Here is a 56,722-nt window from a genome sequence, read left to right as displayed (position 1 = left end):
GTGTCGCCTCCTAGAAACTCCGAAACTTCAACTCCGCCGGCAGAAGCAAAACCTTCAATAAAAACAAAATTTTCCTTTTATTTATCCGCTGGGCTGTGGTATTATTTAGAGATGCGAAATACACATGGAAATCTTCTCGTGCAGAAGATTTTTTTCTTTTTTTAGAAGGCTCTTTTCTCAAACTTTGTTGCTGTTAACTACAAAATAGGATTGAATGCCCTATTTTTCTTCGAAAAGTTGACTCTTTTTATGAGAAAAGAGCATGCAAACTTAATACCGACCTGCAAAATGACTTTATATTACGTTAAAATCAGCTTTGGGATTTTAACATCAATCTACGAAAACAGCCTTTTAGAAAAAGGGGAGATATACATTGTCACAAACAAAGGAACCATTATGGACCTCTTCGTTCATCAAATTAATGGTCGGGAATCTATTTATCTTCATGTCATTCCAGATGCTGATCCTACATTGCCGCCATATATAAAATCAATAGGGGCGACAGGGACTGAAATAGGCCTTGTTACCGCGCTATTCTCGATAGGGGCTGTTTTGAGCCGGCCGTTTATCGGATTTATGCTTGAGTACAGAACAAGGAAGCCTCTCGTTTTGATTGGAGCGCTGATGCTTCTTTTGATCACATTCTTATACCCGCTGTCTCAGGTCGTTATCATTTTCCTTGCGTTTCGATTGTTGCATGGTCTTGCATGGGGCTGGTCTACAACGGTAAACGGAACGGCAGCAGTGGATGTTGTACCTAACTCCCGGCTTGGGGAAGGTATGGGTTATTTTGGTCTTTCTATAACAATAGGAATGATCATCGCTCCAAGTTTGGGAATCTTTTTATACCAGATCACCACTTTTGATAATCTCGTTTATATTTCAGGAGTGCTGGGTGCCATTGCCCTGCTGTTGCTTGCATCGGTACACTACCAGACTCCTGACCAAGTATTAAAGACGAAGAAGGAAGATTTGAAGTTTACCTATTTAGGTTCTCTTATTGAAAAAGCTGGCTGGTTTCCTGCAACGCTCACGCTGCTGATTAGTCTTGGCTATGGAACGATTGTCACATTCATTGTCATTTTTGGCGAAGAACGCGGGATCGAGCAAATTTTCTTGTTTTACCTATTTAATGCGATCTTTGCATCACTCTCACGTCCTGTTGCCGGAAAATGGTTTGACCAGAAAGGACCAATCAGGCTTGTCATTTTAACAATTTCGATTACCTTCGCGGGCATGTGGGTCCTGTCATTTGCCCACTCAAGCGCGATGATTGCTGTAGCCGGAGTGTTATTCGGAGTTGGATTTGGTTCATTGATCCCAACTCTTCAATCATGGACATTATCCATGACACCGTCAAACCGCCGTGGAGTAGCGAATGGAATGTTCTTCTCATCCATTGACCTGGGAATAGGCCTGAGCGGATTGGTATTCGGTATCCTTGCCCAGTATATTGAACTGGGAACTTTATTCCAGATTTCCAGTGGATTTATCGTGTTGGCATTGATTCTAACCATTTTAAAGGGCAGACGAAAAAAAGCTGTTCACCAGCCTAATGAAGCTACTTCTTAAATAGGAACCAAAAGCCAGCCATGTGTGAAGGGCTGGCTTTAATTATGGTTGCTTATTGGCACTCTTATGATTTAAACTGATAAAGAAATTTAACAGTACGGATTGGTAAGTGAGGACTTTTATGGAGAATCAGGATCAAACATTTGAAGTGATGCGGGCATGCATACTGGCAGGGAAAATCATGCTTCAAAGCGGCGCTGAGACATATCGGGTAGAGGATACGATGTCGCGGATGGCTTCTGCATTTGGCATTGACCAGACGCATAGCTATGTAACGCCAACCGGCATTATTTTTTCAGTAGAAGGGGTAGGCCCCGAACGGACGAAGCTTGTGCGGATTTCCGAGCGGACGACAGATTTAAGAAAAGTCGCCATGGTCAACGGCATCTCGCGGAAAATAAGCAGCGGAGAGGTTGGATTGGCAGAAGCTTGCAAACTTCTTATGGAGATTGAACAAGCAAATTTAACTTACTCGTTTGCAGTTCAGATTGCTGCAGCTGCAATCGCAAGCGGCTGTTTTACAATCATGTTCATGGGAAGCTGGCTTGACTTCCTGCCATCAATGGCTGCGGGTGGGATAGGTTTCTTTCTTGTCGTTTATTTTCACAGGATCGTTCCGGTAAAATTTTTCGCAGAATTCCTGTCTTCTTTTTTTATTGGGATGATTTCGTTTTTCTTTGTAAAATTCGGGCTGGGCCAGGAGCTTGATAAAATCATCATCGGTTCAGTAATGCCGCTTGTACCGGGTTTGCTGATCACGAATGCGGTCAGGGATCTGATGGCGGGCCACCTGGTTTCGGGGTTGTCAAAAGGAGCAGAAGCGCTGTTAACGGCATTTGCGATTGGCTCAGGCATAGCGGCAATTTTATCTTTCTTGTAGTCAGGAGAAGTGGCGATGATTTATATTGAACACCTTATTACGAGTTTTATTGCGTCCGCAGCGTTCGGAATTATTTTCAACGCCCCCAAGGAATCGTTGGTGAAGTGCGGTATTTCCGGGATGGTAGGCTGGATTGTATATTTTGCGCTTGATACCAATGGATTCGGCACGATCTTCGCGACCTTGATGGCCTCATTTTTAATTGCTGTTGTCAGCCAGGTATTCGCGAAGGCCTACCGGACGCCGATCATTATTTTCAGCGTAGCGGGAATTATCCCGCTGGTTCCAGGCGGACTTGCGTATGATGCGATGAGGAACTTCGTGGAAAATGATTATAGTGTAGCCCTTTCTTTGGCAGCAAAAGCATCGATGATTTCCGGTGCAATAGCTGTTGGACTAGTGTTTTCTGAGGTGATTAACCAGGTGATCAGAAGGTCAAGCCTTGGTCCTGTAAAATAGGGGAAATGACTCATGTGAAAATGTGAGTCATTTTTTATGGAGAAAAAGAGTCAATCAGTAAAATTTATCCAAAATTTTCCCTCGTTAAAAGGGATTTTCATGACCATGCAGAATTACTTTTTATATACTTTTTTAAAGGGGAAAAGACATGGAAATTCTATTGATCAGGCATGGTGAGTCAGAAGGGGATATCCTTCAGGTGCATGAAGGCCGTGCGGATTTGCTGCTGACGGATCATGGCCGCAGGCAGGCAAAGGAAATGGCTAGAGTAGTAAAAGAGAAATACATGCCAGAAGTAATTTGGGCAAGCACCTTGAAACGCGCTCGAGAAACGGCAGAAATCCTTAGTCAAGAAACGGGAATCCCGGTTATCGAAGAGGATAGTTTGAGAGAGTTTAATAATGGAGTCTTGGCAGGGCTGCCATATGCGGAAGCAAAGCTCCGGTATCCGGAGCCGGAGGGGGGCAGGAAACCCCATGAACCGATTGAGGAGGGGGAATCCGAACTTGAATTCCGTTTCCGTGCCCAAACAGTATTTTCAAAGATTCTTGCCGAAAGCGCAGGAAAGAAACGAATTGCGATTGTCTCGCATGGAGGAATGATTTCTAACCTGCTAAGAGCGTTTTTGAATCTGCCAGTTTTATCGGATACTTATTTCCCTACTGGAGATACCGGAATTCATTTGCTCAAACTGAATGGCACTCAGAAGATCGTGATGTTCGTGAATGACTGCGGGCACTTGGCAAAAGTAGATTCAGAGCAGCTGACAGCACACAATTAATGGAGAAATTCTAATTAGCCTCAAAAAAAGCCCGAAACCAGCAAATCAAACTGGATTCGGGCTTTTTTTACATTTTTACAATCGTCCGTCCGCGGTTCTCGCCTTTTAAGATGTTGGCAAGGACGCCAGGCAGTTCTTCTAATGTTACTTCATTTTGAATTGTTTCCAATAATCCTTCAGGCTTCAAGTCGGTTGCCATTCGCTGCCAAAGAAGCTTCCGCGTCTCCATTGGGCAATATACTGAATCTATGCCAAGAAGATTTATTCCTCTCAGTATGAACGGGAAAACGGTTGTTGGGACATCTGTTCCGCCAGTCAGGCCGCTGACTGCGACTGAACCGTTGTATTCAAGCTTACTGAGGATTGCAGATAAAGTCTTTCCGCCGACGGGGTCGACGGCTGCAGCCCAAAGCTGCTGATCGAGAGGCTTCGTCTTTTCACCAACGACATCTTCACGGCTGATGATTTCTTCAGCTCCAATTTTTCGAAGGTATTCGTGCTCTGATGCTTTCCCTGTGCTGGCAACGACGTGATACCCTCTTTTCGCCAGCATTGCCACAGCGACACTGCCAACTCCTCCGGTTGCTCCTGTAACGAGTACCTTCCCTTTGTCTTGAGTAAGCCCGTTCTCTTCCAGTCGGTGTACGGACAATGCTGCAGTGAATCCGGCTGTTCCGAAAACCATAGCTTCCCTTAGATTCATCCCCTCAGGCAAAGGCACGATCCATTTTGCTGGAATACGCGCAAATTCACTGAACCCTCCATAGTGGGAAACCCCTATTTCATAACTGGTGGCAATGACTGCATCGCCTTCCTTGAAGGAGCTGTCATCTGAACGGACAACCGTACCTGCAAGGTCGATGCCAGGGACGAAGGGATAGGATCTGACAATCTTGCCATTCGGGATGCTCGCAAGCCCATCTTTAAAGTTGACGCTTGAATAGGCAACCTTGATCACCACATCACCAGCAGGTAAATCATCCAGTCCAATCGTTTTTACCTCCGCTGTAAAATCATCATCTGTCTTGTTCACCATAAAAGCTTTGAAATTGTCCATAACTCCCCAACCTTTCTAGCTTGATAGTTTCAGTATAGGCATATGCATGCCGGACTTCTATTAACTCAACTTGCTCGAGGCCATCATTTTACCATTCACTAAAATAACCGAATATGACTTTTGTTGTTGCCTATTACCAGCTGCCAAAATGTTAAGTCCCTCACGAATTTATTACGATTTTGTGTCCACTTATTCTGGTGTGACGGACTTCACATATCTTTTAATCTGCCTCCCTTAAGATTTAGTTAAGTAAGGTACACAGTGGAGGTTAGGGCTCTGAAATATTATTAAATCAATTTTTCACTATTCACAAAGTGTTTACAATTTAACCCTTTTGAGACTGTATTTCCATGATAAGATGAATTTTGAAATCGGGAACGATTTACAGGGAGGTAGCAAAGTTGTACAAATTCGAGAAATCTTTTTACTCAAAAACAAGCATGTATTCCTTTGTCGTTGTGCTTTTATTATTTTTCTCAATGTGGTATTCAACATCGAAGTTTGTCCATATTGATATGGCGCTTCTAGGATATGCAATTTCATCAACCGTCTTTGCGATTGGCCTGACAATCAGGATGAGCTTCTGGATGTGGCGCAAAGCCACTAACAGAGTGGCGAAGCGAAGTGTTGATAACCTTTTTAATAAAGAAAGACTGAAACGAAATTCTAAAGCACTATTCAAAACATTGATTGATAACATCATTTTACAAAAATTCATTTTCCAGCGCGGGATCTACCGCGGAATCCAGCACTTCATGATTTCTTGGGGCTGTATCATCTCATTCGCGATTACATTCGGGCTTACATTCGGTTGGATGCGTTTTGATCTGATCGACCCGGAAACATACCAGATCATCGTGTTTGATATGCAGACCATCACGATGGCGGCGCACGGAGTTTTCGCTGAAATCGTCTATAACGGCTTGAATATCGGCGCAATCATGGTGTTGATCGGAGCGGGGATGGCCCTCTACCGACGCATCACTGACTACGATGTTAAAGTAACCCAGCGATTCGAGTTCGATATTCTGCCATTGATCATTCTATTGGCAGTAACAGTAACAGGCTTGATCCTGACAATTCAATACACATTCCTTGATGGCTGGATGCATCATTATATGTCGCTGATCCACCAGGTAACAGTCATCATCATGCTTATGTACTTCCCATTCGGCAAACTGTTCCACGTGCCAATCAGGCCGCTGGCAACAGCTGTTCCAATGAGTTATCAAGAGGTGGTCAAAGTGGATACGAAATCATGTAAAAGCTGCGGACAGCCGTACAGCAATGATGACCAGATTGCGGATGTCCAGGCAATTTTAAAAAGCCAGAACTTCGACCTGCAGCTTGCAGATGGCACTTACCTATCAGACTACTGCACAGGCTGCCGCCGCAGGATGAGAGCATTGAAACAAATGAATCTTGAAGCGCCGAAAGGCAACCCATACGGACCAGTAAACACAAATAACGGAATTCACATATCAGGCTTCAGCAAAAAACGTTCGGAAGAGTTTTACGGACTTGACCAGGATTCAAAGGAGGAAAAAATCGATGAGCCAGTTTCTCGTTAAAGAAGGCGTAAAGAACCAGATCCGCAAAGGTGAAAAGTTAGTCACAACCCACTGCTGCTACTGCGGTATGCAGTGCGGCATGCACATCCGCGTTGATGAAAAGAACAACAAGGTGGTCGGTGTTGAACCGCGTTATGACTGGGTTTTAACAAAAGGAAAGATGTGTCCTAAAGGGGTCACTGCTTACCAGACGATCGATCACCCAGACCGGATCAAAACTCCTCTGATCAAAAAGAATGGCAAGTTTGTAGAAGCAACGTGGATGAAGCTCTGGATTTGATCGAGAGCAAGTATAAAGGCATCCAGGAAAACTACGGAAAAGATGCAATCGGCGTTTACGGCGGCGTTTCAATGACAAATGAGAAGTGCTACCTTGTTGGCAAGTACGCTCGTGTCGGCCTTGGCACTCGTTACATTGACTATAACGGACGTTACTGCATGAGCTCTGCTGCCGGCGGTTTCAACAAGACACTCGGCATGGACCGCGGCTCAACTCTTCCTTGGACTGAGCTTGAGCACACTGATACATTCTTCATGGCAGGTTCGAACACAGCGGAATGCCACCCGACAAGCATCCAGTGGTTCTGGAAGGCGAAGGACAAAGGCGCGAAGCTGATCGTAGCAGATCCGCGTGAAACTGCTACTGCACGTGTAGCTGACGTACACCTAGACTTGCTTCCAGGAACAGACGCTGCGTTGGCGAACGGCATCATGCATCTTTTGATCAAATATGATTATGTTGACAATGAATATGTACAGGAACGCTGCAATAATTTTGAAGAATTAAAAGAAATGACGGCGAAATTCACGCCAGAATATACATCGAAGCTTACAGGTGTCGCAGCAGAGAAAATCATCAAGGCAGCGCACATCTTCGGGAAATCACCACGCTCAGTCGTCATGTTCGCACGCGGTGCTGAACAGCAGACTTCCGGCGTTGACAATGTAAGTCTTTACACGTCAATGGCATTGTTGAGAGGTCAAATCGGTAAATTCGCATCAGGCGTTGCTACTTTTACAGGCCAGGGCAACGGTCAGGGCGGACGCGAACACGGACAGAAAGCTGACGCGCTTCCTGGATACCGTAAAATCGCAAATCCTAAAGATGTTGAGCATGTCGCAGGAGTTTGGGGCATCAAGCCAGAAGAAATGCCGAAGGAAGGCGTTTCCGCATACGAAATGTTCCACCTGATGCAGAACAAGACAATCCGCGCATTGCATGTCATCTGCTCGAATCCGGTTGTTTCATCACCAAATATCAACTATGTCCAGGATTCATTAGAGAAGCTAGACTTCCTTGTTGTAAATGACTTCTTCATGTCAGAAACAGCTGAACTTGCAGATGTAGTTCTCCCAGCAACAACTTGGGCGGAGGACGAAGGAACGACTACAAACATTGAAGGCCGTGTCATCCGCATCCGTAAGGTAGTCGAGCCAATTGGGGAATCGAAGCCTGACTGGGAGATTATGCAGCTGATTGCTGACCGTCTTGGAAAAGGTAAGTACTTCGATTACAGCGAACCAAGAGAAATTTTTGACGAGCTTCGCCACGCTTCAAAAGGCGGCAAGGCTGATTACTACGGTGTAACTTACGAAAAAATCGATGAGCAGGACGGAGTATTCTGGCCAGCACCTGCAGAAGATCACAAAGGAACTCCATCAGTATTCCAGGAGCGTTTTGCTACGGAAGATGGAAAAGCGAACCTTGCAGTCTGCGATTTCAGAGGACCTTCAGAGGTTCAATCAAACGAGTATCCTTTATGGCTGACTACAGGCCGCGTTGTCTTCCATTACTTATCAGGCAACCAGACCCGACGTGTTGACTTCCTGATGGAGCAATGCCCTGAGCCATTCGTAGAGATGCACCCAGAACTGGCAAGCAAGTACCAGATTGAAAACGGTGAAAGAGTGAAGCTTTCCACACCGCGTGGCGAGATGATCACACCGGTTAAAATAACAAAAGCAATCCGCAAAGACACAATGTTCGTCCCTTACCACTGGGGCAAAAAGCTGGCAGTCAACCAATTGACCAGCCCGGCACTGGATCCATTCTCAAGGATGCCTGAATTTAAAGTCTGTGCTGTAAAGCTTGAAAAACTGACTAAATAGGAGGAACGGCCACTATGAATAAAATAATGTATCTAGAATTTGAGCGCTGTATAGGATGCCGTGCCTGCCAGGCAGCCTGCCGTGAGTGTGGGGACCATGATGCCAAGGAACGGAACTATGTTGAATATGTTGACTTCACTGAATCTCGCCAGACATTCCCGATGCTTTGCATGCAATGTAAAGACCCGGCATGTGCGCGTGTCTGCCCGGCAAACGCGATCCAGATCACGGATGAGGCGTCGTGCTGTCAGCAATGGAGGAAAAATGTATTGGATGCCGCAACTGTACATTTGGCTGCCCATTCGGTATTCCGAAATTTGATTTCGAGACAAACAAAATGTACAAATGCGATATGTGCTATGACAGAACTCGTCATGATATTGCGCCAATGTGTGCATCTGTTTGCCCAAGTGACGCAATCCGCTTCATCGACTTTGATGAAATGCAGCAATTGCGCAGAAAACGTACTCAAATGAACCTCGTTGAAGGCAAAAAGCCGCAAGAGGGCAATAAATGGGATTACGTACCTGAATTCTTCGGTGTTTACACTGATTCACAGTCATAATTTAATGGAGCCGGCCGGAAAAGAGCGCTAAGTTCATTAGGGCCGGCTCTATTTGTTTAAACAGGTAAGGGATATAGCGGAAAATAAGTTTTTATAGCGAAAAAATCATTTTTATAGCGAAAATCCAAATAATATAGCGAAAATCCAAATAATATAGCGAAAATAAATTTTTTATAGCGAAAAAAACTTTAATATAGCGAAAAATTAAATTATATAGCGAATTGGAAATTATCAACGATTTTTTCCAGTAAAGGTTTCAACCAATTTTAGATAAGGTAGGGAATAATAACCCATCCAAAAAAAGAGGTGCTTTTAAATGTTAAAAGGAAATGTGCTGGCGGTGACAAGCGGAAAAGGCGGAGTAGGGAAGTCTTCATTATCAGTGAATCTTGCGCTTGCGCTGCAGAAGCTTGGCAAGTCAGTCGCGATCATTGACCTTGATATATACGGATTCAGTGTACCGAAAATACTTAATTTAGATGCAAAACCAAAAACGTTCAACGGAAAAATCATTCCGGTTGAGGCGCACGGCATTAAAGTAATGTCCATGGGCTTTCTTGTGAAGGATAATGAACCAATCGTCTGGCGCGGACCGATGCTTGGAAAGATGATCCAGCATTTTACAGAGGATGTGCTTTGGGGAGAAATGGATTATTTCATTCTTGATATGCCTCCTGGAACAGGAGATGTCGCTCTTGATATGCATCTGATGATTCCGCAGAGCAAGGAAATCGTCGTGACGACACCGCATAAAGCTGCTTCTTTTGTGGCGGAACGCGCCGGATCAATGGCGATTAAGAGCAAGCACGAGGTCATCGGTGTGGTTGAAAATATGTCTTATTTCAAGCCTGAAGACAGCGACCAGAAATATTTCATTTTTGGAAAGGGCGGCGGCGAGGAGCTTGCAGCACAGCTTGGTACGGATTTGCTGGGTCAGCTGCCGATCCAGGAAGCGGATGAGAATAGTGAGACACCTGCGATTGCGACGGAAAACACCCCGCTATTCAAGGAATATCTAAGCCTGGCAGAAAAAATCGATGCAAAGTTTTAGCTCTAGGAACAGGAGGATTTGGCTATGAGTGATGAAAAAAAACAGACACATCATGAAGATGATAAAGATATGATCAAGTTGATCGATAATCTGAACAGGAAAGACGATGTCCATTTGAATAGAAGGGCATTTTTGAAAGCTTCGTTTGGTGCGACAGTCGCTATCGGACTGGCGACGACTCCATTCGGGATCTTCACATTCCTGCGTGATGAAAACGGCGAAGTGAAGCGGGTAGAAATCACAGACATCGATGACCTTGCAGTCGGAGAATCAAGAAACTTCAACTACCCAACGAAGAATGAACCGGCCATTTTGGTGAGGACACCGGAAGACAAATTTGTCGCGTACAATAATAAATGTACTCACCTTCAATGCCCAGTCTTTTATGAGCATAAGGAAAATGTCTTGCTGTGCCCTTGCCACAAAGGTTATTTCAATGTAGACAGTGGCCACCCGATGGCAGGACCGCCGCAGCGCGAGCTTCCAAAAATCCTTCTTGAAATCAAAGATGGCAAGGTGTTTGCAGTAGGGAGGGAAGTAAGGCATGGGTAAAAAACGTATAGCATTTTTCTCGATTTTCCTGTTCCTTGCCATCAACGTGTTCTCGCTATCCAATGCCATTGAAGGCTATTATGGCCATGAAGATACGCGAGTATATGGTGCGGTTATCGTCGCATTGATTTCCACGGTCTTGGCAACAACGGCCTTCTTCATTTGGAGAAAGGCAGAGTATAAAAAGTAAGCTGCTGGCGATGATAAAAGGAGAGCTCTTTTCTTAATGGAAGGTTGTCGAAACATTAAGAAAGGAGTAGAAAGGGAGGTATGAACGTGGTTTCCCAGTCTTTTTTTCATCACGACAGCAAAAAAGAATCAATCGAGGAAGTACTTGAAAATTCCGTTGAGATTGAAGAAGATTTAATGCGTACTTACTTAATAACAGCTGAACGAGTCCACGGCAATCCCGAACTGAAGGAACGCCTTGAGAACTTCGCGGAAGGAAATGCGAAAAGGACCAAGCAGCTGATTGATGAATTGAATAAAGACAAATAACGAAGCAGCGGAATTGGTCCGCTGCTTTTCTTTAGCTTTAGGTATGAGTGAATTTTAGCTAAATTGATTGGTCGGCACAATCTTGATGTTTTCCCCTTGGAACTTCCTTTCCCCAAATAGGGTGATCAAGGTGCAGCTGATGATCCTGAACGGGTTTTCAGCGATTTCATACTCAGCAAGCAGGCCGGATCCAAGTTCTTCGCCTTCGGGATTTAAAGCCTGCACATTCTGGCCTTCTAGTGTCCTTAGTTTGGCTTTCATCAAGAATATCTTCCACTCTTCCCAGTTCTTGATCAAATACGCCTTCTCACCGTTCTCCAGATAGCCCAGCTGGCAGCCTCTTTCATCGATGGCGGCTTCGTTACCATAGCTTAGCTCCATGATAATATCCCGTAGAAATTGAAATTCATCGAGGTCTAGATATGGGTCGATCTGGAATTCCACTTCGTTTCCCGTTTCCTTGATTGTAGCAAGCGTTTTGTTGTTCCTCATGACAGACTTGTTTTTGATATGTTCCGATTTAATATGTTCTAGGGGAGTACCCATAAGTTTCAAAATAAGCATAATAATCTCCTTTATTCGGGCGAGTTGTTAACTTCATTATAATGATTTTGCCCTATCTGCGGTGTGACAAACTTCATTGAGCCCCATAAAATTCGAATATAGTTCGAAAGATATAGGTAGCATCGCTATTCGACAACAACTGGCAAATAACTGGTTCTTTTATTAAAAAGATTACAAATTTTGCAGTGCTTGTAGCAAAACTGAAAGCCGGCTGAAATATTGAATGAAAAATAGTTTGATAGAATACAATGATAAGGTTTGAGGGCAAGCGGAAAAAGGGAAAAAGAACAGTTAGCTAATACAAATTTTTAATGCCTGAAGGAGTCCGAAGGCTCTTTTTTGGATTGATCATTATGAGAAGTCGGAGGAAAGTCATGACATTTGAAGAGCAATTAATCAAAAAGTCGTATTTTGAAACTTATATGGAATCAGGAAACAGGACACATCCCGTTCGTGTCCTTGGGGAGCTTTACCTTGAAGAGCAGAAGAATGATATGCCGGATTTGTCGTATATTCGTTTTGCACAGGGAGAGGTTTATTTTCACAATAAAGACTTTGAAGCGGCTATTTTCAAGTGGGAGAACATTACAAATGAATTCGAGCCGTGGGCGAAAAAGAACATGGGTGATGCCTTCCTTGAGCTTGGTCTGCTTACATCGGCGGAGGAGCTGTACCTGTCGATTGAAACAGAGAGCAATGTTTTAAAAATTGAGAGCGGCCTGCAGCTTTTATCGCTCTACATAGAGCAGGGCAAGCTTGAAAAAGCGGTTGCCGTCATCAAGAAATCAGTATCGCTTGATCCAGATTATCCTGGTGTAACGGAGATTGCCCGTGCTTTCTTTGAAGAGCATAATGACTGGGAAAATGCAGTCGAGCTGGCAGTCAATGAAGGGGTTCGCACCGGTTCGCCTAAGTGGTTCGACGTTTTGAATCAATATGTAGAACAGGGGCATACTGCTCAGTTCGCACCAGATTATTTTAACGAAGCATTATCTGTTCTTTTCCAGGTGGACAGAAGCCGATTTGAACAGTTGGCAGTATCCCTATGGGAAAGCTATAAGGGCCAAAGTTCCTACATGACATGGCTAAGGGAATTCAACCAATTGTTCAGCGGGATGGACGGCAATAGAAAAGATGGCTGGACACATCTGTCAGCGGTCTATCAGGACACCTATTTCGAGTTGATTAACGGAGATCGATTGATCAAGGAAATTTCCCCGTTGATCCCTGAATTGCTTACCAATTGGCTGAAAATCACCAGTCCTGATAACAGTCTTGTATCGGCATCATCTATTATTGCGTGGAATGAGGTATTTCCAGGGACTATCACCTCGTCTGCGATTCACGATGCCGAGAATCTTGTGCTGAATTCGCGCGAGTACCATGATGGCTACGAGGATAGCATGCAGCTATTCAAAATAATCATTGAATGGGCAGAGAATCATGAGATAGAGGTCGGCAACAGGATTAAGTGGATGGTCCAGGAGCTGCAGGAATCCAATGTTCATAATCTGTTGATCGCCGGTATAACTGGCAATGGGAAGTCCTCCTTCGTCAATACCATTGTTGGGGAAGAGCTGATCACATCACCAACTGCTGCTGTCATCAGGTTCAAGAATGAGGAGAATCCGGAAATCCAGGAAATTACAGATACAGACGTCCGCCAGATCACGGATATCGAGGACTTCAAGGAAGCGGCAGGAGTTCGCCGTCAGACCCACAAGAATGAAACAATCATTGATTTCAAGGCTGAGTTCCCATTCTTGCGGGAACACGCACTGGCATTGATTGATACTCCAGGGATCAACAGTAATAACTATGACAAGCATCCATTGTACAATTACTTGAGATTTGCTGATAGTCTGCTTTTCGTGCTCAATGCGAATAATCCTTTTACTGAAAAAGAAAGGGAAATCCTCTCGAAAATTTCAGAGTACTTCCCGGATCTGCCTATACACTTCTTGTTGAATAAAATAGATGTGATATACAGCCAGCAGGAGGCAATTGATGTTTTTGACCAGACATGGGCTGAAATCAGCCAATATTATCCTGATTCAAAAATGTTTGCTTTCTCATCTAACTATGATAAAGGCAAGCAGCTGAGGGATTTCTCTGATTTTATCCAAACAAACAGAAGCACAGTTGACTTCGAGCAGGAGCGTACAGCAAAACTGCAATTCTTTGTTAGAAGGGCGATCACGTATTTGCTTGATAAACGGATTGAAATTGAGAATAATCATATGGAATCAATCAGCTGGAATGAAGAAATGGTGAGCAAGCTTAACGGCGCCATCAACAGCTGGGAGATATTGAAGAAGAGAAGTCAAGTTCCATCCAGAAATCATACCGAAAAATCAAGGATCAAACCCGTGCGGAAATCATTGAGAAGATCCCGGAAATTCTGCGAGGCTGCTCTGAGTTGATAACGGAAGAGAGTGATTTCGGAAAAATTCATGCTGAAATGGATGAAGAAATGAACAAGAGAATCCAGGAATATCTCAATGGAACCGTTCTGCCGAAATTCCATGAAGATTTAGGAGGGTGGATTCAACATTCGAAGGACGAATTCGACCAAAGCCAAAACTATTTGAATGAAATGGCTGAGGGCTTTAATGCCATGTATGGAGATGAGCGGATCAGCCTCGACTGTGATTTCAGGGTGCTTGATGACTGGCGCCGCGATGCAGACCGGATGACTAACGGTGTCCACTATGAAAAGGTCAACATCATGAACCGCTCGACGCCGCAGCAGTTCTTCTTGAAGAGCGCCGGCAAGCTGCTCGGAGTGCTGCCGCAAAACAATGCGATGCTTTATAACAGATACAAAACCTATCTCGAGACTGAGGATTATTATGAAATCGGCGTAACCATCGCGAAAAGATTCCTGCAGCAATTCGAGATTTTCGAAAAATCAATTGAACGCGATGTGAATTTGTTCTTCAAGAACCCATTCAAAGTACTTGAAGTAGCAGTAGAAGAAGCCAAGTCTGAAATCAAATATGGGAAGAACGAACTTGAAAAAATGCGAATCAACCCTGAACTGTACCGTGACCCATTGACACTGTATGAAGTGAAACTCCGCCAGTTTGAGTGGATGACCGCGGCAGGCAGGGGATAATCGAAAAAGGAGGATCCTGATTTTGGGGTCATCCTTTTTTGCTGGATACGAAAAAAAAAAGAATAAAATTAAATTTTCATAATAATATTGACAATATGAGTATAGGAGTTTAAAGTGAGATTTATCGATTTGCAACATTAACTTAATAAAGAAATTCTCTTATCAAGAGTGGCAGAGGGACTGGCCCTGTGACGCCCAGCAACCGTTCCAAATGGAATTGGTGCTAAATCCTGCAAAACAAGTATTTGTTTTGAAAGATAAGAGAGGAAACCGACCTTTGTATTCTACTGCGTTTGAAACCTCTCTTTTCTGAGAGGTTTTTTATTTGAGTTTGCTAAGCAGATCAATCACAAAGGGGGAAAATCAGATGAAAAAAGGAATTAAAAAGGTATTTTTAAGTGCAGTTGCTTCAGCATTGCTGCTTACAGGATGCGGCGGTGGAGAGACGAAGACTGCCAGTGGTCCGGTAGAAGGAGTGCCGGAGAGATTTGCCAAAGGCGAGGAAGTTAAAATCAAAGTGATCCGCAAGATCGGCGGAGATGACCATACAGCGCAATTTTTAGCCGGAGCGAAGGCTGAAGGTGAAGCGCTTGGCTTCAAGGTAGACGTCTTCACAGCGAATGGAGATACAGCCAAATTCCATGACGCGATCAACCAGGGGCTGCAGCAGGACTATGATGGATTCATCATTTCCCATGGAGATGACGCAGCAACGGTAGACGATGTGAAAAAGTTAGTTGAAAAAGGCAAAAGCGTCGTAACTTTCGATTCAAATCCTGATCTGGCTCAGGTAGAAGGCGTCACACTAACATCCCAGGATGATGAGGCTCTCGCAACGCAGGCACTGGACCAGCTTGTGAAGGACCAAAATGGAGAAGCGAAAATTGTCTACCTATGGGTCGATGGCTTCCCTCCAATGGTTAGAAGAAATAAAGTTTACCAGGAAACCTTAAAGGCGAATCCAGGAATCAAAGAGGTTGAGAGATTCGGAGTAGCGGCTGCAGATACAAGCGTCCAGACACAAAACGCAGTATCCGCAATGCTGAACAAGCATCCAAAAGGAGAAATTGACGCGATCTTCGCAACATGGGACGCTTTTGCGATCGGCGCAGCTCGTGCCATCAAGGAAGCAGGCCGCGATGAAATCAAGATTTACGGAATTGATGTATCCAATGCTGATCTGCAGGAAATCCAGGGAGAAGATAGCCCATGGAAATACACGGCTGCCGTTGATCCGAAGCTGATTGGAGAAGTGAATATGAGATTGCTTGCGAAAAAGCTGGCTGGCGAAGAAACTCCAGCGAGCTATGATCTTGAAGCGTCACTGATTTCACAAGAAGAGCTGCAGCAGTCAAAAAATCCGGTGAACATGGTCAATCTTGCTGAAATCATCGAAGGCTGGGGTAAATCTGATGCATTTTTGGAAGAGTGGATGGAAAAATTGAAGGAACACTATAAAAAGTAAGAAAAGAAGCAGTGAAAATGGTACTGGATTAATGGTATGGAAGTTTTTATAGCGGAAAAATTACTTTTATAGCGATAATTTCAGTTTTATAGCGAAATCCGAAATTATATAGCGAAAATTTCATTTTAATAGCGAAAAAGCGATTTTTATAGCGAACTGGAAATTTCCCGCGATTTTTTCCAGTTCAACAAACCAAACCGAGCAGACACTCTCAAAATCAAGAGAGTGTCTGCTTTGCAGAATGATAGAGAGGAGGCAACGGGATGAAACTTCAAATGAAAAACATCACCATTGAGTTTCCGGGAGTGCGTGCGTTGAATGGTGTGGATTTCAGTACGGAAACTGGCTGCATCCATGCGTTGATTGGCGCGAATGGCGCGGGGAAATCGACGTTGATGAAGGTGCTTTCCGGAGCGCATGATCACTACACAGGTGAAATCCAGCTCGATGGCAAGAAAGTCGAAATCAGGACGCCGGCTCATGCGCAGAAACTGGGGATCCAGACGGTGTACCAGGAGGTTGATACAGCGATCATTTCGTCGCTGACTGTGGCTGAAAATATCATGCTGAACCAAACGGTGCAGGCAATGGAAAACAAGCACTGGATTAATTGGAAACAGCTTTTCAAAGAAGCTGAGGCCATTCTATCCGGGATGAACCTTCATATTCCTGTAAAAAAGCTTGCCGGGGAGCTGACACTTGCCGAGAAACAGCTGGTCCTTATTGCCCGAGCGATTTCAAGTAAATGCTCATTCCTGATTCTCGATGAACCAACGGCTCCTCTCAGCCACACCGAAACATCTGAACTGTTCCGGATTGTCCGTGATCTCATTAAAAGGAATGTAGGCATCATCTTCATCTCCCACCGTATGCCGGAGATTTTTGAATTATGTGATGAGCTTACGATTATGCGAAATGGTGAGCTGGTCGTGAAAAAAGCTATTCCTGAAGTCGACACCCACCAGGTGATTGAATACATGCTTGGCCGCAAGCTCGAAGACCAATTCCCGGCAAGTCAGCACGTTCGGAGATACTCTTCTGGAAGTAGAAGGCTTAACAGCAGGAGATAAAGTGAAAAATGCTTCTCTCCATGTAAAATCAGGGGAGATTGTCGGACTTGCCGGCCTGGTCGGGGCAGGAAAGACAGAGCTGTGCAAAGCGCTGTTTGGCGCGGCACCAACAACGAGCGGAACCGTAAAGCTAAACGGGAAAAGCCTTAAACTGACCAGCCTCATGCTGCTGTAAAAAGCGGTTTGGCTCTTGTGCCTGAAGAACGGCGTAAAGAAGGAGTCCTTGTCGCAGAATCTGTCACCTCCAATCTTACGGCGGTCAACCTCAAAAAGTTCACCAGATTGCTAGGCTTTATCAACAGACGGGCAGAAAAGAAAACGGCACAGGAGTACATAAAGGCTCTTGGCATCAAGACTTCATCGGAAAATGCCAGGGTCGAAAATCTTTCGGGCGGGAACCAGCAGAAGGTAGCGATTGGCAGGTGGCTGATAGCGGATGCGGACGTTTATATCTTTGATGAGCCAACCAAGGGCGTGGATGTAGGCGCTAAAAGGGATATTTTTGAGTTGATTGCCCAGCTCGCTGCTCAAGGGAAGGGTGTCATTTATGCATCCTCCGAGCTGGCAGAAATCGTCGGCATCACGAACCGAGTTTACGTGCTTTATGATGGTGAACCTGTCAAGGAGCTTGAAACAGCCGCAACAACAGAAGAAGAACTTTTATTTTATTCAACAGGAGGAAGATAGGATGGAAGCGAAACTCCCATTGCAGCAAGAGCCAACGCCGAAGAAAACATTCGAACTGTTCCAGTTCCTATATAAATATGGGACGATATTGACAATCTTTGTCCTGGTCGCCATCTTCTCGGCAGTGAATCCTTCTTTTATCAACGGTGATAACGTCATTAATATCCTGCGTTCGATTTCAATCGTAACCATCATCGCGATTGGCATCACCATCTCGCTGACAGTTGATGGCTTTGATTTATCTGTCGGCTCGGTCGCATCCCTGTCCAACGCCATCGTCATTTCGATGTTCGTCTGGTTCTCGCAGAACACTCTGATTGCAGTATTATCCGCAATCGCGGCTGCCCTGATTGTCGGTGCACTTAACTCGTTGATGATTGTAAAGCTGAAGATTCCGGATATGCTGATGACACTGGCGATGATGTTCATCATCCAGGGAACAGCGCTGACTTATACGAAGGGCGCGACAGTTTCGGAAAATATGATTCTCCCTGATGGGAGCTTTTCTACAGGAACGATCAGCCCGTTTTTCGCTAAAATAGGGCAGGTTCCTTGGATTATCCTGATCATGGCGATAGCTGTCATCATTGTCCATATATTCCTGACGTACACAAAGCACGGCCGCTATATGTATGTGATTGGCGGCAATAAAGAAGCGGCACGGCTTTCCGGTATCCCGGTCAATCGCTATAAAACAGCTGCCTATCTGCTATCTGCTTTATTCGCGGCAATCGGGGGAATTGTGTTGGCCTCCCGCGTCATGACTGCGGAAATCAATGCTGGTTCGCCATATCTAATGGATTCGGTAGCCGCTGCTTTCATTGGTTTTTCCGTCCTGGGAGCAGGCAAGCCAAATGCATTCGGTACCTTTGTCGGGGCGGTGCTGATTGGCATTTTGCAAAATGGTCTTGTGATGATGTCTGTCCCTTATTATGCGATGGATATCGTGAAGGGAACCGTGCTGGCATTTGCACTTGGAATTACTTACTACAAGCAGAAACATTGATGAGCAAGTAAAAAAGCCGGGTATGGCAGTGGCCTAAATCCGGCTTTCCTTTTGTGGTAATCCTAATCTTCAAAAAATGGTCGATTCGCATAGTAATACATCCAGCCCATCATGATTCCTCCGCCAATCAGGTTGCCGATCGTCACCGGAATCAAATTGTGGATCACGCCTGGAAAAGTAACAGATTGCGGGTCGTCCAGGACCATGCTGATCGCAAAGGTGCACATATTGGCAATGCTGTGCTCATAACCCGAAATGAAGAAGCAGTAGACGAAAAACACCATTGCGAACATTTTTGCTCCGTCGCCCTTCATCGACATCGGCAGAAAGAACGCCAGACATACGAGCCAGTTACAGAGGATTCCCCGGAAAAAAAGCTCTGAAGTTGGTGCAAGTGTCTTTTTCTCAGCAACACTTAACAAGAATCCGTTTACGGAATGATCATCAAACAATCCCGTTGTGTAAATCAAAAAAGCAAATGCAGCTGCGCCAATGATATTGCCGATATAGCTGTAAATCCACATCCTGATCACCTGCACCCAGGCCATTTTCTTCCTGAGAGCTGCAAATGTATAGTAGAAGGTGTTACCTGTGAACAGGTCTCCTCCGCCATAGGCAATCAGGATAATGGCGGCACCGAAGGTAAGGGCAGCTATAGGGTAGGCAAAGGGCGAGTGTTCCACATAAAATGGGTTTCCTGTCTTGAATGCGACAATCACACCAAAGCCGATGAACATAGAAGCCAGGGCAGCCCTGGCCAGATAGCGTGTTTTGCTTTGTTTAAAAATTTTGTGCTTTTTTAAGGCCAGTTTCTCGACTTCCTGTAAAGCTTGTACTTCCAAATGAAATCACCCGATTTTCCTCATATAATATGAATTTTAATTTTCATGCATATGTAAATGATTCCCCAGACTGCGGTTAAAAAACAGTAATTCTTCCAACTGAGTCCAAATGACCTGTGAAGCAGGATCAATCAGGACAAATGAAAAAAGACTGAATCCGGTAAGATTCAGTCTTTGGAGGCATGCTTAAAATGTATCCCTGACGAACTGAGGATTGCGCTGCATCGAGGCAAACAGGACAATGCCGCTCACCAGCAGAAGTCCGCTTGTCAGGACGAATACTGAGGTGAATCCGAAGTATCCCGCAAGGAAACCGCCGAGCACTGGACCGACAATGTTTCCGAAGAAACGGAGGCTCGTGTTGTAGCCGAGTACCTCGCCCTGCATGGCAACAGGTGCTTCCTGTCTGATATAAGCCACCCTGACAGGGATAATGCCGCCAATGGTGATTCCGAGCAGGAACCGGATAATGACGAGCTGCCAGATGTTACCGACAAAACCGCCAGGCAGATAGATGATTGCCGACAAAAACAGGAGTACGACAAGTATTTTAATATAGCCAACCCGGTCGGCAATTTGGCCCCATTTCCGAGCCATTAACAAATTGCCTAGCCCTGCTGCCGAAAAGGCGATTCCGGAAAAGAATGCCAGATTTTCCGGTCCATGCAGCTCTCCCACATACAGTGAAAGGATTGGCTGGATGCTGAAATGGGCAATCTGCACAAGCATTGACATGAGGAGGACATTGACCATGATGGGATTTTTAAAAATATGCTGAAGAACTTCTTTGCGGCTATAATTTGTTTTTGTTCCTTTATTGATATCGACTCTGTATTCCATGACAAAGAATACGAGCAGACCAGAAAGGACGATGAAGGCCGAGGTAGATTGGAAGGTTGTCGCATAGCCTAAAGAGTCAGCAAGAACCCCGCCTAGCATCGGGCCGAGCAACGAACCTGTGATACTGCCTGTCTGCAGGGTTCCTAACACTTTGCCTGCTTCTTCCTTCGATGTCTGAGTTGAAATTAGTGCCTGTGATACAGGAATGAAGCCAGAGAATAATCCCATGAACATTCTTAGTAAAAATAACTCCCACACGGAAGTTGCAAATCCTAGCAGAAAGACGGCTAACCCCATCCCGATTCCCATAAAGATAAGAATTCTCTTGCGTCCGAATGTGTCACCCAGTCTTCCAATCACAGGTGAAAATAGAAAGGCTGTTACGAACGTAATACTGAATGTCAGGCCTGACCAGTTTTGGACATACGTTTCTGAAAAATCTCCAAAAGTTTCGATGTACAATGAGAGAAAAGGCATTACCATAGTCATGCTGCCGGCAATGAAGAAATTCGCGAACCACATGATCATCAAGTTGCGTTTGGCCTTTTGCTGCTGGGTCATTCCATCAACACTTCTTTCTCGGAACGAATATTTCGCTTTTCTAAATATGATACCAAATTTTTGCTCGATTGAAAACCAATCGAGCAAGCTGGGACTATTTTAACTGGTAAGCCATTCGAGCAATTCAATTCTATTTCCGAACGGATCATGGACATAAATCCTATTCGCGCCTGGAAGCTTGTCATCTACGATAAAATCAATTGCCAGTGTTGATAAATGCTGCTTTAATCCCTCAATACTCTCAATTTCAAATGCCGGATGTGCTTTGCGTGCAGGGACAAAAGAATCCTCAATTCCAATTTGACAATTTCCATACTGGAACCATGCTCCGCCTCGCTTTTTCAACTCTGCCGGTTTTTCAATTTCTTCAAAACCCAATACTTTTCCGAAAAATCTCCTGGCCTGCTCTTCTGAACCCTTAGGTGCTGCCAGCTGAACATGATCAATCGCTTTGAATTTAAATGCCGTATTGTATCCCTCCCTAGTGAAATCTTAATCTAAAAGGAAACTTAAGGAAATGACAAGGTATGAAATTATAAATATAAGTTTTCCTTATCATTTATTGAGTTATACAAGCCCAATCCTCTACATATAAATTATTAAATGTTATGTACGTTTTTTAAAATGAGGGGGAAGTAAGAATGAAAAAAAGATTCTTTGCGATTGTGATGATGGCAATCACAGCGCTTGTAGTGTCGGCCTGTGGTACAAGCAGCTCAGGAGGAACAGGATCGGAGGCTGAAAAGAAGGAATTAAGGGTGGTCACCGACGCAGCGTATGCACCATTTGAGTACATGGAAGGGGACAAGATTGTTGGGTTCGATATTGACTTTCTAAAAGCTGCCGCGAAAGAAGCTGGATATGAGCTGAAAATCGAGAATGTCGGCTGGGACCCTATTTTTGTGGAAATAAAAAGCAAGCGAGCTGATCTGTCAGTATCCTCAATTTCAATCAATGATGAGCGCAAACAGACTTATGATTTTTCCTTGCCGTATTTCTTGTCCACCAATAAAATTCTGGTCCGCGAAGACAGCGATATTAAAAGCGCAGCTGATCTGAAAGGCAAGGTGGTGGCTGTCCAAAACGGCACTACGGGCCAGGAAGCGATGGATAAGCTGCTCGGCAAGAACAACAAGGATATCAAGAAATTCGATAACAACAACCTGGCAATCATGGAAATGCTGTCTGGTGGAGCAGATGCAGTTGTCGCGGATAACGGCGTTGTCGAAGTATATGCCAAAAACAACCCGAATGAAAAATTGAAGGTCATTGAAGACAGCGGCAGCTTCGAGGCGGAATACTATGGAATCCTGTTCCCGAAAGGCACCGATCTGAAGGCAGACTTCGATAAAGCAATCAAGAAAATCGTCGAGAATGGAACGTATGAAAAAATCTATCAAGAATGGTTCGGCCAGGAACCAAATATGGAAATGCTGAAAGCGGAACAAGAAGCATCAGAATAACCACTCATAAACTATGGATCTTCGATGATGCGTAACTCTAGAAAACAGCGTTACGCATTTTTTTGTACATCACAAAATCTGGTCCCAGGCCTCGGGGCTTTGGAGGGCAAGCTATGGATTTTCGTTTTGATATTATTGTTGAATATACTCCTTATCTAATAAAAGGCACGCTGCTGACAATCGGGCTATCTTTAGCCGGGATATTAATTGGGACAATCCTCGGCTTGTTCATCGGTCTCGGTAAGATCCAGCGCCGAAAACTGCTGACATGGCCTTTTGTCTGGTATATTACTTTCTTCAGGGGAACCCCGTTATTTGTGCAAATATTGCTGATTCATTTTGGTGTCGTCCCTATGCTCATAGGGGAAACGAACGGGATTGTCGCGACAATCGTCGCCCTGTCCCTGAATGCGGCCGCCTATATCGCCGAGATTTTCAGGGCTGGGATCCAGTCGATCGAACGAGGGCAGATGGAGGCAGCCCGCTCACTCGGAATGACCCATGTCCAGGCAATGAGGTATGTCATTTTACCTCAGGCATTCAAGCGGATGATCCCGCCTTTAGGCAACGAATTCATTGTTCTTATAAAAGAATCATCACTCGCGGCGATTGTCGCGACTCCGGAAATCATGTACTGGGGCCGGGCGATGGCAGGTCAGTATTATCGCGTATGGGAGCCATACCTCACCGCTGCAGTGATTTATCTCATCCTGACACTATCGCTTAGCTTTTTATTAAATCTCCTTGAAAGAAGGCTGAAAACAGAATGATCAAAGTCGCTAATCTGAAGAAAGCATTTGGCAGCCACAAGGTTCTGAATGGAATAAATGTTGAGGTCCAGGCGCAGGAGGTTGTTGTGGTGATCGGTCCATCGGGTTCTGGGAAATCCACCTTCCTCCGCTGCATAAACCTGCTCGAAACAATAACGGATGGGCATGTGCTAATCGAAGATATTGACATCACTGATAAGGATTCTGATATCAATAAAGTTCGAGAAGAGGTCGGAATGGTATTCCAGCATTTCAACCTGTTCCCGCATAAGACGGTGCTTGAAAATATCATGCTGGCGCCGCTGAAGGTACGAGGTATTCCGGAACAGCAGGCAAGGGAAAAAGGAATGGAGCTTTTGAAAAAGGTAGGCCTCGAGGATAAAGCCAAAGCCTACCCGGACTCACTTTCCGGCGGGCAAAAGCAGCGGGTGGCGATCGCCCGTGCCCTCGCGATGGAGCCAAAAATCATGCTGTTCGATGAACCCACCTCAGCCTCGATCCGGAAATGGTCGGGGAAGTATTAGAGGTAATCAAACAACTTGCCCGCGAAGGAATGACGATGGTCGTCGTCACCCACGAAATGGGTTTTGCACGCGAAGTCGGTGACCGCGTCATCTTCATGGATGGGGGATTGGTCGTGGAAGAGAACGAGCCGGAAGAAATATTTGAAAACCCGCGGCATGAGCGGACTAAGGCGTTTTTGAGCAAGGTGCTATAGTTGGGTAAAGGAAGCCCGCTTTTTTTAGAGTCGGTGCTTCTTTTTTGGCAACTGGAGATAAAAGTCCTACAACTGGAGATAAATCTGCTGCAATTGGAGATAAAGTTGTGAAATCGTAAATAAAAGTTGTGTAACCGTAAATATATTGATCGCAACCGTAAATACACTTCGCCAAACCGCCTTCATTATACAATCACTTTGATGGCCTGCCGGGAATTAAAAGAGAACTGGCCATATATTCGCTTAAAAAACTGTACAACAGCCTGGAGAAGGAAGCGGAAGGCAAGTCTCAAGGAGACGAAGCCATCATGGCGTTAAGTCAGGCATATTTAACCTTTGCAAGAGGAAATCCAGGACTGTACGAGTTCGCGTTAGCAGCCCCTGATCCTGCCGTTGAGCTTGTTCATGATGCCGGCAAAAAAAACGTTGAACTCGTCGTATCTGCGGTTCGGCCTTTTGACGCTGGAACAAAGAAGAGTTTTCAGGATGCCGCTTGACTTGGATGAAAGCTGCAAGCTTGCAGTCACTGCCTTTATCTGCGGCTTGAAAAAATAAAGCTAATTTTCATCTTCTGAAATAGATTCCAAAGCGACTCATATACATAAGTATAGATGCAACTTTGAAAGTACAGGAGGCGCACTATGGATATATATGTGAGAAAAGGAGATTCCTTTTGGTATTTCAGCAATTTGTTCAACATCCCTCTCCAGTTAATCATAGATTCCAACCGTGATATCGACCCGAATGCCTGGATGTGGGGCAGACGGTGAGGATTCCTGGTTTTGCAGCGGTGGATTATCGGATCCGTGGAGGAGATACTCTTTGGAAAATTGCCCAAAGCAGAAATCTGCAGGTGGATGCACTGCTGCTGGCCAATAAGAATATTAATCCGAATGGGCTGTACATCGGACAGATGCTCAAGGTCCCGCTAAGAATCACCTGGCGAATTGTCGAGGGGAAAAAGAATTATGATTATTCTTCCCTGATGAGTGATTTGCGACGATTGGAAAATGTCTATCCGTTCATGAGGGTGCCCTCGATTGGCAACTCTGTTTTCGGTAAAACCATACCAGAAACATTGATTGGGAATGGCAATAAACGGGTTCACTATAATGGATCGTTCCATGCCAATGAATGGATCACCACTCCCATTATCATGACTTTCCTGAATGACTATCTGCTGGCACTGACAAATAAGTCCTCCATACGCGGCCTGTCCATGCAGAACTACTATGGCCAGACGACTTTATCGATTGTGCCGATGGTCAATCCGGATGGCGTTGATCTTGTGCTCAATGGGCCGCCTGAAGCAGAGCCATGGAATGAAAGAGTAGTAGAATTGAATAGAGGCAGCCTTGATTTCAGCGGTTGGAAGGCGAATATCAGAGGGGTGGATCTCAACGATCAATTCCCGGCAAAATGGGAGCTTGAAAAAGAACGCAATCCAAGCCAGCCAGGCCCAAGGGATTATGTAGGACCAAAGCCATTATCCGAGCCAGAAGCGATTGCGATGGCAGAAATGACGAGAAGACGCGATTTTGCCCGGGTTCTGGCTTTCCATACACAGGGAGAGGTCATTTACTGGGGCTTTGAAAATCTTGAGCCGCCTGAATCGGAGGCAATGGTCAATGAATTTGCGCGGGTAAGCGGCTATCAGCCGGTAAAAACGATCGAGAGCTATGCCGGCTATAAAGATTGGTTCATCCAGGATTGGCGCCGGTCAGGTTTTACAGTCGAACTTGGCTTCGGCATAAACCCGCTGCCGCTGTCCCAATTCGATGAGATATATGAAGAAGCCCTGGGGATCTTCCTAGCGGGACTTTATCTATGAAAAAGCAGATCACCTGAAAAGGTGGTCTTTTTAAATGTATTTATATGGTAAAATTAAAAGAGTACGAGAGGGGGGAGTTAATTGACTTATACAGGAAAAGGATCTAAAGATATTTTGCATGTAATAATCATCATGAGCGTATTTATCCTGCCAAATTTAAGCTATACGATCCGGATTTCAATACTTCTTGCCTTGCTGGTAATTACTTTACACAAAGTCCAATTAACGATTACCCCAGATCTCCTTGAATATAAAATTAAATTCTTTAAATTTATAATTTACCGTAAACTGCTGACTCTTGATAAAATCAAAAAATTAAAATTCGGCCGGATTGGCTGGTCGACTAAGAATGCAGTGGTGAAGGTAAGAAGAGGCATCAATTTCAGTGTTGCGCACTTTAACAGTGAACAGTTGATAGCTGAGCTTGAAGAATTCGCTCTGGCAAATAATATTGAGATCCAAAAAACGAAGGATTATTTGCTGCTGGAAAAATACTATTCTCATAACTAAAAAAGCATCGGGCAAATAACCCGATGCTTTTGTAATACTTATTTTTCAAAAATGCTGTTCGAAAGAAGTCGGAACAGGTAGTCGGTATGGTCTCTGAAACCAGCTTCCAAGCCGATCATTGTAACGTCCTTATCCTGTTCTTTCACGATCACTGCCTTGCCCTGAGCTTCACTATTATTTTTCCAGTGACCGGCTACGAAGAAGTCAGAGTTGTCGTCAAATGTTGCGGATACTTCATCGTTATCGGTGTTTTCATACCAGACAGGGCGGTAAACAAAGCCAAGGTCGTCCTCGCCATATCCTCCCGTCACACCTTCGCCGCTGTAATCAACCTTTGCAATTCCGTTGCTGCTGTAGCCTGCAACGACAATATCATCATCAGTTAGTCCCAATGTCTTTGTTGCGAGCGACGCACCGCCACCGACTGCGATATATTTTCCGCCATTATTTAAGAATTCCTCTACATTAGCTTTGAAACTATCAAACTGAGCTGGATATTGGAAACCAAATTCCTTATTGCCAGCGCGTGACTGCGTCTTGGCAATCAAGCCTTCCGTTCCGCTATATACAAATACATCAAAGCTGGAAAGACCTTCTTCGGCAACCTCTGCTGGAGTTACTTCAGAAACGGCGAAGCAAGTCGTTTAAGTGCGAGTTTTGTACCAGAGTGCGACTGAGCCTTATTCATGCCGCCATCCTTCAAGATTGCGACCTTCAAGTCCGCAACCTCAACCGCATCTGCCGGAACCTTTGCTGATTCAATATGCAGTCCGGATTGCTTTACTGCTGCTGAAATTTCGTTAGCAGCGGCTTCTGTGTAAAAATCGCCTTCAGAATCGCGTTTTACAGAAACGCCTTGCTGTAGAAGTGTATTCGCCAGATTTACTGCTTTGACGGAACTGTTTGGAATCAAGAATGGTCCTTTGCCGCTGACAGAGCCCTGTTCCTGGATCTGGTTCACTTTAGTTGCAGTTACTTTAAAATCACTTTGGACCGCAATTGCCTCGAAGCCCCAAAGTTCCGGCAGGCTCCATGCTGATATATCATACATGGCATCAACATCTTCAGTTATGTCCTCGCCGTCCCACAGCATTGTATTGACAAGACCGGCTTTTGCCTGATCCATTTTTACGATATATGTGCCTTTAGGGTAAGACTTTCCGTCAGCAGTGAACGCCTTAGAAGCCTGGACGACTTCGATGTCGTTTTTCTGCAGATGATTAACTGCCTTGCGTGTCACGGTTGGATCTTCCGAATCTACAGGCAGCACATAGGCAGTCGGAAAGAAGCCTTCCTCATGGAATGGATGATCAAAATTGATGCCGCGCTTGAACATTTCGATTTGGTCCTTGATCATTTCCTGCTTATTATCTGTAGCATTTTTCAATGCGCCCATGATGGCGTCATACATCCAGCGAACGCCGTCTTCATCATTTGTTGGCGCTTCGAGCGTGTGGCCATATGCCCCGTGGTACATTGCGTACATCGGAGTAAAGATTGGCGGATAATCATCCCAGCCTTCCGCGTCATCACGCTGAGGAATGTAGGTTCCTTCCATTGACTGATAGAGGCTGCCGGTAAAGCTTTCCTTGTTGGACATGATTTCAGTTTCCATTGCTTCGGCCTGATCCATTGCCCATTTTTCATATAGATCGTATTCATAATTTGGGTTGTGAGGGACCGTACAGGGTTCAATGAGACCCTGCTTGTTCGGTGCATAATTTTTTACATAGCCATGAGTATCAAGGAAGACCATCGGATTCCATTCCTTGATCAGGGCAACAGTTTCCTGGGTTTCCGGCTGTGACTGGGTGATGAAGTCACGGTTCAAGTCGATTCCTTCTCCGTTGAAGCGGGTAGCATCAATACGGCCATCAGGATTCTGGACAACATTAAAAATCAAGATATTATTTTCCAGGATATCCTTAGTTGTTTCGTCATTTTCAAGGGCAAAGCGCTCGATCAGCTGCATGACCGCGTCACTGCCGATAAACTCAGTACCATGGATGGAGCCATTGATCATGATTGGCACCTTGAAGTCAGGGTTATTTTCAATCCAATCCTGTGCTTTACCAGGGTTCTTGAACATTTGTTTTCTTAAAGCCTGAATCTTGCCGAACTTGCCTGAGTGTCAGGTGCGGCAATCGTAACGACATAAAGGGGCTGGCCTGTTGATGATTGGCCTTTCACTTCAACCTTCACACGATTGGATTGCTTCTCGATTTGAGCAAGCTTATCGCCGATTTCTGAGAACTTCATAAAATCATAGTTTTCGCTGTTGAATAAGCTGCCATTCTTTTCTTCGTATGCATTTACATAATTCCACTTTAAAGACTCAGCTAGCGCCGGAGTCCATGGAGAGGATGCCAGCAAACTTGCAGCTACTACACCAGAGATAATTTTTTTATGTTTCATTTATGTATTCCTCCGAAAAAAAATATTTGTATATTTATACATAATAATTATTAAATATTATTTCGGCAATCGTACAAAACTCCTAAATATTTGCCTTCGTAACATGAACCTTGATTTTGCTTGATTTTTACGTTGTTGGGAAATAAATCGGAATGAGGATATAGGAAGATAGTCACCAGGCTGAGGCAAAATAAAAACAGGGCTGGATGCCCTGTTTGTTTTACAGTAAAAGAAGTTAAATTTCACTTCGAGAATTGTCTAGCTCCCGCGCCTAGACCCTCGAGACACTTCGGTCCTGGCAATGAAGTCAAAGAACGACTTCACAGTCAGGCCCTCCAGCGCTTGTCGGGGCTGATCAAGGCGCTTGCGATTCCATTGTCTTGCTTTAAACTTCTGTTCAAGTTCAGCGACAGGTTTAGCAACAAGTGCGTTCTTGAATTCGACAGGTGTCTGTTTTACTGAAAAAACAACAGTATTGACAGCTTTCTTTTTCTTCTCAAAATCAGTCATCAGCTTCTGCTGCTTAAACTTCAGTGAATCGGTCTCTTCTTTGATGGCATTGGTTTTGTTCTGTACCCGGGTTGCAGTCTCTTGAAGACTATCAATCGTAGGCTTGACATCTTTATATGTTTTATATACAACATACCCAAGATAACCCAGGGCTGCCACGATAACAGCGATACTTATATAGACAATGATCATGAAGCCTGCCTCCTTTTACATTAATTTCATTACAAGTACAATACCCAATTTAAGCTTTAACATAACTGCTATTCCAAAGAAAGGTGGAAATTGCTAATTTTGAAGTATTTGTGAAATGGTACACAAACTTTGGTTGAAATGTGACGAACTTCACAAACGGGAGACTTAAATCACAATACAATTTAGACATAGAGGAAATATCATTAATGAAAACTCCGGAACAGAAGCTTTAACTATAGGAGGACAAAGAGATGAAAAAGAAATTAGTCATGATAGGAAACGGAATGGCAGGAGTAAGGACAATCGAAGAACTGCTTAAACTCCAGCCAGATGGATTCGAGATCACTATTTTTGGGAATGAACCACATCCTAACTACAATAGAATTATGCTGTCCACAGTCCTTCAGGGAGATAAGTCAATCGAAGACATCATCATGAATGATTGGGAATGGTACAAGAGTCATGGAATCAAGCTTTTCGCAGGTGAAGCTGTTGTCGAGATTGACAAGCAAAAGAAGCAAGTCATTTCCGATCAAGGACGCAAGGTAGATTATGATGAGTTGATTATCGCGACAGGTTCGAGCTCGTTTATCCTGCCGGTACCCGGATCTGATAAAAATGGCGTAGTCGGGTTTCGTGACATCCATGATTGTGAAATGATGATCAAAGATTCTAAGGCGTATAAAAAGGCAGCTGTCATTGGGGGAGGACTTTTAGGTCTGGAAGCTGCGAGAGGCTTGCTGAATTTGGGCATGGAAGTCGATGTTGTCCATTTGATGCCGCACCTGATGGAAAGACAGCTTGATGAAACAGCATCCGAAATGCTGAAAAAAGAATTGGAAAACCAAGGTATGAATTTCTTGCTTGAAAAACAGACCGCAGAAATTTTAGGAGATGAAAGAGTAACTGGGCTTCGGTTTTCTGATGGTTCAGAAATACAAGCAGATCTTGTCGTCATGGCTGTCGGCATCCGCCCGAATGTCCAGCTTTCCAAAGACAGCGGCATCTACGTCAACAGAGGGATTGTCGTCAATGATTATATGGAGACAGATGTGCCTAATATATATGCCGTTGGTGAATGTGCTGAACATAGAGAAATCGTTTATGGCCTTGTCGCACCGCTGTATGAACAGGGAAAAGTACTTGCAGCCAACCTTGCGGGGATTCCGGCTAACCCTTACGAAGGAACCATTTGCGGCACCCAGCTGAAGGTATCTGGCTGTGACTTGTTCTCAGCAGGTGAAATCGGCGATGACGAGGGAACTAAATCAATCAAGGTTCACAATGAGTTTGATGGTATCTATAAAAAAATTGTCATTCGTGACAACCGGATTGCCGGAATCGTGCTTTATGGTGACACAAAGGACAGCAACCGACTGTTCAGGATGCTGACGAAAAGAGAAGACATCAGCGGCATGACAAGCGTATCGATTCTAGAAGCAAGCGGATGCTGCGGCGGCGGTGGAGAAGCAGGCGATGTAGCGGCGATGGCCGATGACGAGCTTGTCTGCGGCTGCAATGGCGTCACAAAAGGAACGATTGTCGAAGCGATCCGCACAAATGAGTTGACTACTGTTGATGAAGTGGGTGGCTGCACGAATGCAGGCCGTTCTTGCGGAAGATGTAAATCGCTCATATCGGATATCCTCGCATACACACTAGGTGACCAGTATGATACCTCCGCGAAGAAAGCAGGGATTTGCGGCTGTACGACTTTAAGCAAAGATGAAGTAGTGGCAGAAATCAGGGAAAAAGGTTTGACCAATGTCAGGGAAGTCATGAACGTACTAGCTGGTCTCAGGAGGAAGGATGTTCAAAATGCCGTCCGGCAATCAACTATTACCTTGGAATGGTCCACTATGACGGCTATAAAGATGAGCGTGATTCAAGACTGGTAAATGAGAAAATGCATGCTAACATCCAGAAAGATGGAACGTACTCGGTTGTGCCAAGAATGTATGGCGGCGTGACGACTGCTGCAGATTTGAAGAAAATTGCAGAAGTTGCTGAGAAGTACGACGTGCCTTTGGTAAAACTGACAGGCGGCCAGAGGATTGGCCTGTTTGGTATCAATAAAGAGGACCTTCCGGCAATGTGGGAAGATCTGGGTATGCCATCGGGATATGCTTATGGAAAAACGCTTCGCACAGTAAAAACCTGTGTCGGCGAAAAGTTTTGCCGATTTGGCACTCAGGATTCAATGGGACTTGGAATCGAGCTCGAGAAAAAGTTTGAACGCCTCGATACACCGCATAAAGTCAAAATGGGAGTTTCTGCTTGTCCAAGGAACTGTGCGGAATCTGGAATTAAAGACATTGGCTTTGTAGGGGTCGATGGCGGCTGGGAAATCTATATCGGCGGCAATGGCGGAACAGATCTGCGTGCTGCGACCTGCTTGATACTGTTAAAACTAAAGAAGAGGCAATGGAAATAACAGGAGCATACCTGCAATACTACCGTGAAACTGCTGCCTATCTTGAACGGACTGCTCCTTGGCTTGAAAGGATGGGACTTAATCATGTCAAAGAAGTCCTCGCCGATGAGAATATGAGAAAGCAGTTGAACGAAAGGCTTGATAAGACTCTGGAGCGATATAACGAGCCATGGCACGAAGCGATCACTGATAGCGGCATAAAAGAAAAGTACTATCAAGTCCGCAGCGTAACAGTCGAATAGGGAGGATGGATGAAGATGCAGATGACAAAAGTGAGAATCAAAGTGGCTGATTATGATTCCCTGCCTGAACGGGCAGGGCAGGCAGTCACAGTAAATGGTGAGAACATCGTCTTGTTCCGGATATCCAATGGAGAGGTCAAAGCGGTTGAAAATCGCAGTCCCCACAGAAAAGGCGGAACCCTTGCCGATGCGCTCGTTAGCGGGAATTTTATCTACTGTCCAGTCTATGACCTGAAGATATCGCTGGATGACGGGAAAGTACAGGCACCAGATACAGGCGAAGTCAAAACGTATCCTGTTGAAGTAATCGAAAATGAAGTGTATATAACGATATGAAATAAGAGGGGGAACCTCCCTCTCAATTAAGAAAAGCTGGAGCTGGACACTAATCTAATCGTGAAAAGTGTACACGTTATGCAGCATTGAAAGGGCGGGAACACAATGGAAAAAGGAAGAGCATTTTTAGTCGGTGCAGGGCCTGGAGACGTACAGTTGATTACAGTTAAAGGATTGGAGGCCATCAAAAAGGCGCAGGTCATATTATATGACAGGCTTGCCAATCCTAAGCTGCTGGATTATGCTCCTTCAGACTGCGAGCTGATTTACTGCGGCAAGCTGCCGGACCGGCACGTCCTTCGCCAGGAAATGATCAACAACCTTCTTGTATCAAAAGTGCTTGAAGGAAAAATCGTTGTCCGTCTCAAGGGCGGCGATCCAGGTGTGTTTGGACGGGTAGGAGAAGAAGCTGCAGCGCTGGCCGAAAATGGCCTTTCTTTTGAAATAGTTCCGGGAATTACGTCAGGAATCGCTGCCCCTTTATATGCTGGAATTCCTGTCACACACCGCGAATTTGGCGAATCCTTTGCTGTTGTGACTGCCCATGATAAATCTGAAAATGGACAGCCAAAGCTGGATTGGAAAGGGCTTGCCACGGGCATTGACACCATTGCCTTTTACATGGGCATTTCAAATCTTCCATATATCAGCGAAAATTTGATCAAGCATGGAAAACCGGCCGATACCCCGGTGATCCTCATTCAATGGGGAACCTTTTCCAGGCAGCAGACTTTGGAAGGAACTCTGTCCAATATTGCCGCAAAGGCGAAGGAAGTGAATTTTACCAATCCGGCCATCACCCTTGTTGGAGATATAATTTCGCTTAGGAAAAAACTGAATTGGTTTGAAAAGAAACCGCTGTTTGGCAAACAAATTTTACTGGCGCGAACGGGTACTGATGAAAGTGAACTAGCGAGAGAGTTGATGAATCAGGGAGCAGACGTGATTGAATTCCCAAAATGGAAAAAGGTTACCGTTCCTGTAGACCAGGCGGTTGTTAATAGAATTTCTGTATACGAACAGATTCTTTTTACATCTCCTGAAAGTGTCAGGGAATTCTTTGAGATCATATTTACTGAAGGAATTGATATCAGAAAGGTGAAAGCAGACTTTTACGGCTGTTCAACAAAGTCTGTTAAAGCACTGAATGAAAAAGGCTTCTTTGCTGAATTGGATGGGAAGATGCCTCTGGCTGGTCAGCTGCTAATTGTAGGTGACAGCGACTTTTCACAGGATTATCCACATGCTGAAATGTTCATAACGTCCAGAAAGGTCATCGACGAACAATTCACACCGATTTTTAAAAGGGTACTTGAGGAAGCTTCTGTTAATACAATTGTTTTGCCAAGCAGCAGGGCTGTTAAAACAATTGTTGAAGAAGGAATCCTGAAGGAAATCATTCCGCAGCAGATACTGAAAACATCAAAGGTTGTCTGCATGGGAGTTAGGACAGCAGAAGCTGCAATAGAATATGGTGTATCTCCGAATGAGGTTTTAGAAGTACCCAATAAAACCGCTGTGATCGATTGTTTGGCCAGAAAAGAATCTGAACTGGCATTCGTTTAATGGACTTGTTTTTTAAAAGGAGAGAAAATAAATGGAAGCAACGGTATTCATCAGCCATGGCAGCAGAAGTGAGCAAGGAAACAAGGTGTTTGTATCGTTCATCGAGAAGGTAATTTCAACAGGGGAGAGTACGAATGCTGCCTATGGATTCCTTGAAAATGCTCGGCCAACCATTTTCGAAGCGGTCGAATCATGCATTTTAAAGGGAGCAACATCGGTAACCGTCGTTCCGGTATTGCTGCTTCCAGGAATCCATGCAAATGTGGACATACCGGACGAGCTGGAAAGGGTCAGACAAAATTACCCGGAAGTAGAGATATTCTATGGACAGCCGCTTGGTGTGAATGAAACGATACTGGAAATCGTCCTGGACCGTTTAAAGAAACAAGGCTTTTCAGGTATGAAGTCAGAGACTATCCTGCTCGTCGGGCATGGCAGCAGGAATCCCCTTGCTGCTGAGGGGTTTGTGAAACTGGCTGACAGGGTTCAGGAGAAAGTATCGTCTAAAGCTGATACTGGCTATATAACGACACAGCCATTCTATGGAGAAAAGCTTTTGGCAAGCGAGGTTCACAAGAAGGTGTACGTTCTGCCATTCTTGCTTTATACTGGCGGCTTTACTGTTAAAATGGAAGAAACAATAAATAGTATTTTGGTTCAAAATCCGGAGAGAGAGATTGTCCTGTGCGAACCAGTTGGCTTTGATGAACGTCTGGGCGAACTGCTTATGCAAAGAGTTGATGAAGCAAGAGCAAGGTAAACATAAAAATAGGTCCTCACTAATGGAATTGTGAACATCGCCAATAAAGTTGTGAAAACCGCCAATAAATTTTTATTTTCGCCAATAAAGTTGTGAAAACCGCCAATAAATTTTTATTTTCGCCAATAAAGTTGTGAAAACCGCCAATAAATTTTTATTTTCGCCAATAAAACTATGAACTCCGCCAATAAAATATAATTTGCAGTCAACATCGCCAATAACTGGAGAGTGAAAGCATGCTATACCCTATAAATCTACGGATACATGAACGGAATGTCGTGGTGATTGGCGGGAGCAAAGTCGCTCAACGAAAAGTCCTGGGCTTGCTGGATGCTGGAGCGAAAGTGAAGGTAGTGAGCCCGGAATTAACAAGCGAATTGCTGCGGCTAGCCGAAACAGGTGTGATTTCCTGGCACCCTGAGCCCTATGCGAAAGAAGAACTTCAAGGGGCATTGCTCATCATTGCCGCCACTAATGACCGAGAGACGAATCTCGCAGTTAAAAGGGATGCAGCACCAAATCAATTGGTTAATCTTGCAGATGATCCAGAGGAATCGGACTTCCAGGTTCCATCTGTGATGAAAAGAGGCAAATTGACGGTTGCCGTCTCGACATCTGGAGCGAGCCCGATACTGGCTAAGAAGATTTGCAGTCAGCTGGAGCAGACATTTGGCGAACAATACGAAAGCTATCTAGATTTCCTGGCATCCAGCCGTAAACAAATCAAAGGGGCTGTCAAAGATGAAACAGTAAAAAGGAAGCTTCTGAGAACAATAGCAGACGAGAGTTTCGTAAAGGAAGCCTATCGAGAAGAAAGGTTTGCCAGGCTGCTTGAAGAAGCGATAAGTGAAGAGGGAAGTTAAAGTGCGAATGCGAACAATTTACTTCCCTCCTTTTTTGTTCAAAAGTCCAACTTCAGAATAAGGTATGCTAGTTGCCGATTACGTAAGCCATGGGTATTTTTATTGCTTTTTTACACATTTATGTTCAGTTTTAATAACGAAATGCTGCTTAGCTGAAGGGATATGTTGGAAATGATATAATAAACTGGATGATTTTCAGGATAGGAGTCTTTTTTATGAATAAATTTGTTGTGTTCCTGAAAGGGAAACGAAATGGCAAACTGGATTCCAGCTTGCTGGCAAGGCATATAGAACATCTTAGGCAGTTGAATCGGGCGGGACAGATGGTGATTGCCGGTCCTCTTAAAAATAACGAGCAAGCCATGATCATCCTAAACTGCAATGGTATCGATGAAGCAATCAGATTAGTGGAAAAAGATCCATTCATCAAAGAAAAATATTACATTACATATGACATCAACGAATTGATTGTCGCCAATGAGGAAAATAACTGGCTGATGGACAACTCTCAAACGAAGGGGAATCTGGTCCACTAATAGAAAAAAGAGACTTCCAGCTAAGCTGGGAGTCTCTCTCTTGTAGTACGATTATTTAGTTTCAACCTCAACGATGATTTCCTCAGTCACAGTTTCAGCCTTCTCATCAGTCGACTTTTCAAAAACAGCAAGTACTGCAGAAATAATAGCAGCAAACTTCTTAGCAACTTCACTTGCATATAAGCTAGCTTTAGACGCAGCTTTATTGTCAGCAGAAGGGTTTACTGTTTCTTCTTCAGCAGCAGTATCATCAGTAGCAACTTCCTCAGTCACTTCTTCAGAAGCAGTCTCGTCAGTTACGACTTCCTCAGTTACTTCTTCAGTAGTAGTTTCGTCAGTTACAACTTCCTCAATTACTTCTTCAGAAGCAGTCTCGTCAGTTACAACTTCCTCAGTTACCTCTTCAGTAGCAGTTTCCTCAGTAGCAGCTTCCTCAGTTACATCTTCAGTAGCAGTTTCCTCAGTAGCAGCTTCTTCAGTTACTTCAACAGACAAAGCAACAGCTGAGTTTTCGTTAGCTTTCTCTTTTGCAACATCGCTAGCGTTGAAAGCCTTAGAGTTCATTTTGTTGGCAATAGAAGGAGATACTTTTGTTTCTTCTTCAGTCACTTCTTCTTCAGTCACTTCTTCTTCAGTCACTTCTTCTTCAGTAACCTCATCTTCAGCAACTTCAATAGACAAAGCAACAGCAGAGTTTTCGTTAGCTTTCTCTTTAGCAACATCGCTTGCATTGAAAGCTTTAGACTTCATTTTGTTAGCAATAGAAGGAGATACCGTTTCTTCTTCAGTAACGTCTTCTTCAGTAACGTCTTCTTCAGTAACGTCTTCTTCAGTAACATCTTCTTCAGCTACGTCTTCTTCAGCTACGTCTTCTTCAGTAACGTCTTCTTCAGCAACTTCAATAGACAAAGCAACAGCAGAGTTTTCGTTAGCTTTCTCTTTAGCAACATCGCTTGCATTGAAAGCTTTAGACTTCATTTTGTTAGCAATAGAAGGAGATACCGTTTCTTCTTCAGTAACGTCTTCTTCAGTAACGTCTTCTTCAGTAACATCTTCTTCAGCTACGTCTTCTTCAGCTACGTCTTCTTCAGTAACGTCTTCTTCAGTCACATCTTCCTCAGTAACGTCTTCTTCAGCTACTTCTTCTTCAGTCACATCTTCTTCAGTCACATCTTCTTCAGTCGCTTCAACAGACAAAGCAACAGCAGAATTTTCATTAGCATTCACTTTAGCCGTTTCACTTGCGTTGAAAGCTTTGGAATTAGCCTTGTTTACTGCAGAAGTGTTCACTTTTTCTTCAGTGTCGTCTTCTTCAGTATCTTCTTCTTCTTCGTCTTCTTCTTCAGTTTTCACTGTTGCATCTGTATCAAGATCGATGTCTTCAGAATCAGAGTCATTTTCTTCGTATTCTTCAGTTTTTACAGTTGCATCTGCATCAAGGTCAATGTCTTCAGAATCCTCATCAGATTCTTCTTCATCTTCCTTTTTCATTTCAGTGTCAGCGTCGAGTTCAGCTTCTTCTTCTTCTTGTTTTGTTGCTGCATTTTCTTCAAGCTCAGCAGTTTCTTCTGATTCAGCATCTTTTTCAGTGTCATCAGTTACAACTGGCTCTGCTTCAACAACCTCTTCAACTACATCTTCAACAACTGGCTCCTGAGTAACAACTTCTTCAGTTGGAACTTCCTCAGCCGGTGCTTGCTGAACAGTTGAATGAACTGCCGCGTTTGGTGCTGCGTGCTTTTCAGCAGTTTCACTTGCATGAGTGCTAGCTTGTGATTTCGCTGCTTTTTCTTTTTCCTTAGCTTCCGCTTTTGGTGCCTTTACTTGAGGCTTGGCAGCAGGCTTTGCTGGAACAGCCGGTTTTGCTTTTACATCAGTTTTTTTAGCAGACTGAACCTTTGCTGGTTTCGCTGCGTGAGATTGTTCAACCTTAACTTTTTCAGGTCCTGCAGCTTGAGTGAATTGACCTCCAGTCAGTACCCCGATTGACAATACTCCAGCTAACATTAAAGACTTCACAACTTTTGTTCCATTTATATAGTTATTCATTTTAATAATTCGCTCCCTTTTAATTAACGTGATCCGTGGCTATTGCATCGGTATACGGTAAAAAAGCAGGAGCTTTGAGCGGTGGCGGTGATGGCGGGGCATTGACCCACTGGCTTTGAAAAACAGCAACTCGCGATGTATACGGCTGCTTGAGATTTAAATTAAATGATTCATCCCAAACAAACCACTTATCGTTAATGAAAGTGCTCGCGTTTCCATAACTTGTCCTGTCACTTGACGGCCCCCCTGAAGCCTTCGTGCGTGAAGGAGGGTTAGGAATGTTGTCACCTTTAGGATACCTCTCGTTTTTGGATGAATCATTTCCATCATTTTTTACTGGAGGCGTTTCTTTGCTTGCCGTCTTTGCTGTAACTTTAACAAATGACGGGGTCACTGCTGATTCCTTGGATGGCTCAACCTTTTCCTTTAACCCAGGTGATCTACGCTGCGTTTCTTTTACGTGATGCCCCTTATTATGTATGGATTGTAAAGCATCTTTATTGCTTTGTTTATTGCTATGCATTGTTTTATGTTTTACCTGTTTTGACTTATCGTTGATCAATGCCTTTGCCTTTTGAGGCAGGGCAGCTTTCTCATTTTTCTTGAATGATTGAGCTTTCTTATTTGATTTCCCTGCATCAGCAGGTTTATCTTTCTGTTTTGCCTGAGCCGGTTTTTGAACGACTGGTTTCTGCACTGGCTGGTTTTTGACAGCAGGCTCTCCTGGAGTTTTTCCAGAAGTCTGTGCATTCTCAGCCTTATCTGGCAGAGTAACTTGTTCAGCCGTCACAGGCTTTTGAGGATTTCCGGCATTTGCCCCTTTTTCAGCAAAAGCGAGGTCAGGTATCAACATAGCTGCACCCACAATAAAGCCAGTAATGATCAGTTGTCGGAAGTGCATTCTTTCACCTCCCTTCAAAGCGGTATTGTATCTTTCCAAAATAGTATTCTGGTTTTTAAACCTCTTTTTGTCGGTTTTTGAAGGATTTTATAACAAACCGTTCTTTTAACCTAGCAGTCTATGATACATTTCTCCTTTATTTTTGGTACTTATTATTCTTGGTGGTAAATAATTGGTATTCCTTTCTCTTGTCCTTTTATAAAAAAGGAGTAGAATGGTAGTTATGCTTTAACCGTTTAAATGAAAGAAGGAAACATCATGAAAAATCTTAAAATCTATTTAATCCTTACAGGGGTCATGTTTTATGGGGATTGAATGTAACGGCCCTAAAGATTATAGTAGGGAATTTTCCTCCAATCACCATCACTTCGCTCCGCGTTCTCACGGCTGGAGTCTCGGTGTTTATCATTCTATTTTTCTTAAAAAAAGTCCGGTTGCCATCCAGGCAGGAGTGGAAATATATATTAGGCGGGGCAATCCTGAATGTCACTGGCCACCATTTATTCCTTGGCATTGGTTTAAAAGTGACATCCGCTGTTAACGGTGGACTGATCCTCGGTATGGGGCCATTGCTGACTGCTTTGATGGCGATTTTATTTCTGGGTAAACGGCTGACATTTGTAAGGACAATTGGTTTTATTTTCGGAGGGATTGGCGTCTCATTGACTGTGATGGCAGGAAGTGCTGGATTCTCAGGCATGTCGATTGGCGACTTTTATGTATTTCTTTCCATTCTCTCACAGGCAATCAGTTTCATCATTATCTCCAAAGCAGCGAAAACTCTCGATCCCCGTCTGTTAACGGGATATATGCTGATCTTCGGTTCTATCCTTATGTTTTTCATCGGACTGTGGAAAGAGCCAAGTGGATTAACAAGCTTAGGAAGTGCTTCGATTGGGGTATGGAGCGTGTTTTTCGCTTCAGCAATCTTCGCCACGGCAGTAGGGCATATGCTCTACAATTATGCAATCGGCAAGGCGGGACCAGCGGAAGCATCCATTTTCTTGAATTTGAATACATTCCTGTCAATCATGTTCGCAGCCATCTTCCTCGGGGAGCATATTACTTCATCTCACCTATTGGGACTGATATTCATCGTTTCCGGCGTGATCTTCGGTTCAGGAGCGCTTGAGGAATTGATTCTGAGAAACAAGATGAAACGGAACGCAGTTTAATATTGATAGAGATGCAGGGCTTCGGCTCTGCATTTTTATATGCTGTCAGTCACCTGCTGTTATTAGAGTGGATGCAACTGGTTAAATTTCATTCAAATGGTATTAAAACGATTTTGCTTTTACCCTTTTTCATCTTCTGCATTCATTTGGGGCAAAGCAGGGCCTCTGCTTTTGCTCGAACGGGATTACATCCATGTCAACGAGTAAAAAGCCAACCCTTGGGATTATCAATAATAAAAATCAAGGATTACAGAAAGCTCAAAAATCTAAAAGTGTTCATTTCCTGCAAAAACTGTCCTGATTTTGGACAGTTGCTGCTAACAAGCCGTGTATTTTCCTTTGAAATGCATTGGCACGATTCTTGCTTTATATAAAACTAACAATTTTATAAAAAAGTGGAGGTCAAACATAATGAAAATGAGTGAAGTAAGAGCGATTGTTACAGGCGGAGCGTCTGGGTTGGGGGAAGCGACTGTCAGAAGAATTGTGGAGCAAAGGGGAAAGGCTGCGATACTTGATTTGTCAGTGGAACGCGGTGATGCTCTCGTCAAAGAACTTGGGGAACAAGCAGTTTTTATCAAAACAGATGTAACGAGTGAGGAAGAAGTATCAAATGCAATCAACAAAGCGATTGAAACATTCGGATCAATTAATACGGTTGTTAACTGTGCTGGGATTGGGGTTGCGGGCAAGCTGTTATCTAGAAAAGGTGTACATTCCCTGGACATGTTTTCAAAAGTAATCTCCATCAACTTGATCGGAACCTTCAATGTCATCAGGCTAGCTTCAGAGCAGATGTCTAAAAACGAAGCGAATGAACTTGGTGAGCGGGGTGTCATCATTAATACTGCATCTGTTGCTGCGTATGACGGGCAGATCGGGCAGGCCGCCTACAGTGCTTCAAAAGGCGGAGTGGTCGGGATGACACTGCCGATTGCAAGGGAGCTTGCTGCTTATGGTATCCGTGTCATGACAGTTGCACCAGGACTTTTCCATACGCCAATGTTCGATTCGCTGCCTGAAGAAGCAAGGGACTCACTTGGTAAAATGGTGCCATTCCCGCAGCGGCTTGGTTATCCTGAGGAATATGCCCAACTTGCTGAAAGCATTCTGACCAACCCTATGCTGAATGGCGAAACAATCCGCCTGGATGGAGCCATCAGGATGCAGCCAAAATAAGTTTTTGGACAAATACTTATATATTGATCAACTATTACTCAACTCAGAGCCTGCTCCTCATTGGGGAGCAGGTTTTTTAACGTCCAAAGTGTACCTTTGTCTAACGGTGCTTTATAATTGAAGTTATAATATTCAGAAATCTATCAATTGGAGGAGGGAAATGATTGATTGAATTCAAGGATATTGTGACTCCTGTCGACTGTAAAATCACGGATGAAACAACATTGCGAGAGGCGCTTGAAATTTTTAAAAAGAAGAAGTGGAATCTGCTGCCGGTGACAGATGCCGAACAGAATTTGCAGGGTGTTTTTACCCGGAGCGGGCTTTATCAGATGATCCTCGATGGCAGTCCGCTGGATGCTCCAATCCAGCTATACATAAAGAAGCAAGCAAGGTCAATCCGTATTGATACCCCTTACAGGGAAATCGAGCAAATTGTAAAAACGAGCAAGGTTGGCACCGGAGTTGTGCTGGATGAGCGAAACAAAGTCATCGGCTTACTGACCAAGACAGACATGGTGGGCGCTCTCTTGAAATCTGCCAATACACTCAAGGACCAGCTGGAAACAATCCTGCAGCATTCCAATATCGGGGTACTCATGACTGACGGCAAGATGCAGGTGGTTTATGCAAATGAAGCTTTTGCCAAAATCAGCGGCCGGTCTGTTGATTCAATAATGTCCAGGGAGCTTGACGATATTTTTCCTGGCTTGCTGAAAGAAGGTCATACGCATCATCATTATGAAAAATTCAAATCTATTCTTCATATCTCTTCCTATGAAACAGTGAATCATGAAAAAGGAAAAATCCTATTGTTCCAGGATATTTCCGAATTTGAAAAAATGGCAGAAGAACTGGAAACGGTCAAAAAGCTGAAGCTGACAATCGAGACGACGCTCGAGCATGCGTATGATGGGATCCTGATGACCGACGAAAAGAACATGATTACGATGGTCAGCCCGCCGCTGCTCGAATTGTTCGACCTGGAAAAAACAGAAGTTTTATACAAACCAGTTGAGCAAGTACTTCCGCAGCTGAAGCTTGGCAATGTATTTAGCTCGGAAATGGCGGAAGTCAGCGATTTTAACGAGATGAATGGAATTAGATATATAGTCCATCGAATTCCAATCAAGAAGGATGGCAAGGTAATCGGAGCGATTGGAAAAGTGATGTTCCGCCAATTGAATGAGGTCAGCGAGCTGTTCAAGAGACTTCAAAAAGCCGAGAACAAGGCTAGCTTTTACCATCAGCAGCTGCAGAAATCAGAGTCGGCCAGATTCACCTGGGATCATATATTCAGCCAAGACCCTTATATGGAAAAATTAAAGAAAAGTGCCGCCAAAGCAGCGAAGGGAAGATCCACTGTCCTGGTCAGGGGAGAAAGCGGGACAGGGAAGGAATTGTTCGCGCATGCCATCCACAACAGCAGTGCCCGGAGCGATGGCAAGTTTGTCGTTGTCAATTGTGCCGCAATCCCGGAAGACCTGCTCGAATCCGAGTTTTTCGGATATGAAGAAGGTGCCTTTACGGGGGCAAAGCAGCGCGGCAAAATCGGCAAGTTTGACCTGGCGAATGGCGGGACACTTTTCCTCGATGAAATCGGTGATATGTCACTCTCCCTCCAGGCAAAACTGCTGAGAGTCCTGCAGGAGCGGGAGTTTTACAGAGTAGGAGGAAATGTCCGGGTGAAGGTCGATGTCCGCATTATCGCGGCAACAAACCGCAACCTGGAAGAGATGGTAAAGCAGGGAGAGTTCAGGGAGGACCTTTACTATCGCCTGAACGTCATATCGTTGAACATCCCGCCGCTAAGGGAACGCGTGCAGGATGTCGAGTATTTGATCACTGGTTTAATGAAAGAATTGAATTCGATGCTGGGAACAAGCATCACCGGTATCTCATCACAGGCAAAGGCGACACTACTGCAGTACGGGTGGCCTGGCAATGTCCGGGAATTGCGGAATGTCCTCGAACGAGCGATGACCTTTGCCGAGCATGGAAAAATACAGGCTGAGGACCTGCCGGACTACTTGATCTCGCAACTATCCAGCCCAGTCCTAGAACAAATCAGCCTTGCCGAGGATGCCGAGCTCGGAGCCATCAGAAAAGCCCTTGCCCAGGCAAACGGAAACAAAGCAAAGGCAGCAAGACTGCTAGGCATCAGCCGTTCAGGCCTTTATGAAAAATTAAAGAAATACCAGCTGAGCGTGTAGGTTCGAACTGGAAAAAACACGTGGTTTTTTCCAGTTCGCCAATAAATCCTGAAAATCGCCAATAAAATCAAATTATCGCCAATAAAGTTGTGAACTCCGCCAATAAAGTTAAAATATCGCCAATAAAACTGTGAACTCCGCCCTTAATGTGGTGAACAACAACCAATTAAATTTGGATATCAACTATAAATTCAGAACTTCAATCAATAAATTTTCAAAATCCACTAATTAAAACTAGATATGAGTTAATTTCCTCTCACCGGTTGTTTGTCTGGAACAGAATAGAGCAGTGCCCATCAGAGTGTCCAAACAAGGTGTCCAATTTCCGGACACTATGTTAAACACGATCAATGATCTGTACTTGGTTTAATTGCATTTTCTGTTTTCGGAAAATTGGCATAATTATTGCATGTAAAAAGATGAATGCGTTTTCAAATTTAAGCGAAGGGGAAGCTGTGTATGGATATCGGGTCATATTTAGCGCAAAATGCAAGGAAAACACCGGAGAAGCTGGCAATCGAATGTGAAGGCAGAAGCTATACGTATAAGCAATTTAATGAGGAAGTGAACAAACTTGCCCGTGGACTGCTCAGCCTGGGAATTAGCAAAGGCGAGAGAATTGCTTTAATGATGAAGAACTCCGATCAGTTTGTGTTTGCTTTTTTTGCAGGAGCTAAAATCGGTGCAGTAATCGTGCCGGTGAATTTCCGCCTGACATCATCCGAGGTCCATTACATACTCGAACAGTCCGGCACTGTGCTGGTGATTTGCGATGATGAGTTTGAGGATACCATTACTTCAGCACGTAAAGGAACAAATGCAGCACATGTCATCACGACTGGAATCCCTAAAGTCGTTGGACATCATTCATTGAATCATGTTCTTTCCGATCATGTCACTGATCCACAAATCGAAGTCAGCGATGATGATGACCTTGAAATCTTGTATACCTCCGGGACGACGGGCAGGCCAAAGGGAGCCTTGTTTGACCATAAACGAGTATTCAATGTCGGCCTGACGATGATGATCAGCATGGGCATCAACCAGGAGGAAAGAATCCTCCATATCGCCCCGCTGTTCCATTCGGCACAGCTAAATCTATTCCTGGTTTCGGGCGTCGTCCTTGGGGCCACTCATATCATCCATCGGGATTTTCATCCGGTTACAACGCTTCAAGCAATCCAACAACATAAAATCACCCACTTCTTTGGAGTGCCGGCGATGTACAATTTTATGCTGCAGGTGCCGAATGCCTCTGATTACGATCTTTCTTCGATTAAAAGATGCGGCTATGGTGCTGCACCAATGGCTCCAGAACTTGTCCGGAAGAGCATGGAGCTTTTCAGGACAGACCAATTCTATAATCTTTGCGGCTTGACTGAAGCTGGTCCTGGCGGCATCCTGCTTGGTCCTGAAGGTCATAAACATCATCTTGGAAAAGGAGGCAAGGCCGCGTTCCTGACTGAAGCGAGAGTGGTGGACGAAGAAGGCAAGGATATAAAGCCTGGTGCAGTCGGAGAGTTCATTATCAAAGGTGAGTCCATCATGAAGGGATACTATAAGATGCCGGAAGAAACGGCAAAAACAATCAAAGACGGCTGGCTGTATACCGGTGACCTGGCAACCGTCGATGAAAACGGCTATATCACACTGGTCGACCGGAAAAAAGACATGATCATTTCCGGCGGGGAAAATGTGTACTCCATTGAAGTAGAGGAAGTTCTTTATGAACATCCTGCTGTTCTGGAGGCAGCAATCATCGGCCTGCCGGATGAAGTCTGGGGAGAAGCCGTCTGCGCAGTCATCGTGCCAAAGCAAAATGCAGTCGTTGATGAGCAGGAACTTAAAGGTTTTGCCGCCAAAAACTTGCTGGCTATAAAGTTCCGAGGAGGATCTTTATCGAAGAGGCATTGCCAAGGAATGCGTCTGGAAAAATACTAAAATACCAGCTTCGCCAGAAACTGAATGAAGTGAAGCTTTAATAGTTTGAGAGAAAAGGGAGATACAAAAATGAAACACCCTTATTTAACAGATGACCATGAAATTTTCCGCAGATCACTTAGGAAGTTTTTAGAAAAGGAAGCATATCCTTTCTACGACCAGTGGGAGGAAGAACGAATGATACCGCGGTCCTTCTGGGAGAAGATGGGCGAGCAGGGTTATCTTTGCCCGGACATTGATGAGGAGTATGGAGGCAGCGAGGTCGACTGGGGATTTGCCGTTGTCATCAACGAAGAGCTCGAACGGGTAGGCTCAGGCCTGGTTGGTGTAGGATTGCATAATGATATTGTTGTTCCTTATATCACGGCTTACGGGACAAAGGAGCAGAAAAAACGCTGGCTGCCAAAATGTACGACAGGTGAAATCATCACCGCGATTGCGATGACAGAGCCTGGAACGGGTTCGGATCTGGCGAACATCCAGACAACAGCAATCCTTGATGGCGACCACTATATTTTAAATGGGCAAAAAACATTCATCACAAATGGAATTCAATCTGATTTGATTGTCGTAGCCTGTAAAACAGATCCAAAAGCGAACCCGAAGCATAAAGGGGTCAGCTTGCTTGTCGTTGAGCGGGATGCACCGGGTTTTTCACGTGGAAGAAAGTTGAATAAGGTAGGGCTGCATTGCCAGGATACGGCTGAACTAATCTTCGAAGATTGCTGTGTACCTAAAGAGAATTTGCTTGGAGAAGAAGGTAAGGGCTTCCTCTACTTAATGGAAAAGCTCCAGCAGGAACGATTGCTTGTTGCTATTGCCGCACAGACAGCGTCCGAGGTCATGCTGAAACAAACCATTGAATACGTAAAAAGCCGCGAAGCATTTGGCAAGCCGGTCAGCAAGTTCCAGAATACGCAATTCAAGATTGTCGAGATGGCGACAGAAATCGAAATGGGAAGGGCATTCCTTGACCAGCTGATTGCCGAGCATATCGAAGGCAAGGATGTTGTCACAAAAGTATCGATGGCAAAGTGGAAACTCACCGACAGCGCAAAGAGAATCGCCGGGGAATGTATGCAGCTCCATGGAGGTTATGGATATATGGAAGAATACGAGATTGCGAGGAGATTCCGTGATATCCCGGTTGCCAGCATCTATGCAGGAACGAACGAAATCATGAAAACCATCATTGCTAAAAACTTGGGATTGTAAACATAGATTTGATCAACAGAAAGGAAGATGAAGCATGCGTGAAGTTGTAATCGTCGAAGCCGTCAGGACTCCTGTTGGCAGAAGAAAAGGATTGTTGAAGGATATCAGGCCGGATGAGCTGGCCGCGGGAGTTCTGAAAGAGGTTGTGGAGCGCGCTGGTATCGATGCAGGACTTGTTGAAGATGTCATCCTCGGATGTGTAACACAATCAGGAGAACAAGCCGGGGATATTGCCAGGGTAGCGGCGTTGACAGCTGGTTTCCCGATTGAAGTACCAGGAACAACAATTGACCGTCAATGCGGGTCAAGCCAGCAGGCTGTCCATTTTGCCGCTCAGGCGATCCTTGCGGGGGACATGGCTGTCGTCATTGCCGGCGGGGTTGAGAATATGACACGGACTCCTATGGGCTCCAATTACCAGGAAGCTAACCCTTTTAGTCATAAATTACGAGAACAATACGAGATGATCCATCAAGGACTATCCGCAGAACGGATTGCGGAGAAATACGGTTTTACCCGCCGCGAGCTTGATGAATTCTCTGCTGAAAGCCACCGTCGTGCTTTAAAGCACAGGCCGAAGGTTATTTTAAGAAAGAAATCATGCCGCTCGAAATCACCCTCGAAAATGGTGAAACAATTTTGATGACCGAGGATTCAGGACCTCGCGAAGGAACGACACCTGAAGTTTTGGCGGGCCTGAAAACGGTCTTTAAAGAGGATGGTGTCATCCATGCCGGCAACTCGAGCCAGATCAGTGACGGTGCCGGAGTACTGCTTTTGATGAGCCGTGAAAAAGCCGAGGAGTTAGGTTTGAAACCGCGCTTTAAGGTTCACACCAGGGTTGTGGTAGGTTCGGATCCGACGCTGATGCTGACAGGGCCGATTCCCGCAACGGAAAAAATCCTCAAAAAATCCGGCTTGAAGCTGGAGGATATCGATGTTTTCGAGGTGAACGAAGCATTCGCACCTGTACCGATGGCATGGCTGAAGGAAACGGGAGCAGATCCTGCAAAACTCAATCCAAATGGCGGGGCAATCGCGCTTGGCCACCCACTTGGAGCGAGCGGCGCCCGCCTGATGATTTCGATGATGCACGAACTCGAACGGACCGGCGGACGCTACGGCCTGCAGACGATGTGTGAAGGACACGGCATGGCAAACGCCACTATTATTGAACGTCTGGATTAAGAATTTCCTATTGGCGCACGGGAATTCCAAAAGCGAAAGAAACAGGTCACCTATGGGACTACTATATAAAGCTACTCTGTAAAGCATAAAGTCGACATTTAATTAGGAGGAATGCAAATGAGCACGACGATTGGCAAGATATTCGATCTGACGGTAATGAAGTTTCCGAACAAGGAAGCCCTCTATGATGTCCGCAAAAATGTTCGCTTTACTTATAGTGAATGGAATGATGAAGTGAACAGGCTTGCCAACGCGCTCCTTGCTGAAGGAGTGAAGAAGGGCGACAGAGTTTCTACGTTCACGTTCAATACTGAGGAGCTGGGTACTGCGTTTTTCGCCTGTGCGAAAATCGGAGCTGTCTTTAATCCAATCAATTTCCGGCTGATGGGGGAGGAGGTCGCTTTTATTTTGAGCGATGCCGAGCCTAAGGTTGTTCTTTTTGAAAAGGCGGTGGAGCCAGTCATTGCGGCTATTGAAAAGCGGTTCCCGCATATCGCTTTCTGGTACATTGATGGAGATACACCAGAATACGCAAAAAGCTACCATGAAAAAGTCGAAGCTGCGGAAACTCGGCCTGTTGAGATCGAGGTGGACGAAAATGACCTGTATGCGATTATGTACACTAGCGGGACAACTGGCAGGCCAAAAGGCGTTATGCACAAGCACCGCAATATGGTCGAGCAGAGCCTGATTGTAGTCGGTTCAACCAAACTGGGTGCAAATGATGTTGGCCTCGTAACCGCGCCAATGTTCCATTGCGCCGAACTCCATTGCGCATTCCTTCCGAGGATCCATGTGGGCGGCAGCAATGTCATCCTTCATCAATTTGCGCCAAAGAAAGTGCTTGAGCTGATTGATTCGGAAAAAATCACGAAGTTCTTTGCCGCGCCAACGATGTGGAATATGCTTTTGCAGGAGAATCTATCAGACTATAATATCCAAAGCCTGAAGCTGGGTCTTTACGGAGCTGCCCCGATGGCGCCTTCACTTGTCCGCGCCTGCCATGACAAACTTGGCATCAAGCTAGTCCAGGCATATGGAATGACGGAAATGGGCCCTGCTATCACCTTTCTGTCTGAGGATGACCAGTTGACAAAAGCAGGAGCTGCTGGCCAGGCTTGCCTTAACCATGAAATCAGGATTGTCCGCCCGAATGAGGATGGTCCTTCCGATCCGGATGACATCCTTCCGCCAGGCGAAAGCGGTGAAATCATCGTCCAGGGACCATGCATGATGTCAGGCTACTTCAACCGTGAAGAGGCCTCTGAAAAAGCGATGCATAAAGGCTGGTACCATTCTGGGGATATTGGCTACCTGGATGAAGAGGGTTATTTATGGGTCAAAGACAGGGTGGATGATATGATTATCAGCGGCGGCGAAAACATCTATCCTCGTGAGGTAGAAGATGTTCTTCATGCCCATGAAGGTGTACTTGACGTCGCGATTGTCGGCCAGCCGGATGACCGCTGGGGTGAATCGGTAACGGCTTTTGTCGTGAAAAAAGATTCACAGGTAACAGAAGAGGAATTGGATGAATGGTGCAAAAACAGTGACAGCCTGGCAAATTACAAACGCCCGCGGAAATACCTCTTTGTGGATGCACTCCCTAGGAACGCGAGCGGAAAAATTCAAAAATTCATGCTAAGAAAGCAAATGGAAGAATTGTTTTCAAAAGGGCAGCCGACGTAATGGAAAGGGTCTTTTACCATGTTGGACGGTATTAGAATAGTAGACTTCACCAATTACATCCCAGGACCTTTTGCGACTCTCAGGCTGGCTGAGCTTGGTGCTGAGGTGATTAAAATCGAAGCGCCGGAGGGAGACCCGGCAAGGAACACAGGGAACGGTTATGTATTCAAAGCACATAACCGCGGAAAAAAGAGTCTTGTCATCAACCTGAAGCAGCCAGAAGGAAAGATGCTGACCCTTGACCTGCTGGCCAGGGCGGATGTGGTGGTTGAGAGCTTCAGGCCAGGAGTGATGGAAAAGCTAGGACTTGGATATAAAGCAGTGAAGAAAATAAACCGCGGTATCGTCTATTGTTCGGTCACTGGATACGGAAAAAATGGAGAAATGAGCAAACTTGGAAGTCATGACCTGAATTATATGAGCTTAAGCGGTGCACTTGCCCAGATGAAGGACAGTACAGGAAGGCCGGTACATCCATCCCATACTTTTTCTGATTATATCGGAGGGATGGCGGCCAGTGAGCGAATCCTAGCCGCACTTGTAGCCCGTGGAAAAACCGGGGAGGGCAGCTATCACTGCATTTCCCTTGCTGACAGTATGGCATCATTGATGGCATACCATGTCCTGATTGAAAAAGAAACAGGTTACCAAAATGGCGTTTCCGTTTTGAACGGCACCGTAATTGGATATGGCCTGTACGAAACGATGGACGGCCGATTTGTCAGCCTTGGAGCTCTTGAGCCAAAGTTCTGGCGCAATTTTTGCAAAGCTGTCGGCCGGGAGGATTGGCTGTCAGCGCATTATTCCAAACCAGAAAACACAAATCCTGTTTATCTTGAGCTTGTTAATCTTTTTAAAAGCAAGTCGCTCTCAGAATGGGCGAATTTTGGCATGACAGTCGACTGCTGCCTCACACCAGTACTTGAGGCGGGAGAACTGGCCCACTACCCATACTGGAGAGAAAAGAATTTTGTAATGCCAGAAGGCCAAATCAAAATGCACGGAGATTTGCCATCACAAGAGGGAGCAGCACCTCCGAAAAAGGAGAACAGAGAGAAGAGATTTTAAGAGATTGGCTAAATGTAAAAAGCGGCACATACACATAAAAGAGGAAAATACTTATTTAATAAAGCGGAAGGGGAAATGTCGGTATGATGAATGTTCCATTGACAGTAGGATCGCTATTGGAGAGAGCAGAAAAGTTTTTCCCGAAAAAGCAGGTGGTGTCTCGGACACTGTCAGGTATTCACCGATTCACTTACAGGGAAATTGGCGAGAGGACCCGCAGGCTTGCCAGCGCACTTGAAAAGCTTGGTGTGGAAAAGGGAGACCGGGTTGGCACATTTGCCTGGAATCACCATCGCCATCTTGAAGTCTATTTTGCCGCTCCAGGCATGGGGGCAGTGCTCCATACAATCAACATCCGCCTGTCACCTGATCATGTCTCTTACATTATCAATCATGCAGAAGATAAGGTGCTGCTTGTTGATGAGGATCTGGTGCCGCTGATTGAGCGCAGCAAGGATCAATTTAAAACGGTAGAGGCATACATCATCATGACCGACAAAGACGAACTGCCGGAAACAACATTGGAGCCAGTCTATTCTTATGAGGAACTTCTTCGCGAGGCTAGTCCGGAATTTGAATTCGTGAAAGACATCGATGAAAATGATCCAGCAGGTATGTGCTATACATCGGCAACAACCGGCAATCCTAAGGGAGTTGTTTATTCCCACAGAGGCATTGTCCTCCATAGCTTCGCGTTTGGATTGGCCGACACTGCAGCGTTATCGGAAACCGATGTGGTATTGCCTGTGGTCCCGATGTTCCATGCCAATGCCTGGGGTCTGCCATTCGCTGCGACATGGTTCGGCTCGACCCAGGTACTGCCGGGACCGCTGTTCACTCCCAAGCTGCTTGCAGATCTTATTGAGCAGGAAAAAGTCACCTTCACTGCAGGGGTGCCGACAATTTGGCTCGGCCTGCTGAATGAGCTTGAAAAAGGAAGCTATGATACATCTTCTTTGAGATCGATTGTATGTGGCGGTTCTGCAGCGCCGCGCGGCATGATCAAAGCATTCGAAACAAAATACAAAATTCCATTCCTGCATGCGTACGGCATGACGGAGACCACTCCGCTGGCAACGGTTTCACGTCTGAAGAGCTACCAGGTTGGATTGGACGAAAATGAAATTTTAGACATCCGCTCCAAGCAAGGACTTCTTGTACCAGGACTGGAAATGAAGGTCGTCGGCGGAAATGGTGAAGTGAAGTGGGATGGCGAGGAAATGGGAGAACTGCTGCTTCGCGGACCATGGATTGCCGATGAATATTATAAGGATGAGCGTTCAGCAGATGCATTCCGCGATGGCTGGCTATACACTGGGGATGTGGCCACTGTTGATGAAGAAGGTGTCATCAAGCTGGTCGACCGTACGAAGGATCTAATCAAGAGCGGAGGCGAATGGATTTCATCAGTCGATCTTGAGAATGCCCTCATGGCTCACGAGGCTGTCTTCGAAGCAAGTGTCGTCGCTGTGCCACACGAGCAGTGGCAAGAGCGCCCGATTGCCTGTGTCGTTCTGAAAGAGCAATATAAGGATAAACTCGATAAGCAGGAACTGCTCGACTTCATCGCCCCGCAGTTCGCCAAGTGGTGGCTGCCGGAAGATGTTATATTCATGGAGGAGATTCCAAAGACCTCAGTCGGTAAATTCCTGAAACGTGCACTGAGGGATCAGTTGAAAGATCATCTGGTACAAAACTCTTAATAGGAAAATATACTTAGAGCAGCATCGTCTTAATAAACGGTGCCGCTTTTTTAGTTTTAGAATAAATTGTGCTGCCAAAATAACATTTAGTAATCCAAATGCAAAATAAATTATTCTCTTTCAATTCAAAAAATTCACCAAAAGAGGTATGATAATAAATATAAAATTCGTAAGACGAAATAATCAAGATGGTTTCAACGGGGGTCTTATCTTCATGAGTATATTTTCATTTGTAAAACCATATCGCATCCCGATTGCGGCCGCGCTGAGCTTGATGCTCGTCGAACTGGCTGTTGAACTTGTGCAGCCGTTGCTGATGGCTAAGATCATCGATGATGGAATTGTCGCCAGGGACCTGGATACTGTCATCAAATTAGGCGGAATAATGCTCGGGATTTCATTTCTGGCATTTGCTTCCGGAATCACGAATTCATTTATCGCTGCGCATGCAGGCCAAAGCTTTGGCTATGATTTGCGCGAGAAACTGTTTGCCAAGGTCCAGGCTTTTTCATTCACAAACTTCAGCAGCTTTCCATCATCTTCTTTAATCACAAGGATCACCAATGATGTGACACAGCTGCAAAATACATTTTTTATGAGTTTGAGGATTGCACTGCGCGCTCCATTGTTGGTCATCGGGGGAATCATTATGGCAATGCTCGTCAATGTGAAATTGTCGCTTGCATTTGTCATCATTATTCCGCCTCTTTTGATTTTCCTGATCTGGATCATGACAAAGGCGGCAGGCTTATTTAAAAGTGTCCAAAAACGTCTCGACGAAGTGAACGGAGTCATGAGGGAGAATCTCGTCGGCATGAGGCTGATCAAGCATTTGCCAGAGGAGGCTACGAAGGTACAAGATTTGAAAATACGAACAATAATCTCAAGGATAAAACGGTGTATGCTTTAAGGGTCACCGAGGTAACGATACCAGTCCTGCTCATTTTCATGAATCTGAGTGTAATCGCTGTCCTTTGGTTCGGAAAAATAGAAGTCCAGACTGGAGCTGTCTCGGTCGGTGAAGTGGTTGCGATTGTCAATTATGCAGCCAGAATCACCACTGCATTTTCGATGTTTTCATGGATTATCATGGTGTTTTCCCGTGCCCGGGCTTCTGCTGAGCGTGTGACAGATGTGCTGAATGAGGAAATCGATCTGGAAGATACAATAGAAAGCAGTAAAGAGTATGGGGTTACCAATGGGGAAATTGAATTTGACAAGGTATCATTCCAGTTTCCGAACACCAATATCCCAATCCTCCAAAATCTATCCTTCTCCATTACCCCCGGTGAAACCGTAGCTGTACTGGGGGCTACTGGTGCCGGAAAAACATCGATGTTTCAGCTTATTCTCCGGTTATATGATGTTACCAGCGGGGAAATCCGAATCGACGGCCGAAGTATCAAGGACTATAAACTTAAAAGTCTTAGAGATGGGATTGGCTACGTTCCCCAGGAGGATTTACTGTTCACAGGTTCAATCAAGGATAATCTGGCATGGGGTAAAGAGAATGCGGCCTATGAGGAAATGGTTAAGGCCGCATCTCATGCCCAAATACATGAAACAATCGAAAAACTTCCAGACCGGTATGATACACTTCTGGGGCAAAAAGGCGTCAATTTGTCGGGCGGTCAGAAACAACGACTGTCAATTGCGAGGGCTCTAATCAAAAATCCCAGAATCCTGCTGCTTGATGACAGCACGAGTGCGCTTGATTTAAAAACGGAAGCAAAGCTGTTGGATTCGATAAGCAAATACAAATGCACAACAATGATCATTACCCAAAAAATAAGCACTGCTAAGGAAGCAGATAAAATCTTGCTGCTTGAAGATGGTTCCTTAATTGGATCCGGAGACCATGATTATCTGCTGAAGCATTCTTCCCTGTATCAGGCTATATACGAGTCCCAATTCGGGGAGGTGAAGGCAGAGTGTTAAAAAAACAAAAAGAAAGTAAGACTGACAAAAAAAGTAATACTGCGAGGGGAATTGTTCCGACGGTCAGGAGAATATGGGCATATCTAGCAGACCAGCGGAGCCTGCTGATCCTTGTCCTATTGATGGTAGTGGCAAGTTCTGCCCTGGCCCTTTTGGGACCATTCCTGATTGGTTGGGGAATTGATGAGTATTTTGCGGCAGAGTCCACTGATGGATTCATCTGGCTGTTAGTCGGTCTTGGCGTAGTTTATGGGCTGCACTCTTTAACCTTATGGCTCCAGAGCTACTGGATGATCGGGATTGCCCAGAAAACAGTCTATACAATGAGGAAACAGCTTTTTGCACATTTCCATAGACTGTCGATTGATTTCTTCAACAAACGGCAGCATGGCGAATTGATGAGCAGGGTAACTAATGATATTGAGAATGTCAGCGCAACGCTGAATTCTTCCGTCATCCAGATTTTTTCAAGCGTGCTTACACTGGTGGGAACTCTTGCTGTCATGGTCTGGCTGAGTCCGTTGCTCGCACTTGTCACGATGATCATTGTGCCGCTGATGTTCATGGGGATGAAGTGGATCACAAGCCGGACAGGGAGGCTGTATAAAGAACAGCAGCGCCGGCTTGGTGAAATGAATGGATACATTGAAGAAACGATTTCTGGCCAGAAGATTATTAAATCCTTCTCACAGGAACCGAAAGTTATTGAAGAGTTTCGCATTAAAAATAAGAAGCTGAAAGAGTCCGGTTATTGGGCCCAGACCTTTACGGGGTTCATCCCGAAATTGATGAATATGCTCAATAACCTGAGCTTCACCATTGTGACGGCAGTTGGCGGCTACTTTGCGCTTCAAGGGTACGTATCGATTGGGACAATCGTCATTTTCACTGAGTACTCCAGGCAGTTCACAAGACCTCTTAATGACCTGTCGAACCAGTTTAATACATTACTTTCTGCAGTCGCAGGAGCAGATAGGGTTTTTGATATCATAGATACAGAAGAAGAAGCGGTCGATGAGAAAGAAGCTGCTCCACTTCGGTATATCAATGGAAAGGTCGAGTTCAAGGATGTTTCTTTTTCATATGAAAGGCGGAGATACCGTAGCTGATTTGAATTTTAATGCTGAAGCGGGTGAGAGTGTTGCATTGGTTGGACCGACAGGAGCCGGCAAGTCCACGATCATCAACTTAATTTTACGCTTTTATGAACCCGACAAAGGCAAGATTTTAATTGATGGATATGACAGCAAAAAAATTACCCGTGAAAGCTTGCGGACACAAATGGGATTTGTCCTTCAGGAATCCTTCCTCTTCCAGGGCAGCATAAAGGAAAACATCCGCTACGGCAGGCTGGACGCAACAGATGAGGAAGTAGAGCAGGCTGCAAAGGCAGCGAATGCTCATTCCTTTATCCAACGCTTGCCAGAAGGCTATGATACCGTGTTGAGCCAGGATGATACAGGCATTAGCCAGGGACAAAAGCAACTCTTGTCCATCGCAAGGGCAATTCTCGCTGATCCGTCAATCTTGATTCTTGATGAAGCAACAAGCAATATTGATACGATTACAGAACTTAAAATCCAGGCAGCCCTCCAGCATCTGCTGAAGGGAAGAACAAGCTTCATCATCGCCCATCGGTTGAATACGATTAAAAGCGCAGACCAGATTATCGTCATCGAAGATGGGGAGATTATTGAAAAAGGCAGCCATGACGAATTGCTGGAACAAAAAGGTTTTTACCATAGTCTATATACGAGCCAGCTGGAAAAAAAGATGTTAATGAATTATTAGGAAGCCTCCGGGTTTCCTTTTTTTTTTTCTAAAGCCCTTCGTTGCACATGATTTAGCGTTTAAGCAGGCAACGCTTGTCGGGGCTGAACAAGGCGCTTGCGCTTTTTGTTCCTGGATAAGAAAGTATAGATTTATCCACTTAGATTAGTGTCTAGCTCCAGCGCCTAGCCCCTCGAGACGCTTCGGTCCGCCCAATGAAGTCAAAGAGCGACTTCACTGGTCGGCCCTCCAACGCTTGTCGGGGCTGAACAAGGCGCTTGCGCTTTTTGTTCCTGGAT

At 44.9% G+C, this 56,722-nt stretch carries 44 protein-coding genes, 8 pseudogenes and 1 riboswitch; of the genes and pseudogenes, 41 read left to right on the top strand and 11 right to left on the bottom strand.

Annotation, left to right across the window (positions count from 1 at the left end; genetic code table 11):
- The first annotated feature begins 421 nt into the window (after positions 1-421).
- From JCM21738_RS07250 to JCM21738_RS07235, 4 genes and pseudogenes are all read left to right on the top strand, one after another.
- Positions 422-1,572 (top strand): annotated as a pseudogene (locus JCM21738_RS07250) (MFS transporter).
- A 121-nt stretch (positions 1,573-1,693) separates the two neighbouring features.
- Positions 1,694-2,452: a threonine/serine exporter family protein gene (locus JCM21738_RS07245; RefSeq protein ID WP_023625620.1), complete on the top strand. Its 759-nt coding sequence runs from the start codon at positions 1,694-1,696 to the stop codon at positions 2,450-2,452.
- A 15-nt stretch (positions 2,453-2,467) separates the two neighbouring features.
- Positions 2,468-2,911, top strand: a complete 444-nt coding sequence (locus JCM21738_RS07240; protein ID WP_023625619.1) for a threonine/serine exporter family protein — start codon at positions 2,468-2,470, stop codon at positions 2,909-2,911.
- 148 nt (positions 2,912-3,059) lie between these two features.
- A complete protein-coding gene (locus JCM21738_RS07235) occupies positions 3,060-3,692 on the top strand; it encodes a histidine phosphatase family protein (protein WP_023625618.1) in 633 nt (210 codons plus the stop codon).
- A 67-nt stretch (positions 3,693-3,759) separates the two neighbouring features.
- On the opposite strand, the gene JCM21738_RS07230 is transcribed toward JCM21738_RS07235, so the two are convergent.
- Positions 3,760-4,749: an NADPH:quinone oxidoreductase family protein gene (locus tag JCM21738_RS07230; RefSeq protein ID WP_035209139.1), complete on the bottom strand. Its 990-nt coding sequence runs from the start codon at positions 4,747-4,749 to the stop codon at positions 3,760-3,762.
- A gap of 401 nt (positions 4,750-5,150) precedes the next feature.
- Here JCM21738_RS07230 and JCM21738_RS07225 point away from each other — a divergent pair, with 401 nt between their 5' ends.
- The 7 genes and pseudogenes from JCM21738_RS07225 to JCM21738_RS07195 all read left to right on the top strand — a co-directional run bounded on the left by JCM21738_RS07225 (position 5,151) and on the right by JCM21738_RS07195 (position 11,095).
- Entirely contained in the window at positions 5,151-6,320 is a 1,170-nt protein-coding gene (locus JCM21738_RS07225) for a hypothetical protein (RefSeq protein WP_023625616.1), read from the top strand.
- Positions 6,301-8,429, top strand: a pseudogene (gene fdhF / locus JCM21738_RS07220) (formate dehydrogenase subunit alpha). The gene JCM21738_RS07225 and the pseudogene fdhF overlap by 20 nt, the downstream one beginning before the upstream one ends.
- Positions 8,430-8,682: 253 nt before the next feature.
- A complete protein-coding gene (locus JCM21738_RS25525) occupies positions 8,683-8,994 on the top strand; it encodes a 4Fe-4S dicluster domain-containing protein (RefSeq protein WP_243462934.1) in 312 nt (103 codons plus the stop codon).
- Positions 8,995-9,310: 316 nt separating this feature from the next.
- Positions 9,311-10,045, top strand: a complete 735-nt coding sequence (locus tag JCM21738_RS07210; protein WP_023625613.1) for an Mrp/NBP35 family ATP-binding protein — start codon at positions 9,311-9,313, stop codon at positions 10,043-10,045.
- A 24-nt stretch (positions 10,046-10,069) separates the two neighbouring features.
- Complete coding sequence (locus JCM21738_RS07205) at positions 10,070-10,597, top strand: QcrA and Rieske domain-containing protein (protein WP_023625612.1); 528 nt, start codon at positions 10,070-10,072, stop codon at positions 10,595-10,597.
- Positions 10,590-10,787 (top strand): hypothetical protein, encoded by a 198-nt coding sequence (locus JCM21738_RS07200; RefSeq protein WP_023625611.1) that lies wholly within the window; start codon positions 10,590-10,592, stop codon positions 10,785-10,787. Before JCM21738_RS07205 ends, JCM21738_RS07200 begins: the two co-directional genes overlap by 8 nt.
- 86 nt (positions 10,788-10,873) lie before the next feature.
- The gene (locus JCM21738_RS07195) at positions 10,874-11,095 is read left to right on the top strand and encodes a hypothetical protein (protein WP_023625610.1); all 222 of its coding nucleotides are present in this window, start codon (positions 10,874-10,876) and stop codon (positions 11,093-11,095) included.
- A gap of 54 nt (positions 11,096-11,149) precedes the next feature.
- On the opposite strand, the gene JCM21738_RS07190 is transcribed toward JCM21738_RS07195, so the two are convergent.
- On the bottom strand, positions 11,150-11,659 hold the full coding sequence (locus tag JCM21738_RS07190; protein WP_023625609.1) for a hypothetical protein: 510 nt from the start codon (positions 11,657-11,659) through the stop codon (positions 11,150-11,152).
- 374 nt (positions 11,660-12,033) lie between these two features.
- Here JCM21738_RS07190 and JCM21738_RS07185 point away from each other — a divergent pair, with 374 nt between their 5' ends.
- From JCM21738_RS07185 to JCM21738_RS07170, 7 genes are all read left to right on the top strand, one after another.
- A complete protein-coding gene (locus JCM21738_RS07185) occupies positions 12,034-14,082 on the top strand; it encodes a dynamin family protein (RefSeq protein WP_369385672.1) in 2,049 nt (682 codons plus the stop codon).
- Positions 14,079-14,777, top strand: coding sequence for a hypothetical protein (locus JCM21738_RS27180; protein WP_369385671.1), 699 nt, complete (start codon positions 14,079-14,081; stop codon positions 14,775-14,777). Before JCM21738_RS07185 ends, JCM21738_RS27180 begins: the two co-directional genes overlap by 4 nt.
- 156 nt (positions 14,778-14,933) lie before the next feature.
- Positions 14,934-15,041, top strand: a riboswitch (SAM riboswitch).
- A 103-nt stretch (positions 15,042-15,144) separates the two neighbouring features.
- Entirely contained in the window at positions 15,145-16,242 is a 1,098-nt protein-coding gene (locus JCM21738_RS07180) for a sugar ABC transporter substrate-binding protein (protein WP_023625606.1), read from the top strand.
- Positions 16,243-16,505: 263 nt separating this feature from the next.
- The gene (locus JCM21738_RS27685; RefSeq protein ID WP_439645992.1) at positions 16,506-17,312 is read left to right on the top strand and encodes an ATP-binding cassette domain-containing protein; all 807 of its coding nucleotides are present in this window, start codon (positions 16,506-16,508) and stop codon (positions 17,310-17,312) included.
- A 1-nt stretch (position 17,313) separates the two neighbouring features.
- Positions 17,314-17,487 (top strand): ATP-binding cassette domain-containing protein, encoded by a 174-nt coding sequence (locus tag JCM21738_RS27680; RefSeq protein WP_439645991.1) that lies wholly within the window; start codon positions 17,314-17,316, stop codon positions 17,485-17,487.
- Between the two features lie 17 nt (positions 17,488-17,504).
- Positions 17,505-17,999 (top strand): ATP-binding cassette domain-containing protein, encoded by a 495-nt coding sequence (locus tag JCM21738_RS27675; protein ID WP_439645990.1) that lies wholly within the window; start codon positions 17,505-17,507, stop codon positions 17,997-17,999.
- Between the two features lies 1 nt (position 18,000).
- Entirely contained in the window at positions 18,001-19,005 is a 1,005-nt protein-coding gene (locus tag JCM21738_RS07170) for an ABC transporter permease (RefSeq protein WP_023625604.1), read from the top strand.
- Between the two features lie 62 nt (positions 19,006-19,067).
- On the opposite strand, the gene JCM21738_RS07165 is transcribed toward JCM21738_RS07170, so the two are convergent.
- From JCM21738_RS07165 to JCM21738_RS07155, 3 genes are all read right to left on the bottom strand, one after another.
- Positions 19,068-19,847: a formate/nitrite transporter family protein gene (locus JCM21738_RS07165; RefSeq protein WP_023625603.1), complete on the bottom strand. Its 780-nt coding sequence runs from the start codon at positions 19,845-19,847 to the stop codon at positions 19,068-19,070.
- A 186-nt stretch (positions 19,848-20,033) separates the two neighbouring features.
- Entirely contained in the window at positions 20,034-21,248 is a 1,215-nt protein-coding gene (locus JCM21738_RS07160) for an MFS transporter (RefSeq protein ID WP_023625602.1), read from the bottom strand.
- Between the two features lie 99 nt (positions 21,249-21,347).
- Positions 21,348-21,695 carry a VOC family protein gene (locus tag JCM21738_RS07155; RefSeq protein ID WP_031308014.1) on the bottom strand — a complete coding sequence of 116 codons (348 nt, stop codon included), beginning with the start codon at positions 21,693-21,695 and terminating at the stop codon, positions 21,348-21,350.
- 194 nt (positions 21,696-21,889) lie between these two features.
- Between JCM21738_RS07155 and JCM21738_RS07150 the strand changes: the two genes are divergently transcribed.
- The 6 genes and pseudogenes from JCM21738_RS07150 (at position 21,890) to JCM21738_RS22330 (ending at position 26,540) form a co-directional block, all read left to right on the top strand.
- On the top strand, positions 21,890-22,711 hold the full coding sequence (locus JCM21738_RS07150) for a basic amino acid ABC transporter substrate-binding protein (protein WP_023625600.1): 822 nt from the start codon (positions 21,890-21,892) through the stop codon (positions 22,709-22,711).
- A 113-nt stretch (positions 22,712-22,824) separates the two neighbouring features.
- Entirely contained in the window at positions 22,825-23,481 is a 657-nt protein-coding gene (locus JCM21738_RS07145) for an amino acid ABC transporter permease (protein WP_023625599.1), read from the top strand.
- Positions 23,478-24,199: pseudogene (locus JCM21738_RS07140) on the top strand (amino acid ABC transporter ATP-binding protein). The gene JCM21738_RS07145 and the pseudogene JCM21738_RS07140 overlap by 4 nt, the downstream one beginning before the upstream one ends.
- 308 nt (positions 24,200-24,507) lie before the next feature.
- The gene (locus tag JCM21738_RS22335) at positions 24,508-24,696 is read left to right on the top strand and encodes a TetR-like C-terminal domain-containing protein (protein WP_023625596.1); all 189 of its coding nucleotides are present in this window, start codon (positions 24,508-24,510) and stop codon (positions 24,694-24,696) included.
- Between the two features lie 144 nt (positions 24,697-24,840).
- Positions 24,841-26,030: pseudogene (locus JCM21738_RS07130) on the top strand (M14 family metallopeptidase).
- An 81-nt stretch (positions 26,031-26,111) separates the two neighbouring features.
- Positions 26,112-26,540, top strand: a complete 429-nt coding sequence (locus tag JCM21738_RS22330; RefSeq protein WP_023625594.1) for a hypothetical protein — start codon at positions 26,112-26,114, stop codon at positions 26,538-26,540.
- A gap of 38 nt (positions 26,541-26,578) precedes the next feature.
- Here JCM21738_RS22330 and JCM21738_RS25520 read toward each other — a convergent pair whose 3' ends face one another.
- The 4 genes from JCM21738_RS25520 to JCM21738_RS22325 all read right to left on the bottom strand — a co-directional run bounded on the left by JCM21738_RS25520 (position 26,579) and on the right by JCM21738_RS22325 (position 29,657).
- On the bottom strand, positions 26,579-27,088 hold the full coding sequence (locus JCM21738_RS25520; RefSeq protein WP_243462933.1) for a hypothetical protein: 510 nt from the start codon (positions 27,086-27,088) through the stop codon (positions 26,579-26,581).
- A gap of 68 nt (positions 27,089-27,156) precedes the next feature.
- Positions 27,157-28,629, bottom strand: coding sequence for a M14 family zinc carboxypeptidase (locus JCM21738_RS25515; protein WP_243462932.1), 1,473 nt, complete (start codon positions 28,627-28,629; stop codon positions 27,157-27,159).
- Positions 28,630-28,637: 8 nt separating this feature from the next.
- The gene (locus tag JCM21738_RS25510) at positions 28,638-28,955 is read right to left on the bottom strand and encodes a hypothetical protein (protein ID WP_243462931.1); all 318 of its coding nucleotides are present in this window, start codon (positions 28,953-28,955) and stop codon (positions 28,638-28,640) included.
- A gap of 258 nt (positions 28,956-29,213) precedes the next feature.
- Positions 29,214-29,657: a DUF948 domain-containing protein gene (locus JCM21738_RS22325; protein WP_023625592.1), complete on the bottom strand. Its 444-nt coding sequence runs from the start codon at positions 29,655-29,657 to the stop codon at positions 29,214-29,216.
- Between the two features lie 251 nt (positions 29,658-29,908).
- On the opposite strand from JCM21738_RS22325, the pseudogene nirB reads away from it, so the two are divergent.
- The 6 genes and pseudogenes from nirB (at position 29,909) to JCM21738_RS07085 (ending at position 36,394) form a co-directional block, all read left to right on the top strand.
- Positions 29,909-32,333 (top strand): annotated as a pseudogene (gene nirB, locus JCM21738_RS07110) (nitrite reductase large subunit NirB).
- A gap of 9 nt (positions 32,334-32,342) precedes the next feature.
- Positions 32,343-32,669, top strand: a complete 327-nt coding sequence (locus JCM21738_RS07105) for a nitrite reductase (NAD(P)H) small subunit (RefSeq protein WP_439645989.1) — start codon at positions 32,343-32,345, stop codon at positions 32,667-32,669.
- A 105-nt stretch (positions 32,670-32,774) separates the two neighbouring features.
- Entirely contained in the window at positions 32,775-34,235 is a 1,461-nt protein-coding gene (cobA, locus tag JCM21738_RS07100) for a uroporphyrinogen-III C-methyltransferase (RefSeq protein WP_023625589.1), read from the top strand.
- Between the two features lie 31 nt (positions 34,236-34,266).
- On the top strand, positions 34,267-34,995 hold the full coding sequence (locus JCM21738_RS07095; protein ID WP_023625588.1) for a sirohydrochlorin chelatase: 729 nt from the start codon (positions 34,267-34,269) through the stop codon (positions 34,993-34,995).
- A 236-nt stretch (positions 34,996-35,231) separates the two neighbouring features.
- The gene (locus JCM21738_RS07090; RefSeq protein ID WP_023625587.1) at positions 35,232-35,858 is read left to right on the top strand and encodes a precorrin-2 dehydrogenase/sirohydrochlorin ferrochelatase family protein; all 627 of its coding nucleotides are present in this window, start codon (positions 35,232-35,234) and stop codon (positions 35,856-35,858) included.
- A gap of 215 nt (positions 35,859-36,073) precedes the next feature.
- On the top strand, positions 36,074-36,394 hold the full coding sequence (locus JCM21738_RS07085) for a YciI family protein (protein ID WP_023625586.1): 321 nt from the start codon (positions 36,074-36,076) through the stop codon (positions 36,392-36,394).
- A 51-nt stretch (positions 36,395-36,445) separates the two neighbouring features.
- Here the strand turns inward: JCM21738_RS07085 and JCM21738_RS07080 are convergent, their stop codons facing one another.
- Positions 36,446-38,443 (bottom strand): hypothetical protein, encoded by a 1,998-nt coding sequence (locus tag JCM21738_RS07080; RefSeq protein WP_035209136.1) that lies wholly within the window; start codon positions 38,441-38,443, stop codon positions 36,446-36,448.
- A gap of 19 nt (positions 38,444-38,462) precedes the next feature.
- Complete coding sequence (locus JCM21738_RS07075) at positions 38,463-39,344, bottom strand: hypothetical protein (RefSeq protein WP_023625583.1); 882 nt, start codon at positions 39,342-39,344, stop codon at positions 38,463-38,465.
- Positions 39,345-39,655: 311 nt separating this feature from the next.
- Between JCM21738_RS07075 and JCM21738_RS07070 the strand changes: the two genes are divergently transcribed.
- From JCM21738_RS07070 to JCM21738_RS07020, 11 genes and pseudogenes are all read left to right on the top strand, one after another.
- Positions 39,656-40,519, top strand: a complete 864-nt coding sequence (locus JCM21738_RS07070; RefSeq protein ID WP_369385670.1) for a DMT family transporter — start codon at positions 39,656-39,658, stop codon at positions 40,517-40,519.
- A 411-nt stretch (positions 40,520-40,930) separates the two neighbouring features.
- Positions 40,931-41,698, top strand: a complete 768-nt coding sequence (locus JCM21738_RS07065; protein WP_023625581.1) for a 3-hydroxyacyl-CoA dehydrogenase — start codon at positions 40,931-40,933, stop codon at positions 41,696-41,698.
- 164 nt (positions 41,699-41,862) lie between these two features.
- Positions 41,863-43,911: a sigma-54-dependent Fis family transcriptional regulator gene (locus JCM21738_RS07060; RefSeq protein WP_023625580.1), complete on the top strand. Its 2,049-nt coding sequence runs from the start codon at positions 41,863-41,865 to the stop codon at positions 43,909-43,911.
- 459 nt (positions 43,912-44,370) lie between these two features.
- The gene (locus JCM21738_RS07055; protein WP_369385669.1) at positions 44,371-45,852 is read left to right on the top strand and encodes a class I adenylate-forming enzyme family protein; all 1,482 of its coding nucleotides are present in this window, start codon (positions 44,371-44,373) and stop codon (positions 45,850-45,852) included.
- Positions 45,853-45,921: 69 nt separating this feature from the next.
- Complete coding sequence (locus tag JCM21738_RS07050; RefSeq protein WP_023625578.1) at positions 45,922-47,067, top strand: acyl-CoA dehydrogenase family protein; 1,146 nt, start codon at positions 45,922-45,924, stop codon at positions 47,065-47,067.
- A gap of 34 nt (positions 47,068-47,101) precedes the next feature.
- A pseudogene (locus JCM21738_RS07045) lies at positions 47,102-48,255 on the top strand (thiolase family protein).
- 117 nt (positions 48,256-48,372) lie between these two features.
- Positions 48,373-49,944 (top strand): fatty acid--CoA ligase, encoded by a 1,572-nt coding sequence (locus JCM21738_RS07040; RefSeq protein ID WP_023625576.1) that lies wholly within the window; start codon positions 48,373-48,375, stop codon positions 49,942-49,944.
- An 18-nt stretch (positions 49,945-49,962) separates the two neighbouring features.
- Positions 49,963-51,012, top strand: coding sequence for a CaiB/BaiF CoA transferase family protein (locus JCM21738_RS07035; RefSeq protein WP_243462930.1), 1,050 nt, complete (start codon positions 49,963-49,965; stop codon positions 51,010-51,012).
- Between the two features lie 83 nt (positions 51,013-51,095).
- Positions 51,096-52,715, top strand: coding sequence for a long-chain fatty acid--CoA ligase (locus JCM21738_RS07030; protein ID WP_023625574.1), 1,620 nt, complete (start codon positions 51,096-51,098; stop codon positions 52,713-52,715).
- A gap of 214 nt (positions 52,716-52,929) precedes the next feature.
- Positions 52,930-54,653 (top strand): annotated as a pseudogene (locus JCM21738_RS07025) (ABC transporter ATP-binding protein).
- A pseudogene (locus JCM21738_RS07020) lies at positions 54,626-56,444 on the top strand (ABC transporter ATP-binding protein). Before JCM21738_RS07025 ends, JCM21738_RS07020 begins: the two co-directional pseudogenes overlap by 28 nt.
- Positions 56,445-56,722 lie beyond the last annotated feature (278 nt).

This window comes from Mesobacillus boroniphilus JCM 21738 (assembly GCF_000517385.1).
Taxonomy (GTDB): Bacteria; Bacillota; Bacilli; order Bacillales; family Cytobacillaceae; genus Mesobacillus; species Mesobacillus boroniphilus.
Note: the sequence above shows the minus strand (reverse complement) of the source record. Positions and strands in the feature narration are given on the sequence as shown.

Coding starts and splice junctions, on each gene's coding strand:
- JCM21738_RS07245 (WP_023625620.1), top strand. CDS start 1,694: ATGGAGAATCAGGATCAAACATTTGAAGTGATGCGGGCATGCATACTG.
- JCM21738_RS07240 (WP_023625619.1), top strand. CDS start 2,468: ATGATTTATATTGAACACCTTATTACGAGTTTTATTGCGTCCGCAGCG.
- JCM21738_RS07235 (WP_023625618.1), top strand. CDS start 3,060: ATGGAAATTCTATTGATCAGGCATGGTGAGTCAGAAGGGGATATCCTT.
- JCM21738_RS07230 (WP_035209139.1), bottom strand. CDS start 4,749: ATGGACAATTTCAAAGCTTTTATGGTGAACAAGACAGATGATGATTTT.
- JCM21738_RS25525 (WP_243462934.1), top strand. CDS start 8,683: ATGGAGGAAAAATGTATTGGATGCCGCAACTGTACATTTGGCTGCCCA.
- JCM21738_RS07210 (WP_023625613.1), top strand. CDS start 9,311: ATGTTAAAAGGAAATGTGCTGGCGGTGACAAGCGGAAAAGGCGGAGTA.
- JCM21738_RS07205 (WP_023625612.1), top strand. CDS start 10,070: ATGAGTGATGAAAAAAAACAGACACATCATGAAGATGATAAAGATATG.
- JCM21738_RS07200 (WP_023625611.1), top strand. CDS start 10,590: ATGGGTAAAAAACGTATAGCATTTTTCTCGATTTTCCTGTTCCTTGCC.
- JCM21738_RS07190 (WP_023625609.1), bottom strand. CDS start 11,659: ATGCTTATTTTGAAACTTATGGGTACTCCCCTAGAACATATTAAATCG.
- JCM21738_RS07185 (WP_369385672.1), top strand. CDS start 12,034: ATGACATTTGAAGAGCAATTAATCAAAAAGTCGTATTTTGAAACTTAT.
- JCM21738_RS07180 (WP_023625606.1), top strand. CDS start 15,145: ATGAAAAAAGGAATTAAAAAGGTATTTTTAAGTGCAGTTGCTTCAGCA.
- JCM21738_RS27685 (WP_439645992.1), top strand. CDS start 16,506: ATGAAACTTCAAATGAAAAACATCACCATTGAGTTTCCGGGAGTGCGT.
- JCM21738_RS07170 (WP_023625604.1), top strand. CDS start 18,001: ATGGAAGCGAAACTCCCATTGCAGCAAGAGCCAACGCCGAAGAAAACA.
- JCM21738_RS07160 (WP_023625602.1), bottom strand. CDS start 21,248: ATGACCCAGCAGCAAAAGGCCAAACGCAACTTGATGATCATGTGGTTC.
- JCM21738_RS07150 (WP_023625600.1), top strand. CDS start 21,890: ATGAAAAAAAGATTCTTTGCGATTGTGATGATGGCAATCACAGCGCTT.
- JCM21738_RS07145 (WP_023625599.1), top strand. CDS start 22,825: ATGGATTTTCGTTTTGATATTATTGTTGAATATACTCCTTATCTAATA.
- JCM21738_RS22335 (WP_023625596.1), top strand. CDS start 24,508: ATGGCGTTAAGTCAGGCATATTTAACCTTTGCAAGAGGAAATCCAGGA.
- JCM21738_RS25515 (WP_243462932.1), bottom strand. CDS start 28,629: ATGTTCAAGAACCCTGGTAAAGCACAGGATTGGATTGAAAATAACCCT.
- JCM21738_RS25510 (WP_243462931.1), bottom strand. CDS start 28,955: ATGAAACATAAAAAAATTATCTCTGGTGTAGTAGCTGCAAGTTTGCTG.
- JCM21738_RS22325 (WP_023625592.1), bottom strand. CDS start 29,657: ATGATCATTGTCTATATAAGTATCGCTGTTATCGTGGCAGCCCTGGGT.
- JCM21738_RS07105 (WP_439645989.1), top strand. CDS start 32,343: ATGAAGATGCAGATGACAAAAGTGAGAATCAAAGTGGCTGATTATGAT.
- cobA (WP_023625589.1), top strand. CDS start 32,775: ATGGAAAAAGGAAGAGCATTTTTAGTCGGTGCAGGGCCTGGAGACGTA.
- JCM21738_RS07095 (WP_023625588.1), top strand. CDS start 34,267: ATGGAAGCAACGGTATTCATCAGCCATGGCAGCAGAAGTGAGCAAGGA.
- JCM21738_RS07090 (WP_023625587.1), top strand. CDS start 35,232: ATGCTATACCCTATAAATCTACGGATACATGAACGGAATGTCGTGGTG.
- JCM21738_RS07085 (WP_023625586.1), top strand. CDS start 36,074: ATGAATAAATTTGTTGTGTTCCTGAAAGGGAAACGAAATGGCAAACTG.
- JCM21738_RS07080 (WP_035209136.1), bottom strand. CDS start 38,443: ATGAATAACTATATAAATGGAACAAAAGTTGTGAAGTCTTTAATGTTA.
- JCM21738_RS07075 (WP_023625583.1), bottom strand. CDS start 39,344: ATGCACTTCCGACAACTGATCATTACTGGCTTTATTGTGGGTGCAGCT.
- JCM21738_RS07065 (WP_023625581.1), top strand. CDS start 40,931: ATGAAAATGAGTGAAGTAAGAGCGATTGTTACAGGCGGAGCGTCTGGG.
- JCM21738_RS07055 (WP_369385669.1), top strand. CDS start 44,371: ATGGATATCGGGTCATATTTAGCGCAAAATGCAAGGAAAACACCGGAG.
- JCM21738_RS07050 (WP_023625578.1), top strand. CDS start 45,922: ATGAAACACCCTTATTTAACAGATGACCATGAAATTTTCCGCAGATCA.
- JCM21738_RS07040 (WP_023625576.1), top strand. CDS start 48,373: ATGAGCACGACGATTGGCAAGATATTCGATCTGACGGTAATGAAGTTT.
- JCM21738_RS07035 (WP_243462930.1), top strand. CDS start 49,963: ATGTTGGACGGTATTAGAATAGTAGACTTCACCAATTACATCCCAGGA.
- JCM21738_RS07030 (WP_023625574.1), top strand. CDS start 51,096: ATGATGAATGTTCCATTGACAGTAGGATCGCTATTGGAGAGAGCAGAA.